We start from the raw sequence: 57,671 nt of genomic DNA, 5'->3' as shown, positions 1-57,671 counted from the left end.
CGCAAGTCAATGTTTCAGGAATGAACCAATTACGGCAATTGGCTGATCAATGGAAGGCCAAGGATCTTTCAGACGTTCTTGTTCTTGGAACGGCAACTGAAGACGGTAAAGTTAACTTGATCGCTGCCATGAGCGATGCTGCAATGAAAGATGGCTTAAAGGCCGGCGACTTGATCAAAGAGATCGCCCCATTAGTTGGTGGCGGTGGTGGTGGTCGGCCAAACCTTGCTCAAGCCGGCGGAAAGAAACCAGCTGGAATGCAAGACGCATTGAAGGCCGCTGCTGAATGGTTAGCAAAGAAATAAAAGCCGAATGATTAAGGTAAGGAAGTCAGGGATGGCTTCCTTATTTTTTACTTAGAAATGGGAATTTTAAATTGATTTTTTAGAGCTGAAAGGGGTAATATTTTTATATTAATGATTTTATTTTAGGTAATTTAAGGGTGAAGATTAATGAAAATTTGTCCAAAGTGTGGAACATCAAACGAAACGGATGCTAAGTTTTGCGTTAATTGCGGCGCATCATTAAAAGATGCTGTAAAACCGCAGAAGAAGGGTAAAAAACTTATTTTAATTTTAGTTATTGTAGTGATTGTCTTATTAGGGGCTCTTGCATTTGTGTTTGGAATGAATCAGAAACCAAAGCCAGCTAAGCCGGTCACAGCTCCTGCTAAAACCGAAAAGGCTGCTCCAAAGACTCAGACGGCAAATGATTCAAATCAGCCGCAACAAACCGCGAAGAATACCTCATCGACCAGTGATGGTCTGAATGTGGCAACGTTAACTCCGAAGCAGATTGCCGCGTTAGTAGCATACCATGGATCAACTTTGAATAATGATGATTGGCAAGCATGGTCAAATTATGAAAGTGCAATGGGGAACGGTCAAGGTTCAACAAACGAACTTTTTATTGTTAACCAATGTCCAGTTCAAATATCAAAGACTGGAACAGGCAAAATCTATTCATATACTGATCAGGGTGGAACGTTGAATTTCTATACTTTGAGTAACGATGGTAAGACGGTCTATATTTATGCTTGCGATTCAGATAGCAGTGACGATGTTCAACAGCCAATTGAGACGGTAACTTTGCAAGACATGGTAAATCAAGCTAATAGCGATTCAATGGCTAAAGAAATCATGAATGTTGCAAATTCGATTAATATTAAGGATTGTGAATAAAAAAATGAAGACTCACGCTAGCCTAACGCTAACATGAGTCTTTTTTTAATATCGAAAACAGCTAACTTCATGATCATCGACCATGCCAATCGCCTGAATTAACGATTGAATCGTCACTGGACCGGTGAACTGGAAGCCGTCCTTTTTCATTTGCTTGCTGATTTTGATTGAGAGTTCTGTTTTAGCGGGAATTTCACGATAGCTTTGATAATGATGCTTGATCGTTTTGAAATCAGTAAATTGCCATAAATACTCATTCAGTGATGTTGGGAGCTTTAGAACAATTTTGGCGTTGTTGATCGTCGCTTCGATTTTTTTGCGGTTGCGGATAATCGTTGCATCATGCAAGAGCGTTTCAACTTTTTCATCAGAATACTGACTGATTTTAGTAACATCAAAGTTATCGAATGCTGCTTTAAAAGCAAGACGCTTTTTCAAAATCGTATTCCAGCTTAATCCGGCTTGAAAGATTTCAAGGGTTAGAAGTTCAAATAATTTTTGATCATCATGACATGGAACTCCCCATTCATGATCGTGATATTCTTGTGCAAGCTGATTCTGAGTTGCCCACTGACAACGTGGTTTATCTGCCAAAGTTGAAGACCTCCTGGTTATTAATTTCTACTAATCGCGTACTGGTTAAACTAATTTGATTGGTTTCAATAAGATAGTTCATGATATTTTTCCAAGAACTCCAGCGATGTGCGGCTTTTGTTCTGAAAAGTCGACATCAATTTTAACCTTTTGAGAATTCGTTTTTGGAAGAACTGAACTAATAAATTTGATCCCGGAATCTGTTAACTTACAGTTGGTAAAATTAGTAAGACTGATTTTATTTGAATTATAAAAATTCGTGAAAATTTGAACTGCCAACTTTCCACCTAAATGATGGTAACACGTTCGTGCCAAATGGAGCTTTTGGGCAATTTTTCGATTAGAAAGATATTTTTGGACTTGGGTTCCAAGTGAAGAAGGATGCACACCTCGGGCACTGATCCAGTAATTTCGATTCGAAAAATTATATTTAGCGACTTTATCTTCGCTTTGTAATTGTAAAAGAATTTCTTGAATTTCCTTTTTTGAAGAAACTGATGGCAAAAATTTTTGAATTTCTTTTTCTGTTAAAAATTGATTACATGACAAAATACTGATGATATCGTCTTTCATTACTAAAAGCCTCCTTGGGATGTTATAAAAGATATTCAAAAAAGTCTGGTATCAAATTTGTAATTAAATTTGTTGGTTCATAGAGAACAAATTTTCCTTGGCGGTGGGATTTAATTAAGCCAGCTTCCTTTAAAATTTGTAAGTGTCGTGACACGGTAGACATTCCAATATTCATAATGCTCGTAAGTGTTGGGGTGGTCTGATGTTGGTTAAAAAGCTGGATTAAAATTTTTAATCGAATCGGGTCGCTTAAAGCACTGAAAACCTTTTGAAGCGTATCAAATTTGAACGAGGCATAATGTTGATTTTCAAAGCCATAGTTAATAACAACGTTATTTTTATATGGCGAAACAAAAAGGTGAGGCCATGTAAATGTACTTGGCAGAAGAAGGATTGCCCCAGTATTTTCCAAGTTAAATGTTTGATCAAAAGGTTTGGTAATTGTAATTTCATCATTATTCCAAAAGATTCGGTCGTTTTGAAGATCATTAATTAAAGTCTGAAACCCAGTTTGAAGTAATTGAGTTTCTCTTTCAATTTCGGCAGTCAATTTTGAAACAATTTTATTTTGATAAAAAAATTCATCAAAAATGGTTTGACGATAGTTTATTAAAAAACATTTGAAACGATCAAATACTTTTTGTGGATTAGCTTTTAAATCTTGAATCAAATTTGTTGCAGGTGTTGGTTTAAAATCTGCCCACTCAACTCCCTTTGCAAGAGTTGGAATAAAATCATTTTGGCGTTCATGGGATAGTTGCTCAACTTGTTGAATAACCCATTCTAAATCAAGGTGATCTAAATTAGCTAGTAATTGATTAAATTCACTATCAAGGTCGGTAGAAAATGACTGGAGATTGGGAATTAAAAATGAAGGTGTTCCCAATTCATATAAGATCTTAAAGTACTGGAGATCGACATACATTTCATCGGAAATTTTATGTTTGATTTGTAAAACCCAGTTTAAGTTTTGACCATGATGTTTAGGATTTAGCAGAACATGCAAGCTTCGAAAAAGTTCATTGACTGGTGACAATGTAAATTGAACTCGTTGAGTAAGGGTATCACTTGAAAGTTTGCTATAATTTCCAAATTTAATATGAACACTCATAAAAATCCCTCTTTACGTTTCAATTCGATATTCTTAGAATTGTTGGAATATATTTCGGTGGAATTTTAACATAATGATGTCTTCTTTAAAAGAAAATAATTGAAGGAGTTGTAAATATGTTAAATCGAAGCCAAGAAAGATTAGTCGTTATTGTCGCGGCGATTGGAATGTTTTTGTCGACTTTAGATACGGGAATTATCAACGTCGCATTGCCTTTTTTCAGAAGTTATTTTCACACCAGTCCAAATACGGTTGCATTAACGGTTATTGGATACACCACGAGCCTTGCAATTTTTATTATGTTATTTGGAATTTTAAGTGATCAAAAAGGAAAATTAAAAATTGCGCTTTGGGGAATGATAATTTTTATGGGAGCGTCGCTTCTGTGTGGAATCTCAACCCAAATTTCAGAAATTATCGTTTTTAGAATTGTTCAAGGAATTGGGGCAGCTGCATTGCAAGCAACGTCAGTTTCATTGATTACGACTCTTATTCGGCCACAAAATCAAAATAAAGCAATTGGAACGATTGGAATAATGATTGGTCTTGGTCCGGTTCTTGGACCTTCACTTGGTGGTTTATTGTTGTCGTTAGGGTCATGGAGGTTAATCTTTTTAATTAATATTCCGTTTACTTTAATTGGGATAATTTGCGAAGGATTGTTATTAAGAAACGTTTCAGAACAACTATATGAAAAGAAAATTGACTATCAAGGATTTGTTTTGAACGCATTGATGATTTCAGGACTATTAATTGGATTAAATCAACTTGAGAAGAACGATACGCGAAACTTAGGATTAATATTTATCGCGGCAGCGGTTGTGATTGCCTTTATTTTATATAACATTGAAAAGCGTAAAAACGATGCAATCATTGATATTAAGATTTTAAAAACTTCCAAGACATTAATTTTACTAATTCAAACAATGTTATTTGGTTTTGCTTCTGCTGTTATCTTCCTGTTACCGCCATTTTTCTTTGAAAATATTTTACATGTAGGTACTGGAATGACGGGGTTATTGGTTCTTGGAGCTCCAGTTGGAATTGCAATCTTTTCAAAGGTTGCTGGTAATTTAAACGATGGAACAAAAAACGTAAAGTTTAGCCTTATTGGGATACTTTTAATGCTGCTTTCGTTTGTTGGACTAGCAATGATTCCACCAAAACTGTCTCCTTTATGGATAACGGGATTGCTATTCTTATATGGAGTTGGTGGAGGATTCTTTCAGCCTTCAAATGTTGCAGCCTTAATGGGAGCTGTTGGTTTAGCTGAGCAAGGGGAAATGAGTGCCCTGCAACGAATGACTCAAAACGTTGCGATTGCTCTTGGAAGTTCGATTGGTTCAATTATCATGTATGAATTTGGAAAAAGTGAATATTTGGGAATCAAAACAGGATATTTAGTTACATTGATTTTAATTGGAGTAACTTTATTGATCAGTTTTCTTAAAAGAAAGGAGTTATAATTTCTATTTAAAGTGAATGTTACGAGTGGTAATCTCTGTTATCGTTTAAAAATATATTAATTTTAAAATTGAAATATGCTAAAATAATACGTGTTTCATCACTACTATTTTTTGAGGAGAATTATTATGAAAAACGTTTATTTTAATCATGATGGCAATATTGATGATTTAACTTCGCTTTTGCTTTTGTTGCAAGTCCCTGATATTCGATTGATTGGGATCGGCGTAACGGATGCCGACTGCTTCGTTGAACCGGCTGCTGAAGCATCGCGGAAAATGATCGACCGTTTCAATACGCATCATCAAGATGTTGAAGTGGCGCTTTCAAATTCGCGACCAAAGCACCCGTTCCCGAAAGAATGGCGGTTAAGTTCATACGCATTTAATTCTTTCCCGATTTTAAATGAAAAGGGAACAATTAAAACCCCGCAAGCTGCAAAGCCTGCTCATTTAGACATGATCGATAAAATTATGGCTCAAGACGAAAAGACAACGTTGATCATGACCGGTCCGTTATCTGATTTAGCCCGTGCATTGGAAATTGAACCCCGGATTCAGGATAAAATCGAAAAGTTATACTGGATGGGCGGATGCCTTGATGGTCACGGCAATGTTCTTGAACCGAGTTATGATGGAACGGCTGAATGGAATGCTTTTTGGGATCCGGAAGCCGTTAAAACAGTTTGGGATTCATCATTAGATATTCAAATGGTTGGTTTGGAAAGTACCGAGGAGTTGCCATTGAACGTTCAATTACGTGATCACTGGGCAAGTTTGCGGAAATATCCAGCAATGGATTTGATTGGCCAAGGATATGCGTTAGTGCTCAACTATGAAGCTAATTCAGTCTACTATCTTTGGGATGTTTTAACCACAATTTCGAGTTTGTATCCTGAAACGATTGAAACGAAGAAGGTCAAAAGCGATGTAATGGTTGGCGGACCAGCTGATGGGCGAACATACCCAACTGACGATGGCCGCGAAATCACATTGGTAACGAAAGCGTATGAAGATCGGTTCTATGAAATCATGGACCAATTGGCAGAATCAGCAAAATTTGAATAATTAAGTGAATAGACGAAAGTCCTGAACTGGCTCTTAAATGCCAATTCAGGGCTTTTTATTATAAAATTCTCATAAATTAAGCAAACCGATCAAACTTAATGCTTTGTTAAAATACCGATAATTTAGGAGCTAATTTAAAATCTATCCTTGACAGATTAAAATGTTATCATTAAAATTAATATATTTTAATTATTAGCTAATTAAAAATTAATCATAAGAGGGATGGTTTTATGAATTCTCAGTCGAGAAAGATTACATATGGCAGTTTGGTTTTGATGATTTTTTCAGCAATTTTTGGATTTAGTAATTCGATGACTGCCTTTTATCAAATGGGATACTCAAGTATTATTTGGTATATCGTTGCCGCCGTGGCATTCTTTTTGCCGTCAGCATTGATGTTTGCTGAATACGGAGCAACATTTAAGGAAGCCAAGGGGGGAATCTATTCATGGTTAAAGGGTTCAACCAATGAAAAGTTTGCTTTTATTGGAACTTTTATTTGGCTTGCTGCTTGGGTTGTTTGGTTGGTATCATCGACCCAGTTCTTCATCGTGGCAGTTTCAACTGCACTGTTTGGCTCAGATAAAACCCAAACGTGGGGCTTTGGTCCGTTTAATTCGAACCAGGTTGTCGGAATCTTAGGCGTGCTTTTTATTTTGCTAGTTACATTCTTGGCCAGCCGGGGAATTGATAAAATTGCGAAGGTCGCTACATTCGGTGGAATCTTTGCTTTTGGAATTACGCTGTTATTCAGTTTGTTCAGTATCGTGGTTTTAATTGCTCATCATGGAGTTTTAGCCCAAGGGATTACGGGAATCAAGAGCTTTACGAAGTCGCCGAACCGTAATTTTCAGTCACCAATTGCTATTATTTCGTTCTTAGTATATGCAATTTTTGCTTATGGCGGCCTGGAAACAACGTCTGGCGTGATTGATTCGGTTGATAAGCCGGAAAAGACGTATCCGAAAGCTTTGATCACGGTAATGATTTTAATGACGTTGTTCTATCTGATTTTGATTACAATGTGTGGAATTTCAACTAACTGGCATTCGGTTTTAGGAAAGAGTTCAGTTGACTTGGCAAACTGCGAATATGTTTTGATCAATAATCTGGGGATCGAAGTTGGAAAGGCCTTTGGATTATTCGGAACAGCAGCGCTTGGAATTGGAAAACTTTTCTCCCATATCACTGCATTGTCAGACGTTCTTACGGGATTAGGGGCCGCCTTTGTGATGATTTATTCACCAGTTAAGTCATTTGTACTGGGAAGCGATTCGCGCCTTTTGCCAAAGAAGATTACGAAACTGAACGATAAGGGAATGCCCGCCAACGCAATGTGGCTGCAAGCTCTTGTTGTCAGCCTGATCATGTTATTTGTAGCATTCGGTGGAAAAGCTGCAACTCAGTTCTATACGATTTTAACGGACATGATGAACGTTTCATCTTCAGCTCCGTATCTGTTTTTGATTGCTGCCTTCCCGTTCTTTAAGCAAAAGCAAAATCTCGACCGGCCGTTTGTCTTCTACAAGAATAAAAAGGTGGTTTGGACGGTTACAAGCATTGTGTGGCTTGTTGTTGCTGCCGGAATTGTCTTTACTTGCGTTGAACCAATTTTAAGTCATGATTATATGACTGCTTTCTGGACAGCATTCGGTCCGATCTTCTTTGGGGTTGTTGGCTGGATTTTGTATAAGCGGTCGGAGTCAAAATTGGATTAATGGATGAGAAGTAACAAAAAGAATACTGAATTGAGAAGCGATGTTGTGATCGCTTCTTTTTTCATTTTTAAAATTAATAAAGGATAATAAAAAAGGTGTGTCCCGCAAGATCACACCGCAATTAGATTATACTCATATCCTAATTGTTGATTTATAAGTTGTCAATACTAAACTTATTAATTTTAGTAATTTCGATGTCATTAAAAAGTTTATCAAAGATTTGTTTGTTAAATGAATTATCATTTTTGAGCTCAAAGATAATTTTTTTATATTCATTAAAGAAGCTTGATATTTCGCAATTAGCGAATTCTAATGACTTTAGAAAGTAGCATATTGTTAAGATATAATCTGTAATAGATTGAAACGTTATATCTACATCAACTAATAAATGTCGATTAAAGAACTGTCTGAGTTCTTTATTCAGCCTGTTAGTTTTAAACCGACAATCAAATATAACTTTATTATGTGCAACGGCATTTCTTAAATCTTTAAGCAAATAAACACTGTTAGTTATGAAGTGCCCTACAATTGTTAGACAGAAAACTAATGATTGTGAGGCACTTTTTGTATGGTTAAATATAAACCTGAATTAAAAGCGCAGATTGTTCATGAATATCTTTCAACTGCGCAGAGTACCTATGATTTAAGTAAGAAATACCATATTGGAAAAAGGCAAATCGCTAAGTGGATTCAAGGATACCGGTTGAATGGTCCTGACGTCCTCAAGCGGCGGCGACATAAACGGAATTTTACTGCTGATTTCAAAATAAATGTGATAAACTATTACCAAACTCACGAGGATTCGATGGCTGAAGTAGCGGCACGCTTTAACGTTTCACCGCCACAGATTTCTGTCTGGCGTTCAAGGTTTGAACGGGAAGGAATTACTGCCTTGAATCCTCAACCGAAAGGTAGGCCACCGAAAGTGAACCATCCTAAAAAACAACGTCGTCAGCTCGCACATCAAAGTGAGCTTGACCGCTTAAAAGAAGAACTAGCGAAGAAAAATCAGGAACTTTATGAAACCAAAATGGAGCGTGACATCTTAAAAAAATCGCTGACCCTGTTCGGACCCTCAAAGCCCGGAAGAAAACGCAAATAGTGGATCAGATCAGGGACGATCAAGAATCATTACCTAAAAAGCAACGTTATAAGATTGGTGATCTACTCAAGGCTATTATGCTTCCCAAGGCAACTTATCACGATGAGCGTAAACGGATTGCCAATCCTCATGATAAATACGCAAAAGCGAAGAAAATGATTCTTCAAATCGCACAACGCTTTAAGGTCCGAGGACGTTGGACTGCGGGCTATCGCCGGATTCAAGCCGAATTAGATAAAATGGAATTACATTTGTCTGGTGATACAATTCGTAAGCTAATGGGTGAACTAAACATTCAAGTAAGTCTCTATAACCGTCACCGTAACGGTAAATATTCGTCCTATCATGGCACGGTGGGTAAGATTGCAGATAATAAATTGAACCAAGAATTTAATGCGCACCAACCTTACCAAGTTATTCATACAGATGTTACGCAAGTCCGGTTGGCTAACCATCAATGGGCTTATATTTCAGTAATGATTGATGAAGCCAGTCAAGAGATTCTAGCCTTCCAGCTTAGTTCTAGTCCGAATAAAGAACTAATTATGCGCACCCTTGAAGAATTAATTGATAACTTACCTGATAGTGTCCAGCCAATCATTCATTCCGACCAAGGCTGGCATTATCAGTTAGCTTACTATACCCAAAAGCTAGCGGATTATCACTTTGTTCAAAGTATGTCCCGTAAGGGAAACTGCTTAGATAACGCTCCAGTAGAAAGTTTCTTTCACCTGTACAAAACGGAATTACTGGCCGGCTTTCCGCCATGTAAAGATATTACAGAATTAGGGAAACTTTCTCAAAATTATGTTCAATATTTTAATAACGTTAGAACGACTTTAAAAACAAAAGGCATGACTCCGGTTGAATACCGAAATCACGCCTTAGTAGCTTGATAATTTAATTTTGTCTAACTTTTGTCTTGCACTTCAGTTAATATATTGGGGCTAAATCTTGAATCATATATTTTTACGGCTTTACAAATGTTAATTCTCGTTTCTTCTGTTAAACAGGATAGAAATTTGCCTAAATCGCCAAAAGTAATCAATTCAAAATAGGCCCACAAAGGAATGGATTCGTTTTTGTGCATATAGTGTTGTGTTATGCCAGATTGACTATAATCTCTTGAAATAATGGAATCAATTCTGTTTTGTAGCTCTAAAATTGACTTATTTTGTTTTTTATAATTGGTATTTAAAATTTTTATGCTTTTTTCGATGTTTTGAATATTATGTTTTATAGAAGCGTCCTCTCCGTTATCAAATTCATGAGTATTTAATTTATTTTCAAAACCTTGTTTCTTTAATTTTAATTCCACGTTCTTTGAATTATACGATTTGTAAATATTATTTTTTTCATTATTTATAATCGAGTAAATTGACGATTCATTATTTGATACAATACATGTTATTACTCTTGCCTTAATAGCAGTTTCAAGCATCATAATTTTAGAATAAATTAGCGCTTTTAAGTTATTATCTAAACGGTAGATTTTCTCAATTTCATCGAAATTTTGAATGGGTAACTTATTCACTGGATTTTTTTGGAATAAGTATGCTTTATGTGAATGAAAATATCCCATATTTAGTAATTCTTTTTTCTGTCGCTCACTTTTAAGTTGAATTTGATGATTATTATTGATATGCTCAATTAACTTATCAATGTCTTTTCCAAGTTTTACTTTTTTCATTACAAGACCCCTTTAAAATAAAATGATTATTCCCAATTATATATAATTATTCAACTAGGATAAAGGTAAAAAAACATAATTTGAAAGTCAGAAAATAACTAATTAGTAATACTAAAGGATAAATAAAAAACTGCTAGCAATTAAGTTAACAGTTACGCCTTTGACTAAGATCTTTTGGCTAGGTTTATGGTGAAAAATTGTGATATTCTATGAAAACATATGAAATGATTAAAGTAATAAAAAAACCGCCATGCCAACCTGACATAACGGAACGAATAAATATTAATTGGGTATACTGGATTCGAACCAGTACATTAAGGATTCAGAGTCCTCTGCCTTACCAATTTGGCTAATACCCAATAAAACCTGACTTTCTTATCTTATTAAACTTTAAAATGAATGTCAAGAACCAACAAAGTAAATTTGAAATAAAATTTTTCTTTAAAAACCGCCACGATCCGGTATAATGAATTCAAAAGATGAAAAGGGGATTGAAAGATGCATAAGGTTTTGATCGTGATGCATGATCACGCCCATGATGATTACTATCGAATGAATAAGGTTGAGTTTGAAACTCTTCCAGCCGTTGGGCAGTATCTTTATAATACTGACGGGTTAGTTTATCAGGTCGAAGAAGTTACGAATTTTGCCGGTTACGTATCAAGCAAGGGTGCAGTGGCACTCGTTGTCGTTCATCAAGTTGAGAAAGAATTACCGGTCAACGATTTATACGGATTAAATATTGAAGAAAATTTAGATGATTAAAAAGCGCAGCTGCGAGATGGTCGCAGATGCGTTTCGTTTCTTACTATTCAAATGACAATTCAACCAAATAAGCCTTTTCCTTTAACAAATGAGCGGTCGTTGCCCAAACCTCATCAAAACTTGGACGTGGCTTACCGGTTGCTTCCCAATAATCAGCAAATAAATTAGGATGCGATTTAATAAATTCATTCGGGAGACGGTTAACCATCAATTTATTTGATGGGAAGTAAAAATCAGCGTGTTCAACCGGCGTTGTGTCAGGGATGAAAACCTGGACAACGTTTTTATACGGTGATTTGATTGCGATGATTAGTTCGGGATGCGTTTCAATTCGTTTTAACACATCATAAATTGGTTCAAATTCAAACTCGATCAACATGAAACCTTCTCTCAATGATATATTTTCATTTTAACAGGAAAGTCCAAAAAAAGATAATTAAGTTTATTCATAAAAACGCTTTTAATCGGTATAATTAAAAGTAGATGATATGAAAGGAGAGTTTAAATGGCAACGGTTCACTTTTACCTTGTTCGGCATGGACAAACAAAACTAAATCGCGCTGCAAGGTTGCAGGGGATTACCGACTCTCCTTTAACGGCAAAGGGAATTCGGATGGCCAAACGCTTAGGATATGAACTGCGCAACCTCGAGTTTCGGGCAGTTTACACCAGTGATTTGAAACGGACTCAAGCAACGGCCAAGTATATTTTAGAGGAAAATCAACGCAAGATCCCGCCAATTTATCGTGATCCGGATCTACGTGAAATGAGTTTCGGCCAGTTTGAAGAAGCCAAGAACATGAAATTGATCCCACAAGCATTACGGACCCTCGGATTGAAGAAAATTATCCGGGCCTTCTTGAATGAAGAGCACGTTGGCGAATTGATTCGGCTGTTTCGGACAATGGATGGAACGGAAGAGATTGAAAATGCAGCGCAGTTAAATACTCGCTTTCGCAGGGCATTGCGCATGATCGGCGATGAATATCAAGACCAGGAGTGCAATATTTTGATCGTTACTCATGGGTTGATCCTATCGAATTTTATCGAAAGTCTTTATGGGGAAGTGCCGTTATTTTTGGTTGATAATTCCCGGGCAAGTCTAGTTGATTATCAAAACGGCGAATTTAAAATCAGATATGTAAATCAGTTGAGACAGGAGGATCCAGATGAAGGCAGACAAAGTTAAGGCGCGAATGATGCAGATGGTTGATGAACAGATCGTTCCTGGGGTATCCTACGCTCATTTGCACGATGGACAAGTAGAAACGATGGTCTACGGCAATGCTGCCTTGGTTCCGCAAGTTCAGCCGCTTCGATGGGGAATGTTGTATGACATGGCCTCATTAACTAAAGTCGTTGGAACAACAACGGTGATTTTGAAAATGATCGAGCAGGGAATGATCACCCTTGATGACCGGATCGCAGATCATATTCCGCTTTTTAACGATCAGCGGGTAACGGTGCGCCATTTATTAACGCATACATCCGCAATTTCAGGATACATTCCGCACCGTAACCAGTTACCGCCGGACAAGTTACTTGCCGCTCTTGATTCACTTTCGGTGGGCGATTGGTTTGATCAAAAAGTTGTGTATACTGATGTCGGCCTGATCATGCTTGGACAAATAATTGAGAAATTTTACCAAGCACCGGTTCAGACGGCAATTCAAAATGAAGTTTTGATTCCGCTCGGATTAACTGAAAGTACCTTTGATCCGGTTAAAGAAAATTGTGTTCCCACGGAGATGACGGCTGATCGGGGGTTGATCCAAGGTGAAGTCCATGATCCCAAGGCATTTATCCTGAAGGAGCATTGTGGTTCCGCCGGTCTTTTTATGTCGCTTAATGATTTGATCAAGTTTGCGCAGTGGATCTTAGGGATTACTGAGAATGATCTTTTACAATGTTCAACGATTGATTCCCTTTTCAAAGATTGGACAACGCATTATTTAGGGAGATCGCTTGGATGGGACCTCCGCATTTCACCGGATCAAACGCCGTGGATCTATCATACGGGATATACCGGAACGTACATTTTACTAAGCAAAGCACGCCAAGAAGGATTGATCGTCTTGACGAACCGGGTTCATCCAACCGCGGATAACCAGGCATTTCTTGACTTCCGGGATCAATTAGTTGCGGATTTTATCAAATAGATAGCGTTTACATTTAGCGCTCTTCCTGATAGAATTAAGGTAAATCTGATCAGTGAAGAAGGAATTATGAATGGCAGAACCAATGTTTTTGAAACCATATTTTCAAGAAAAAATGTGGGGCGGTGACAAATTAGCAACAGAATTTAGCTATCAAATTCCAAGTGACCATACCGGGGAATGCTGGGCGATCTCTGCTCATCCGCATGGGCCCGCAACGGTTGAAAACGGGAAGTATAAGGGAATGACGCTTGACCAAGTTTGGAAAGACCACCGGGAAGTTTTCGGGAATGCTCAAGGAGATGTTTTCCCGTTATTGACAAAAATTTTAGATGCTAAAATTGATTTATCAGTGCAGGTTCATCCAGATGATGCGTATGCTGAAGAACACGAACATGAATTGGGCAAGGCGGAATGCTGGTACGTGATCGAGGCTGATGAAGGCGCAATGATGTACTATGGGCATAATGCTCAAAGTCGTGAAGAATTTGCGGAAATGATTCAAAAAGGCGAATGGGATAAGTTATTGCGGAAAATTCCAGTGCATGCCGGTGATTTTCTGTACGTTCCAAGCGGGACCGTTCACGCGGTTGGTAAGGGCATCATGGTGCTTGAAACCCAACAAAGTTCTGACACCACATACCGGATGTATGATTTTGACCGGGTGGATGCTTCAACCGGCAAAAAACGTGATTTGCACATTCAACAATCAATTGATTGCGCAATGATTCCGCACAAGGATCCAAAATTGAATCAAAAGCATTATCAAGTTGGTGACGTAGCAGTTACCCAATTCGTTTCAACTGAATTTTTTGCAGTTTATGAATGGAAGGTTGACGGCGGTCAAGGAACGTTTAGTCGCGGCAATGCGCCATACACATTAGTTTCAGTTCTTGACGGCGACGGCCAGATCGAAGTTGACGGCAAACTGTATGATTTGAAGAAGGGCATGCACTTTATCTTGCCGTATGACGTTAAGGAATGGACAATTCGCGGGAAGATGCAGATTATTGCATCAGAACCGGGTGAAAAAGCATAGTTAATATGACTAAGAGACTGTGACATAAGTTGCGGTCTCTTTGTTATTCCCGCATAATTGGGTTCCAAAACAAACGAGCTACGACGCGAAGCTAGTGAAGTTCGAAAACCTCCGAATCGATGCTGGCGCGATTCGTTCGCTTTTCTGCTTCCACCACGATCGTTTTGAACGTTTTGTCACACCTTCTTTTTTGTTAAAGTCTTTTTTGAAAATTCCCTTTTAAATGAAATAAGTTGTATACTTAACTATGTATTCTTTATATAAGGAGATTAATACATAAGCTATGAAAAAGAGAAATTGGCGGCTGGGAACCATTCTTGGGTTAGCAGTTGCGATGTTAACTGTTTTTGCACTTGGTTCTAACCGACCAAAACAGGGGACTTTCGCAGTCCATGCAGATGATGTTTCTACCAAAACGGGAAAGAAGACAACGATCACGTTTTGGAATGCAATGAGCGGAAGTGCTTCGACTGCATTGAAGCAGATGACGGCTGACTTTGAAAAAGCTCACCCGAATATCGAAGTCAAGCTTGAAAATCAAGGCGATTATTCTGATTTGCAAGGCAAATTAAATTCAACCATGCAAAATCCTTCAAACTTGCCAACGATTACGCAGGCTTATCCGCAATGGTTGTACACGGCTGCAACTAACGGCCAATTAGTTGACTTAAAGCCATATTTTGATAATTCGAAGATTGGTTTTGGTTCAATCCAACGGTCAAACATTGCCAAACCATTCCTTGAAGGGGCAACCATTAAAGGAAAACAATATGGGGTTCCATTTAACAAGTCGACGGAAGTCTTGTTTTACAACCCGGATCTTTTGAAGAAGTACGGGGTTAAGGTTCCCAAGACGATGGCTCAATTAAAGCAAGCCTCAAAGGAAATCTATGAAAAGTCAAATCATAAAGTTGTTGGGGCGGGCTTTGATGCGTTGAATAACTATTACGTCATTGGAATGAAAGGCTACGGCGATTCATTCACATCGAAATTGAACTTTGATTCAAAAGATTCAAAGAAAGTCATCAACTACTATGCTGATGGGGTCAAGGATGGCTACTTCCAAATTGCCGGCGCTCAAAAGTACATGTATCTTCCATTTACGAACGGGAAAGTTGCAATGTTTGTCGGCGCTTCATCATCTGAACAATACATTAAACCAACGCATGTTAATTATGCGGTGGCTGCCCGTCCAAGCAAGAGTAACTTGCAACAAGGGACAGACATTTACATGTTCAAGAATGCCAGCAAGGCTCAACGGACAGCGGCATTTGAATACATGAAGTTCTTAACCGAACCAAAACAACAGTTGTACTGGGCAAAAACAACGGGTTACATGCCGGTCAACAATCAAGTTTTAAAGAGTGACAGTTATAAGAACCTTGCAGGGACAAAGGTTCCACAAATCTTGTCAAATTCAACTGAAAACATGTTTACGATGCCAGTCGTTAAGAATTCAAATACGGCATTCGTTCAATTGAATCAAATTATGCAAGATATTTTGACTCATCCAAATAGTAATCGAAATCAGTTGATCAAACAAAATGCACAGAAATTAAAGAGTGCATGGAATCAATAACAAAAACTTCCTTCTGGAATAACCAGAAGGAAATTTTTTTATTTTATTCTTTTTTTGATTACTGGCAGGATGATTCCTAATCCGCCTAGGATAATTGGGGTAGCAAGATTTAAAGCAAATTGGAACCACCAGTTAGAAGAAAAAGTTTCAATATTTTTAGGAAGCATTCCAAGAATACTGACAATCAAGGTTATGGAAAAAATCCAAATTCCAAGGAATAATTGAGAAAATTTTTTCCAACGATGGATTGAAAGGTGTTTAATGAGAAAAATAAATGCTAGAAAAATAAATAAGAATTTAAACGGAATCACAACCGAGTTTAAATTCAGTAACCAGTTATAAAAATTACTGGCATTTTTAATTTTTAACGTTGGAATAATAACTAAAATTGCGCTTAGAATAACGGTTAGAAAATATCCGCCTATCGGTGCGCCGTGAGCGTTTCGTTTCATTAAGATACGTGGGATGAACCGTTGATTATTTTTGGCAAAAAGAATTCTTGCGGGCGCATCAATGGAAATAATCAATGCTGCAATTTGCGAAAGAACATTTGAAATTGCATATAAAATCATGAGTGAATTTCCTAAATGGAAAATGCGGCCTAATTTTTGAAAAGCCATGTATGCGCCGTTCATCATCAAATCTTGAGGAATCGCTTGGTCATTAAACAGAAAACTTAACGAAAACGTTCCAAGAATTGCTGATCCACCAACCAAAAGGGCGAGCAAAAGCATGCTTTTAGGAAATTCACGTTTTCCATTTTTAAGATTACCGATATACGGCGAAATTTTTTCTGTTCCGCCAACTGCAAAAATCAGCATTGAAAGTGTAGTGAAATATGCAGGCGTAAATCGCGGAAAGTAAGTTTGAACGTTATTGAGATGCGGAGATGCCGCTGGTAGATGCAGGATAAAAATGGCCGCAAATGAAAGCCCAATCAAGATGATTGAAATCAGCAGCAACGTAATTCCAGCAATATTTCCGATCAGACTTAAAACATGGATTCCTTTTAAAGCGAGCCAAACGAAGAAAAGTAAAATTCCAATGGAGAATCCAGCAATCATCGTTGATGGAAGTTGATTAACTGCATTTGCTTTGCCGGTAAACAGCCACATTAAGGAAACAAGAATTGTTTGGGGCTTTTGGGCAAGGTATGCAATGTTAACTGCCCAGTAAGTCCATGATGCAAGGTATGCAGTTTTGGCGTTGATCGTTTGATTGACCCAGGTGTTAACCCCACCATCGCTGTTAGGAAAAGCTGTTCCAAGCCGGTTAACGATGAATAAATACGGAAACAAGTAAAAAAGAATTGTAAGAATCCATGAAAAAATTGCATGAATTCCCTGTTGCGAATAGTTGTTAAAGATATTGTTGATACTCCACATTGAAGTAAATGCAATGAATGAAATGTTATACCATTTTAAATTTTGATTTTGTGTCTTCAATTATTAAACCTCCCATTATTTTAAATTGATAATGGGAATAAACATGACTGCATTAAAAACACCTCCTCGTTAACTTATTATTAGTAAGTTAACATAGGCCGTGAATGATTGTCAACTGCTTTTTTAGAAAATATTGGTTGGAAATTAATGGTAAAATTAAGAAAAAGGGGGGGAAAATGTATGAAATCCAAAGATTCAAAATTTACCCGCTATTTAAAATACGGGCGCATGAGTGTTCAGGGCGAGAAGAAGAAACATTCAATTTTGATTTACTATGATACGCAAGAACATCGCTTTGTAAAATTTCACGCGTCAGCAAAAACTTCCAGAAAAATGCTGATTTACAATATGATTATCCTGGGAATTGTTTTGATTTTGATTTGTTGGGATGAATTAATTTCGTGGGTTACCCCATACTATTATTCAATTAACACCAAAGAGACGGCGCTGATGCAATGGTTAAACTCATTTGAATGGAAGTTTCATTGGTGGCTGGGAATCCTTGCGGGAGTGCTTGCCGTTGGATGGTATTTGTTTAACCGCCATGTTGATTCGAATGAATTCGAGGATCCAGTCGGGCTAAAAGACGTTGCTGATTCTAATAAGGATTACGTTTTTATGTTTCTCGTTATGCTGTTGTTTGACTGTTTTTTCATTTGGATAATATACAGCGATTCGGATTATCCGTTTCCCAATTTAGGGCTAAGCGACGTGTTCACGGTTTTCTTGGTAATTCTTTTTACAATTTATTTCTTTTGTATCGTTGTTGAAAGCATGATTGCGTATTGTAAATATTTGTGGAATGTGAAAATTAGGAAAAAATAAAGGCATCTTTTCGGACAATTTCCGAAAAGATGCCTTTTTGTTAGGCAATCGACTATTTCATTTTCTTCTTGTTTTCCATAATTCCATCGATCAAACCATAATCAACGGCTTCTTGAGCAGTCATGAAGTTATCCCGATCGGTGTCGGCGTTGATCTTTTTGATTGATTGACCAGTGTGATCAGCAAGAATTTGGTTGATCAACTTGCGGGTCTTAAGAATGTGTTCAGCTGCAATTTGAATTTCAGTTGATTGACCTTGAGCACCGCCAAGTGGTTGGTGAATCATAATTTCTGAGTTTGGCAATGCAAACCGTTTGCCCTTTGCTCCAGCGGTTGCAAGAATTGATGCCATTGATGCAGCCATGCCCATTACGATTGTTTGAACGTCAGCGTTAACGAAGTTCATGGTGTCGTAAATTGCAAGCCCAGCTGAAACAGAACCACCGGGTGAGTTAATGTACATGTAAATATCTTTTTCTGAATCTTGGGCATCAAGGAAAAGTAATTGGGCGATAATGGCATTTGCCATGTCGTCGTTGATTTCACCTGATACCATAATGATCCGGTCCTTTAACAAACGGGAGTAAATGTCATAAGCACGTTCGCCTTGACCAGATTGTTCAATAACTGTTGGAACTAAATTCATGAGAATTTGCCTCCTTAAAATAAAGTAACTAGTTTGAGTTTAGCACACAAAACTGATTGATTACATTCTAACCCTTTGGTCAAAAAAGGTCAAATAATAAATTAAAAGGAAACAAAGCCCGTGATTAAAAGATTTTAATAAAATAATGAACTGAATATGATAAAAATATGTCAAAAAGATTATAAAACGATTAAAAAGAATGGTATACTTAATTTAACGTTAATTAAAGGAGATGGCGAAATGTCAGGAATGCCCGCGTTAAATGACCCGGCGCTTCATTGGGAAAGCCGGTATAAACGGAACTGTTTTGTGTACATTGTAATTTATGGTTTATTAGGTGCGGTTACAGGGATCACCAATAATACCTTGGTTTCATACCTTGACCTTGCTGCGCCGAAAGTTGTTACCGGACTGAATATTTATACTGCGATTGGATCAGTTTTAATGGCAATTATGCTGATTTACATTCACAAGACCGGATATAAAAAAGTTTTGGTCGTTGCTCCAATTTTAACGATTGCAACGATGTTAGCAATGATTTTTACTGAAAATACGCAAATTATTGCGATTTCCTACGCATTATTGACTGCCGGAGTTGGAATTTACGACTTCATGTACCCGTTAATGTATTCAGTTTATGTTCCGCGGAAAATTCGGACATTCATGATGTCAGCTGTCATGATCACGAACCTGGTTACCCAAGCAATCGTAACGTTCTTTGGTGGAAAAGTTGTTGTTTGGGTCTTCAGTAAGATCATGGGGATCGGTTACGACAGGGCTTCAGTTTTGTCAGGAAACCAAGCTCACATGAAAGGCAGTATGTTACATAACTACATCACATCATACAAGTCAGTGATTTACATTGCGATTGGTTTTACCGTTTTAGCATTTATTTGCTCATTGTTCTTGAAAGAACGGCCAAGCGATTACACAGAAACGGAAGCCGAACTTGCTGAACGGAAAGCTAAGAAGGCCGTTAACTTTAAGATGTTGGCGCAAAAGGACATTGTCTTATTCGTTACGTTCCTTGCTTTAATTCGGGTAGGGGCATACTTGGTAACACCATACTTCCCAATTTATCTGAATAACTTCTTGCATATTCAACGGGGAACCGTTTCAACAATTATTACTTTGCAAACCTTTGCGATGCTGATTGGTTACACATTTGCACCGTGGTTGGAAAAGAAATTCGGTTCAATTGTTTCAATTTCAGTTATGACGCTTTCGTGCACGCCATTGATGTTGCTGATGGCTAAGGGGAATATCTTCGGCAGCAACGTGGCAATTGCAATCGGAATTGTTTTGTTCCTCCGTTCGGGCTTGGCCAACGCTTCAATGCCGGTTCAACAGTCATTGCAAATGGCGCTTGTCCCGAAAAACTTACGGCCCGCATTTAGTTCATTAACAACGATCGTCAATGCGGTTGTCGGAATCGGGGTTGGATTATTTACGTCATTATTCTTACTGAAAGATCCATCAGGCTATGCGATTGCATATTACATCGCAGCTGGATTCTACGTCGTGGCATGTATTCTTCTCTTGATTTTAAAGAAGAAATACAACCGAATCATGGAAAAGGAATCTGAAGAAGAAAAAATCGAACGTAAGCAAGAAGAACAAGCGGAGAAAAAAGAAGAACAGGAAGCTTAGAAAAGGTGGGGTTGTGATTTATATCACGGCCTCTTTATTTTGTGCATAATCGGGTTCCAAAACAAACGAGCTGAGTGGAAGTTCGAAAACCTCCGAATCTATGCTGCGCGATTCGTTCGCCTTTCTGCTTCCACCACGCTCGTTTCTAACGTTTTGTCACACCTTGATTTTTTTAATAATTAGCGTAAAATATCTTCCTGATATGACTTAAGTCAAAATAAACAATGCCTGTGAGCATTAATTTTGGAGGAAGATATTTATGGATAATTCAAAACCAACCAGTCTCAGTAAGGATCAAAAGCGTGTAATTGCGTCTACTGCGACTGGTTTTTCTTTTGAAAACATGGACTTTAACTTCATGTCTTTCGCTTTGACTTCCGTAATTGCCAGTTTGGGAATTACGACGACTCAAGCCGGGATGATCAACACGATCACCAACCTTGGAATGTTGCTTGGGGGATTGATTTTTGGAATCCTGAGCGATAAGTATGGCCGGGTAAAGATTTTCTCATATACGATCTTTATTTTTGCCGGCGCAACAGCGTTAATGTACTTTGCAAATAGCTTTACGATGGTTTGCATTTTGCGCTTCCTCGTCGGCTTTGGTGAAGGTGGGGAATACGGTGCCGGAATGGCAATGATTGGTGAGTATTTCTCAGCTAAGCGGTATGGCCGGATAACGGCGATTGCAAGTATCGGCGGCCAACTTGGGGGCATCATTGCTGCGATTTTATCAGCATTGATCTTACCGCACTTTGGTTGGCACGTCTTGTTCTTAGTCGGGGTCTTCCCAGTGATCTTAGCGTTCTTTATTCGGCGGAATTTAAAGGAAAGTCCGACGTTCTTGAATAACCAAAAGAAAGCAGACAAGCCGAAAGTTTCATTCTCACGGTTGTTTGAAACTCCTCAACTTGCCGGGCAAACGATTGGTTTGATTTTCATGCTGATCGTGCAAACGGGTGGTTACTACGGCCTGATGAACTGGCTTCCAACCATCGTGCAAAAGCAACTCGGCATTACTGTTCGTGGATCATCATTATGGATGGTAGCGACGATTATCGGAATGTGCATTGGAATGCTTGTTTTCGGAAATATCTTAGATTACTTTGGTCCGCGGAAGTCATTTGGCTGCTTCTTGATTGGGGCTGCATTTGTGATTTATGCGTTGATTCAAGCCCGCAACATGATCGAGTTGGTTATTTTAGGAGCGATTGTTGGTTTCTTCGCAAACGGAATGTACGGTGGCTATGGCGCTATTATGACATACCTGTACCCAGCTGACATTTCAGCAACTGCGAATAACTTGATCATGAATGTCGGAAAAACGGTCGGAAGTTTTTCAACAATTGTAATCGGCTTTTTGATGAGCAAGTACTCAATGAATGTCGTAATGGGCTTCTTATCAGTAATGTATCTTTTAAGTTTTATTGTAATGCTGCTGATTCCTGGATTAAAAGAAATGGGAAAGAAGAAAGCGTAAAGCGAAGGTGTGACAAAACGTTAAAAACGAGCGTGGTGGAAGCAGAAAAGCGAACGAATCGCGGAGCATAGATTCGGAGGTTTTCGAACTTCCACATAGCTCGTTTGTTTTGGAACCCGATTATGTGAATATAATAAAAAGGCTGCGTCTTAGTTGCGACGCAGTCTTATTTTTAACCTCGAAAATAATTTAAAAAGTAATTAATAACCCGAAAAATCAGGTAAATAATCGCACAAATTACGAAGAGTTTTAAAATAATGTACAGGATCGGAATGTACCATAATTCAGTTTTAAAAAGCGCGAAAACGGGGTGGATTCGGTGGTAAGTTCCAGTGTGCGGATTTAACCCGATCAAAAGCTGAATTCCAAAAATGATGACCCCAAGAATAACGCTGAGTTTGAATTGTTTATGGTTAATCAATATGATCCCTCCCTCACGAGTTTCATTATAATATGAAAGGGTTTGAAAGAGAATATCAAATTCAAAAACGCAACCGAATTTTAAAATCAAAAATTTTTGATTATATTATTGACAACGCTTACATAGTGATATATATTATCAGTGTAAGGTATTTAATAATTTACCTTCTAATCAATTCTCTTTCTCTCTTATGCCGAGGTTGTGACAGTTGTCATAGCCTCTTTTTTATTGCTTCATTTTTTTGTACACTGGAACTAGGAATTTAAATGGAGGGATCGCCATGAAGAGTCATGAAACGTTAACGTTGATTGAAGAAATTACGCGCAATGATGGTTCGCGGTATTTTGAAATTTCAAACATTGTTCAAAATGGCCGGGCAGAATTAGCGGCGATTCGCGGTTTTATTAAAGAAGTGCGAATTGTTCAGTTAAACATTCCGCGTTCAAAAAACGTGATTGCATACGAAAATTACATTAATGAAAATTTTGAAATGCCAGAAGAAAATTTTGACCATTTTGAAGAGTGGAAACGAACACCGGAAATGGAAGAAGTTGTTGAAAATATCCTGCATGAAAATCATGTTGCTTAAAAAGCAAGGGTGTTTTTCCGAAAAACACAAAATGACGGTTTCGCAACCGCTTAAATGTGTGGTAAAATAATGGCGTACTCGTAAGAGTAATTACATGTATATTTTTAGGAGGCTGTTTTATGTCAGTATTCGTAAACGGTAACGCAATCTACAACGATGCTCGTAAGGGTCACTACGCTGTTGGTGCGTTCAACACAAATAACTTGGAATGGACACGTGCTATTCTTCAAGCTGCCCAAGAAACAAACACACCTGTTTTAATTCAATGCTCAATGGGTGCTGCTAAGTACATGGGTGACTACAAGTTAGTTAAGAACTTAGTAGAAAACGAAATGCGTGTTATGAACATCACAGTTCCAGTTATCATGCACTTAGACCACGGTAACTATGAAGCTGCTAAGGAATGCATTAAGGCTGGTTACTCATCAGTTATGTTTGATGGCCACGACTTACCATTTGAAGAAAACTTAGAAAAGACAAAGGAAATTGTTAAGTTAGCTCACGAACGCGGCATTTCTGTTGAAGCCGAAGTTGGTTCAATCGGTGGTACAGAAGACGGTATCACAGGTGCCGGTGAATTAGCTAGTGTTGAAGAAGCTAAGACAATGGCTGCAACAGGCGTTGACTACTTAGCATGTGGAATTGGTAACATCCACGGCAAGTACCCAGAAAACTGGCAAGGTCTTAACTTCGACCGTTTGAAGGAAATTGCTGACGCTGTTGATACACCATTAGTATTACACGGTGGTTCAGGTATCCCTCAAGAACAAATCGAAAAAGCAATCAGCATGGGTATTTCAAAGGTTAACATCAACACAGAAAACCAACTTGCCTTTGCTGCTGCAACTCGTAAATACATCGAAGCAGGTAAGGATGAAGAAGGTAAAGGTTACGACCCTCGTAAGTTACTTGCTCCTGGTACACAAGCAATCGTTGATACAGTTAAGGAAATCATCGGCTGGCTTGGTACACCATCAATTAAATAACCGATTATTAATTGACATAAATAAAAAAGCTGCGATTTTAAATCGCGGCTTTTTTTTGTTGTCTTTGATTTGGAAATAAATCAAACATAAAAATTTAGAGGTTGTGACATAAATCACAGCCTCTTTGCTATATCTGCATAATCGGGTTCCAAAACAAACGAGCTGAGTGAAAGTTCGAAAACCTCCGAATCTACGCTGACGCGATTCGTTCGCTTTTCTGCTTCCACCACGCCCGTTTTTAGCGTTTTGTCACACCTTCTTAATTCAATTAAAATTCTTCAACAGCTGGTTTTTCACCATCATTGATGAAGTATACCTTATACCATGTTAAGAACGTGTAAACATTCCAAATTTGCTTCCGGCTGTCGTTCTTACCATCATAGTAATCATCGAGCATCTTAAGCAATTTGTCTTGTTTGAAGAATTCCTTAACGTAATCTTGTGAGAATTCATCCCGCACGATCTTGTAGTACTTTTCTTCGTGTAACCAGTCCCGAATAGGGGTTGGGAAACCAAGTTTTTCACGGTTATACCATTCTTTTGGTAAGTGGCGTTTAGCAGCTTGCCGGAATGCATACTTCGTGTTCTTTGAGTTGATCATGTACTTGGTTGGAACCTTTTCTGAAACCTTAGCAACTTCGACATCAAGAATCGGAACTCGGGCTTCAAGGGAAGCGGCCATCGTCATCTTATCAGCCTTTAATAAGATATCGCCAGGCATGAAGTGGTGCAAGTCAAGGTATTGCATCTTCCGAATTTCAGCAGTTTGGTCTTCAACTTTTTCGTATGTTGGCCCAATGATTTGTTGAATCGTTGGTGCGTCTTGATAATCGTCTTGCAAGAATTCGGTTGCTTCTTCCGGTTCAAAGACCCGTGAATCACCGATGAAGAAATCTTCAGCAGGGGCGATTGATGTGTACAAGTGAGCCTTGCCGTGGAAGTCCTTGTCCCGAATTGAATCAGCAATTTTCTTCCGGGTCTTGCGTGGCAACTTCTTCAATGCTTCAGCAATCAACCGGATCATCCGTGACTTGGTCCAGAAACCGTATGCTTGGTAACCACCGAATAATTCGTCAGCACCTTCACCACTCATGACAACCTTAACATCCTTGGCAGCAAGTTTTGACAAGAAGAACAATGGAATGCATGAGAAGTTTGAATCTGGTTCATCAAGGAAGTATTGAATTTGAGCAAAGTGACTGAATGCGTCATTGGCATCAATTGTTTCGGACTTCATGTTTGTTCCTAATTCCTTTGCCAAGTCCTCAGCGTCATTGATTTCGTTAACTTTTCCGCGATCAAAGCCAACTGAGTACGTTGTATGCGGCTTAAGAACCGAAGCAACGTAACTTGAGTCGACCCCACTTGAAAGGAAAGCCCCAGTTTTAACTTCCTTATCAGTGATTGAGTGGGCCTTTACTGATTCAACAACGGCATTGTCGATTTCATCAGTAATTTCACCTAATGATTCGTTTGAAGGTTGAGCCTTGTAATCGAAGTATTGGTGAATGTCCATTGTCCCATCACGATAGATGAAGTAATGACCTTCCTTTAATTTATATACACCTTTGAAGAATGTTTCGTTCAATGCTGAGTATTGGAATGTCATGAACGGTTTCAAGGCTTGCTTATTAAGTTCCTTCTTAAAGCCTGGGTGACGTAAAAAACTCTTGATTTCAGAACCATACATGAAGGTATCACCCATTTGAGTGTAGTAAAATGGCTTGATTCCGAATGGATCACGCGCACCAAAAAGTTCCTTTGTCTTGAAATCGTAAATGACGAATGCAAACATTCCGCGTAATTTCTTTAAAATGTCTGTTCCGTATTCTTCGTATCCATGAAGAATAACTTCCGTATCAGTATGCGTTGTAAATTTATGCCCGGCAGCAACCAGGGCTTCACGGAGTTCTTGGAAGTTGTAAATTTCACCATTAAATGTGATGACCTTTGATTTGTCTTCGTTAAAGATTGGTTGCTTTCCTTCGTGGACATCGATGATGCTTAACCGCCGCATTCCGATGGCAACATTTTCGTCAACGACTTGACCGCCGCTATCGGGACCACGGTGTTTGATTGCATCCATCATTTTAGTTAAAATGGGGCGTTTTTCATCAGCACCCATTGAATCATTTATGAATCCTGTAATTCCACACATAATCAAATTCCTTTCTTATATATGAACGAATTATATCGCTATTACTGTAAATAATAAAGCATATTTCAATTGTTGCAACCATTAAATCGAAATCTTGGCGATTTATTAAGGAACTTCGCCCGTCTTTTAATGGCGAAATATGCTAAAATATCAATATTAAGTGATTGAAAGGACGGAATTGATATGGCAGAGGGAAAACGCCGGTTTAAGGTTCAAATTGACGGCGAAGAATTTACGATTATTGGGAAGAGTACCCCTGAACACATGAATGCGGTAATGGAAGTTGCAAACCAAGAATTGGCAACGATCAAAAAAATGATGCCATCCCTTTCGGAAAAGAAGGCCGCATTACTTTTAGCAATCAACGCAGTTTCAGATCAATTAGAAAAGCAGGAAGAATTAGATAAGTTGCAACGGAAGATTGAAGATCAGACAGACTAGGTGATTAAATGTTAACGTTAATTATCGTTTTATTGTTGATTTTAGCTTTTCGCTTTGGCCTTAAGCGTGGGCTTTTGATGACGCTGTTAAGTGTTGCAGGTTACGTTATTGTTTTTTTGCTCGCAATCTTTTTAGCCAAACCGATGGGCGCAGCTTTAGCAACGATGATGCCGGCACTCTGGAAAAATTCGATTTTTTCAGGAATGTTTTATAACGTGCTTGCATTTTGGATCATTGCAATTGTCGGCAGTATTATTTATCGCTTTTTAGCACGGACAGTCAACGGGATTACCAAGTTACCATTAATTTCGCAGGTTAATGCCTTGGCGGGGGCAGCCCTATCAACGATTTTAATGTACGTGGTAATTTTCTTTGCGCTGTTATTGATGGCAGCATGGCCAAGTCAAAACGTGCGGGCCACGGTTCAACAATCGCCGGTTGCTGAATGGATTTTAAAGAAAACACCGGTGATCTCACAGCAGATAATGAATGACTATAATGATCAAAATTAATTCTAGAAGGGAGGAGCAGAATGAATAGCAAAATTTTAAAGACATTAGAGTACGACAAAATTCGGCAACAAATCGCAGAATATACGGTAACTGAAAACGGGAAGAAACTTGTCGAACGAATGAAACCGCAAAGCGATTATGAGCGGATCGATGAATTACTGGATGAAACCCAGGATGGAGCCGATATTTTGCGGTTGAAGGGCGGAATCCCGATGCCGAAACTGCTTGATATTCGGATGCAGTTAAAACGGCTTGAAATTGGCGCAACCTTGAACGGAAAAGAACTTGCGATGATCGCGAAGGTTTTGCGGGCAACGAATGCCGTTAAGGCCTTTTTTCGGGAATTGCTTGATGACGAAGTGGTTTTACAGCGCCTCTATGATCTGAATGATCAGCTTGAAACTTTGCCGGAGGTTGCTAAACGCTTATTAAATTCAATTGAAGGCGACGGGCATGTGACGGACGATGCGTCGAGCTTATTAAAGAGTTTACGACGGCAAATTGAAAATACGGAAGCCGAGATTCGGGATAAACTTTCAAGCCTGACGCGCGGAAGCAAGTCAAAATATTTAAGCGATTCGCTGGTTACGATCCGGAACGACCGTTATGTAATTCCGGTCAAAGCTGAAAATCGCGGTCAATTTGGCGGGGTCGTTCACGATCAAAGTGCTTCAGGGCAAACCCTATTTATCGAACCGCAAGCAATTGTCGATTTGAATAACCGGTTGAAGCAGCAACAATTAGCTGAAAAAGAAGAAATTCAACGGATTTTGCGCAAATTGTCCGAACTGATCGCCCCGTATACGAATGAACTTTCTGAAAATGCGTGGATTTTAGGCCGGATGGACTTTATTAATGCCAAGGCCCAGTATGCTCACGAAATTAAGGCAACGTTGCCTGAAATTTCAGCTGAAAATGACATTTATTTGCGCCAAGCATGGCACCCGCTCCTTGATCCGAAGACGGTGGTTAAAAATGACATTTCGCTTGGCAAAGATTATCAGGCAATCGTCATCACCGGACCCAACACTGGTGGGAAAACCATCACGTTAAAGACATTGGGATTGATTCAATTGATGGGACAATCTGGCCTATTTATCCCAGCAGCTGAAGAAAGTCGGATCGGTGTTTTTGATGAAGTGTTTGCTGACATTGGTGATGAACAGTCGATTGAACAAAGTTTGAGTACCTTTTCATCACACATGACCAACATTGTTGATATTTTGAAGCATATTACTTCCCAATCACTGGTTTTATTTGATGAATTAGGTGCCGGAACTGATCCCCAGGAAGGGGCAGCCTTAGCAATTGCAATTTTGGATGCGGTCGGAGCACAAGGAAGTTACGTTGTGGCAACGACGCACTATCCAGAATTGAAGTCTTATGGCTATGAACGGCCGCAAACGATCAATGCGTCAATGGAATTTGACAGTGAGACCCTGCAACCGACATATCATTTGTTGATTGGAATTCCGGGACGCAGTAACGCATTCGATATTTCGCAACGGCTTGGGTTGCCGGAGATGATCGTTCAATCGGCCCGGCAGTTAGTTGCTCAGGACAGTCAGGATCTAAACGAAATGATTGCTGATTTGGTCAAAAAACGGCATGACGCCGAAGAAAAGCAGGCTTTTTTCAAGAAACATTTGAAAGAAGCCGAAAAATTGCATCATGATTTGGAAAAGGGCTTTGAAAAATTTGAAAGTCAAAAAGAAAATCAGTTGAATCATGCTCGACAACAGGCTAACCAAATCGTAAACGATGCGCAACGCAAGGCAGACCAAATTATTGCCGATTTACGGAAGATGCGGACGCAAAGTGCCAGCGCCGTTAAGGAAAATGAGTTAGTTGATGCGAAAACAAAGCTGAATAAGTTGGAACAGCCAGTTAACCTTAAAAAGAATAAGGTTTTGCGGCGGGCCAAGAACCAAAAAGAATTTCATGTTGACGATGACGTGCTGGTCAAATCATACGGTCAGCGGGGAGTCTTGCTCCGGAAAGTTGATGACCATCATTGGGAAGTTCAGCTTGGAATTTTGAAGATGAAAATTGATACGGATGATCTTGAAAAGGTCAAGGTTGATGATCAGCCCGCAACGCATTCGAATGTAAGTGTTAAGCGCAGTTCATCATCGGGATTATCAACGAGTCTCGATCTTCGGGGACAGACGAAGGAAGAAGCCTTGATGAGCGTTGACCGGTACATTGATTCAGCGTTGCTTGCCGGTTACCCATCAGTGACGATCATTCACGGAAAGGGAACCGGAGCTTTGCAACAGGCAATCAAGCAGTATCTTTCAACCAACCCATCCGTTAAGAGCTTTAATTATGCGTCGCCGAATGCTGGTGGCGATGGCGCGACGATTGTGAATTTTAAGTAGAAGGGGTGATTCGATCACCCCTTCTTTTTTCAATGCTTTATCTTGTACTTTTTCATTAAAAAAGCGTAACTTAATAATTGGAAATGAATAAAGGAAGAGGTAAGATGAATGATTGACGTTACTTTACTTGGAACGGGTGGCAGTATTCCACTTCCAGATCGTTACTTATCATCAGCAATTATTGAATATAAAGGCCGGAAAATTTTGATGGATGCCGGTGAAGGAACTGGCGTTTCAATGCGGGCTGTTCGGAGCGGATTCAAATCCCTCGATGTAATTTGCATTACCCACTTGCATGGGGATCACGTAATCGGATTACAAGGAATTTTAGGAACGACCAGCAACACTGGCCGGACAGAACCAATCACGATCATTGGACCAAGGGGAATCAAAGACGTTATGAAAGGTTTCCGGGTCATCATGCCATGGTTAAACTATGACATTAACATTATTGAAGATCCGACTCCAGGTGAACCAATTGTAATCAATAACAAATACATTCACGGTGAATTGTCAATTTCAGCTTTGCCAGTTAAGCACACACGGCCAAACTTTGCATACCGGGTCGACTTAAAGCGGGAACCAAAATTTGATCCGCAAAAGGCAAAGGCTAACGAAGTCCCGCAACGCATCTGGGGTGATTTGCAACGCGGTCAAAAACCAGTTGAATACGAAGGCAAGACTTACACTCCAGACATGGTTCTTGGTGAAGCGCGGAAAGGCATGCGGGTCAGCTGGGTAACTGATACGCGGCCAACCCCTGAAATCCCAGGATTCATTGAAGGTTCAGATTTACTTTTGAGCTGTGCAAACTTCGGTTCAAATGATGATACCGAAAAGGCCAAGAACAAGATGCACATGACATTTGCAGAAGCAGCAACGCAAGCCAAGAAGGGCCACGTTAAGGAAATGGTCTTGACCCACTTCTCACAAGCAATGCGTGATCCTGAAAAATATGTAAAGAACGCAACGGATATTTTCCCGAATACGGTTATCGGAAAGGATCACATGCACTTTACATTAAATTACGATCAAGACTTTGCTGAACCAACAATGATTGAAGAAAAAGCTGATACAAAAGAAAATGATTAGTTTCGATTAAAGCAAAACGCGGTAGTCAGAGATGACTATCGCGGTTTTTTTACGATTGCAACTGCTCCCAAGTTGACGAGATAGATTTTTGAAAATAAAAAACCTAACTGTGAATTAACAGTTAGGCTGAAAGTTATTAAGGGCTTAAATTATTAGTATTACGAAAATTTAATCACTAGTTTTTTACCGATTGCATTTGCAATTTTAGTTAAAGTATCAACGCTTGTATTAGAGCCACTTTCAATTCGAGCAATTGTTGATTGAGGAATATTAGAGATTGCAGATAATTCTCTTTGAGATAGACCTTCGCTTTTTCGAACTTCAGATAAAGCAATTGCACTTTCTAATTTTGTCGTTTCATTGTCAAATTCTTTTTTTAATTCTGGATCCTTGAGTTGTTCATTTAAATAATCTTCAAATTGAATATTACTCATAATTATTTCCTCCTATTTTCTAGATATTCTGAACGTAGGTCTTTGGCATGATTGATCTCGCGTTGGGGTGTTTTCTGGGTCTTCTTTGTAAAACCATGAGTGATAATATAGTGATTATCTTCCACATGAAAGTAAAGACCGCGTTGTTGGTTATTGCAAACGCGAGACCGAACTTCATATAAGTTTTTATCAATCCGTTTAACCCAATTATGTTGGATGCCAGTACTAATTCCCTGAATGGAAATCATCTTAATGATAGCCAGTAGTCTTGCTCGCTCCTTTTTGTTAAGACTTTCAAGGTACTCTAAAAATTCTGTGTGCCCATTTGGCCGAGTATAAAATTCAAAAATTACTTTTTCCATGATTTTATGATAGCGTATATAGGTTCAATAATCAATTTGAGATATTTTAAATTGTTAATAAAAATCCAACCGTTGCATGATACGGTTGGATTTGTTTGAAAGGATTAATCTTCTTTATCAGAATCAACCTTTTGGGCTTCTTTTTGAATTTTATCAAATTCAATCATTGAGAATGGTTCGACATCCGTGCTTTCTGGTTGAACAGGGGCGTGCGAATCAATGATGACGTTGATGGTAACGACGTCCTTTTTGTCGTCTGTTTTTTCGACCTTCGCTTCAGTTGTGAAGTTGCTATGTAACTGGAACGTTTCAGCGATAAAACCAGCTTCAAGTTGGAAGTCGGGCTTTTCCGTTGCACCAAATCGGAGTTTGACCGGATCACCGCTTAACTCAAAGGAGTGTTCTTCTTTTTTTGACTTGGTGTGGGTTAGTGTTCCCCAGCCGGCATATTCGAAGAACAAACGCAAATCGTTATCGGTTGCGAGCAGTAATTTACGCGCCAAAAGTTTTCCGGCCCAATACATGATATCGTCATTATTGCCGACTAATGACGGAATCAAAACGTCGCGCAAAAGTTCACTGCCAAGGGTGGTTCCGGTTTGATGACCTAATACTTGATTATAAAAGTCTTTTTTCATAATTAAGCTCCTCTAAACTTATCGTTATGTTTAATTATACCTTTTTAAAGGTAAAAATTCTTACTAATTTGGAAAATCAATGATAGAATAAGGATAAATTTAAGAGATGGGGAATCAAAATGCCGAAGATTTTAATTGCAACCAAAAATCCAGGAAAAGCACGTGAATATCGCAAAATCTTTGAACCAAAGGGCTTTGAAGTCACAACGTTGTTGGATCTTGATGCGGATCAAGTTCCAGCAATCGATGAAAATGGAAGTAGTTTTGCTGAAAATGCATTGATTAAGGCAAATGCCCTAATGAATGTTACACATGCAACGGTTTTAGCCGATGATTCAGGCCTCTGTGTTGATGCCTTGAATGGAGCGCCGGGAATTCATTCAGCTCGGTATGCGGGCGACCATGATGACGTTGCAAACCGCAAAAAATTGCTTGAAGCATTAAAAGGTGTTCCGGCAGATAAACGAACAGCGCATTTTCACACTTCAATCGTTGTTGTTCACCCTGATAAGTCCCCGCTTGAAGTTAGTGGTGAAGCATTTGGCCGAATTCTTGATCACGAAACCGGAAATGATGGGTTTGGCTATGATCCGCTGTTTTATTCAAACGATTTGCAAAAGTCATTTGCCGAAGTTTCCGTTGACGAAAAGAATCGGGTCAGTCATCGGGGCAAAGCAGTGAAGAAGTTAATGGCTGAGTTCGATAATTGGTGGCAAGATTAATTAAGGAATGAATTGAATGCGACACGAAATTGAAAATCTCAAACTGCGAATGATCAAGTGGAGTATTTTTACCATTATTATTTTAGTAATGAGTGAACTTTTTAAGATTAAGTTATTCTTGGTGATTGGGTGTTTGAGTTTAGGTTGGTGTCTGATATTATTTGCAATGTTTATTTATTTTTCGTTGCGGCATTTTTATGATAAGTGAGCTTGATTTTTATTAACGACAGGGTATAATAGAGAAAGTAACTTTGCCCGTTGGTCAAATTGGTTAAGACGTCGCCCTCTCAAGGCGGAGTTGCGGGTTCGATCCCCGTACGGGTGATATACTCTGAGAATGCTCGTGTTTATGAGCATTTTTCTTATATCAAGAACCAAATCTTAGTTTATTGAACGATAACTTGGTATAATAAAGGAGTAAAAGGCAGATAAGGAGGAATAACATGCTAAAGAAAACAAAACATTTCTTAAGAGCCCATGGCGTTGACTATGAAAAAGAGCACGTTAATCCATTAATTGTGCCTGAAAAAGTGTATGTTTTAAAGTTTGGCAAAAAAGGCGAAAAGCTTAATAACCGCTTTATTGTAGATCACACGTATACATGGACCGGACGCATTCGGATCAATAAGATTATTCTCCGCTTACATGGGCAACACCACCCGCGGGAATTTAATAGCGAAACAGATTTGTTATTATATTTGAAAAAGCATGCCAAGTCATTTGCAAAGGCAAATGCTTAATTAGCATGACTGATGAAAGTTATGAAAGACAGGTTTTCGATTTAAACGAGAGCTTGTCTTTTTGTTTCAATATTTAAATCTGAATTGCGAATTTAAATGATAGGGATGATTTTTCATTTCTGTTACATTTGGCAATTTTAGTCAAAATCATTTGAGGTAGTTTGGGGAGTTTAGTAAAATAAAGGCATTAGATAATAATTACGGAGGTGTTCTGGATGGCATCATCAGATAAGACGGTTTTCTTTGATTATAACGAAGGGGAACAAAAAGAAATTCATCAAACGTTACAAACGGTATACAATGCACTTGAAGAAAAGGGATATAATCCAATCAATCAAATTGTTGGGTATCTGATTTCAGGTGATCCGGCATACATTCCCCGGGCTGATAATGCGCGGAACTTAATTCGAAAATTTGAACGGGACGAAATTATTGAAGAGTTAGTTCGTTCATACCTTGATAGAGAGGATATGAAGATCAATTGGCACGAATAATGGGACTCGATGTCGGTTCAAAAACGGTCGGGGTCGCTGTAAGTGATCAATTGGGCTGGACAGCACAGGGAGTAGAGATCGTTCGAATCAATGAAGACGAAGAAGTTTTCGGCTTAGACCGGGTCGTTGAGCTTGCAAAGGAAAAACAAGTTGTCGGGTTTGTGATCGGTTTACCTAAAAACATGAATAATACTTGCGGCCCGCGGGTTGAAGCTGCTCAAAATTATGGTAAGATGTTACAGGCAAAGATCAATTTGCCAATTGATTTCCAAGATGAACGGTTAACGACGGTTGAGGCCCAACGAATGCTGATTGAAGAAGCAGATGCTTCACGAAAGAAACGTTATCAGGTAATCGATAAACTGGCAGCAACGTTGATCTTGCAAAACTATTTAGACCGCAAAGGCAAACTGGTAGACTTACTAAAGTGAGGTAAAGGAATGGCAAAAAATAATCAAAACCAATCAAATGATGATAATTTGATCACATTAGTTGATGATAAGGGAAATGAAAGTTTGTATGAAATTTTATTCACGTTTGAATCTGAAGATTACGGCAAATCATATATTCTTTTAATTCCAGCTGGTTCAGAACCAGAAGAACAGGTTGATGTGCTTGCCTTTGCATTTGATCCGGATGAAAACGGCGATGCAAAGGATGCAGAACTTTACGACATTGAAAGTGATGAAGAATGGGACATGGTCGAAGGCGTCCTTGATACATTCTTAAACGACGAAAATATGCAATAGTTATGTTCAAGTTAATCGTAAAAGGCGATGGTGAAAATCATCGTCTTTTTTAGTAACCTAAAAATTAATTTTTAAATGTGGTAAAATATTAGCGTTAATTTTTTAACTAATGTGAGGGAAGAGATATGATTAGTTTACTTAAGTTAGTATTATTTTTGATTCCGGCAGGCTTTCTTGCCGGAATTTCAAGTAGTGCAGCAGGGTTGGCATCGCTTGTTTCGTACCCGGCGTTATTAATGGTCGGCTTGCCGCCGGTAATGGCCAACGTTACGAATACATATTCGTTATTAGCATCTGGATTCAGTTCGATTATTGCTTCGAAGCAGGAATTGAATGGTAAGAAAAAACAAATTTGGCAAATCTTACCGTTATCAATTTTAGGAGTGATTTTAGGAGCGTTATTGTTGTTCTGGGTTCCATCGACAATTTTTAAAAAAATCGTTCCATTTTTTATTATGTTTGCGGGAATTATGGTTCTTGTACCGAACATGCGAAAAAAAACGGTTGTCGCTGATAAGCAAGTTAGCGTTGGCAAACGGCTTGCGGTTTATTTAGGAATTTTTCTTGAAGGCATCTATACTGGATATTTTGGTGCTGGTGGCGGGGTTGTCTTATTGGCACTTTTGATCGTCATTAACCGCCAAAATACCTTTGCAGTCAATAACGCATTAAAGAATTTTACGTTGGCGTTTGCAAATGTAATCGGCGCAGTTGTTTATCTTTTTAAGGCGCCAATTTTATGGAAGTATGTTATTCCGTTGGCGATTGGATTGTGGTTTGGCGGCCTGGTTGGACCGAAAATCGTCCGGGTCGTGTCTGATCGCAAAATGCGGATCGTATGCTGCATTTTATCATGGATTCTCGGAATCTCATTATTTTTACAAGCATATCATTTAATTTAGAAAAACGGATCGCAAGTTTGCGGTCCGTTTTGCGTATTTAAAGGTGAGGTGATGTAAAAATGAGATGTTCATGGGCAGAAAATGGAAAGCAAAGCATGATTGATTTTCATGATCATGAATGGGGTAAGCCGCAACATGATGAACAGCGTTTATTTGAGCTGCTTTCGCTGATGACTTTTCAAGCAGGATTGCAATGGCAATTGATTTTGGATCGGCGTTCCGTTTTAAAACGGGTATTTAATGACTTTGATGTTCCGTCAGTGGCGGCAATGACGGAACGCGAGATTGAAGAAATGGTCCAAGTTGAGCAAATGATTGCAAATCGCAGAAAAATTCGGGCAGTTATTCAAAATGCACGGGTTTTAGATCAGCTTCATGAAAAGGGAATCTTGCTTAATCAAATCATATGGGGTTTAACCGAGAATCAAGTAGTTGATCATCGGTGGCAGTGCGCGGAACAGATTCCATCTCAAAATTCACTTTCAGTTCAACTAGCGCATCAAATGAAAAATTATGGGTTTACATTTATCGGCCCGAAAAACATGTATGCTTATTTAGAAACGGTCGGGGTGATCAATGATCATTTGATTAGTTGTGAATGGCGGTAAAAAATAAAAGGTTGGAATCACATTTCATTGCGATTCCAACCTTCTTTTATCTTATTCAATTATAATCCTTCACGCCGATTAGCTTTAATTAAATCTTTGGTTAAAGCTGGTTTGTTTTCAAGATCAGTCCGAACAACCAGCACATCGCATTGAGCTGTCCGCGTTACGTATTCAGTAACGGAACCGATTAAGATCCGTTCAACAGCATTTAAACCAGTCGCACCGATCATGATTAAATCAATATTCTTTTCATCTGGGATATCTTTCGCGATGATTACCTTGGGAGCCCCATATTCAACTGAAAAGTCAACGTTTTTAACACCGGCCTTTTTCGCTTCATCAGCATATCCGCTTAATGTCTTTTTGGCAGTTTCGGTAACTTGTTCAACCATTGTGGTATCGAAACTCGAAATGTTTTGGAAAGCCCGGGTATCAACAACATGAACGAGGTGCAATGCTGTATCTTCACCGTTCCGTTTAGCAACGTTAATGGCTTTCTTGAATGCTAATTCTGATTCATATGAACCGTCGATTGGGACTAAAATACTTTTATAACTTTGTAACATTGATAATCACCTTCCTATCCTCAACTTCATTCTACAAAATTTATCTAGAAAAAGAAAGCGAAATCATTAATTTGCGAAAAGATAAATTAAAAGGGTGAAAGTCATGATGGTTGCAAGGATGACATCGATTACAATCATCCATAAAAATGGAACGAGATTTGCCATGAAACTTGTAAACAAAGTTGCAAGTCCCGCGACCATCAAACATCCGCCTAAAACAGCAAGGGTGGTTGAAAGGGATGGTTTATCAGCCGGTGAGAAAACCAGAAATTTTTTCTTCCGGTGAGTCCACAAATATCCCCCGAGGAACATAATGATCAAGCTTAAAATAATAACTAGAATACGGGTAATTAGTGACATCGAAACTCCTCCAACTAATCAATTTTCTTTAATTTATTATATCAAAAAAGGATGTGATTGCTCACATCCTCGTTGCTCCATTAGTGCCGTTAATCGTCTCGTGTAGTTGAACCCGCAATGTTAGCAGGAACGGACCACTTAAGATGGCTTTTGGTTCTCAAGTGAAATGAGCCTGCCAGCCACCAAATATCGTGATCCTAATGTCTAAAAGTGTTCGGTCAACCTTACATTGATGAGACAATGCGTACACCATAGAAATATTCTGACAGTATCTTAACACGCTTAAAATCTTTTTTCAAATTAGAAACTACTCATTCTTTGCCGGCGGGCGTCCCTTAAATTTTTCAAGGCGGTAATACTGTTCCGCAAGGGCTTTTTCATAACGCCCGTTCTCTTTCGGAAGGTAGTAATGCCGATTTTTGATCTTGTCAGGAAGATATTGCTGTTTGACCCAGTCGTGCGGGTAGTCATGCGGATATTTGTATCCGACACCATGTCCAAGTTTTTCAGCTCCCTGATAATGCGGATCCTTAAGCCAGTCTGGAATTTCGCCGTAATTTCCTTTATGCAAGTCATCAAGGGCTTTGTCGATCGCACTGATTGCAGAGTTTGATTTGGGGGACAAGCATAAGTCGATGACTGCTTCAGCAAGCGGAATTCGGGCTTCGGGGAATCCAACTTTTTCAGCGGCAGTCACGGCTGCAACGGTTCGGGCAGCTGCTTGCGGGTTGGCCAAACCAACATCTTCATATGCGATTACTAAAAGGCGGCGGGTCACGCTTGGAAGGTCGTCAGCATCGGCCATGCGTGCTAAGTAATGTAAAGCGGCGTCAACATCGGATCCGCGAATCGATTTTTGAAAGGCGGAAACGACATCGTAGTGGGCATCGCCATTTTTATCATGCACCAATGCTTTGCGTTGAACGCATTCCTCAGCAATTTTCAACGTGATATGAATTTCACCGTCATCGTTTGCAGGCGTCGATTTAACGGCAAGTTCAAGCGCATTCAATGAACTGCGCAGATCACCGTGCGTCGCGTTTGCAAGGTGGTCGAGGGCGGCGTCATCAAGGTCGACGTTAAATGATCCTAAGCCATTTTTTTCATCATGAAGCGCGCGTTCTAAGGCTTGGCGAATGTCGGCTGCAGTTAACGGTTTAAGTTCAAAAATTTGAGTCCGGCTCCGAATTGCGGGATTAATTGCGATGTATGGATTTTCAGTCGTTGCTCCGATCAGAATAATCTGCCCGCTTTCAAGGTGGGGCAAAAGAAAATCCTGCTTTGGTTTGGTTAAACGATGAATTTCATCTAACATCAAAATGACGGTTCCGCTCATTTTAGCTTCAGCAACGACCTGTTCAAGCGCTTTTTTTGAATCCGTCGCAGCATTCAATTTCCGGAAGGCATATTTAGTTGATCCGGCAATTGCACTTGCAATGCTGGTTTTTCCCGTTCCGGGCGGGCCATAAAGAATCATTGACGAAAGCAGCTTAGCGTCGACCATCCGGCGAATAATTTTTCCGGGGCCGACCAAGTGTTGCTGCCCGACAATTTCATCAAGGTTTTGTGGGCGCATCCGGTACGCTAATGGATGAAATGCCATGATGTCATTTCCTTTCAGTAATTTTCTAGTATTATAGCACTTTTAAAGGGTACCCGTTAAACATAAAATTGAGTATAATTATAGTAAAATCAAGCATAACAGGATGAATTAACATGAAATTAGATGAAATTGGAAAAACGATCAATGAAGAAGGATTAATTGACGTTTTAAATAATTTTAAGTATTCAATGAAGCAGACTTACCTTGTTGTTGATGAAAATGGCAATGCGGTCAATGACATCGCATCGATGATCGATGAAAATCAATATTTGCATATCAACGGGAACCACATTGAACTTGTTCAACCGCGAGCATATCGGCTTGAGCGGGTGAAACAGGAAGTTCAACTTCAATTACGGTTTTTGAAACATCAATTAGCAACTCATGGATTTAAATTGTGGCCACTGGCAGCCGACGAAAACAGCGGCATGACGATTTCAATCCAGCTTCCAGAACAGCTCTTTTTGGAACTTTATCAGCGCAAATTCAAGCAATACAAGATTGATTACTATGATTTTCGGAATCAAATTTACTTGAAACTTGCTCAAGGATTTGAATTGAGTCAGCCACTTTTAACCTACCTTACAGGATCATCGTTAGCGTTTTTTAATGATCTTGATGGGCGGACGCGGCGGTCGACCTTAACGTTCGATCTTTTAAACGGGATTCAAGATTTTCAACCGGATTTTCGGGCGGTTAAAAGTTATTTAGGAACGAAAAATGCGCTTGGGAAAGTTAAACTTGAAGGTCAATTTGATCATCAACAGGGCATCACGGCGTTAACGCTTCGAAAATTAGACTTTAATCCGGATAGTCAATTAGGAATTGGACCGAATATTCTGAACTTGATTGATGTAATGGTTGGATACTTTTTAATGAGTGAAGGCGTGGCAAACGACCAGTTGATGGCTCAAGTTAAGGCTTCACGGGAATTAGATTTTAAAGTCGCAGCCGCAAGTCCTTTCCGGAAGATTGATGAAATGGCGAAGTTTAAGTCATTAATTGATAATTTGAATCACTTCGCGGTTGATTTTAATTACGGTGAAAATTGGAACGGAACTGTTGAAGCAATCAAAGCTAAACTGGAAGACGGAATGCAGACCCTGGCAGCGTGCCTCTTGCGGGAACAAGGCAGTCAGTCGCTTTTAAAGTTCCTGCTTGCAAAGACCCATGCCGGGACAACCAAGGGGCAGTCATCGAAGTTATCTGCAAATTCAATACGGATTTTACAGGCTGCATTTGAAGCGGGAATGGACTACCAGGTGATCGATAATGAGCAGGATATTGTTGAAATTAACGGTCATTATGTTTGGAACGGCTTGCAAAGCGACCTCGACCAAGCAGTAACGGCAAAACTTTGGGATAACAAAGAATTGGCAAAGCAATTGGTCGGAAACCTTGCAATTCAAATTCAACCTTCATGGAAAATCACAACGGTTGACCAGGCAATTCAGCTTTATCCGATGATTAAAGAAAAGGCCGTTGTTCTGAAAAATGCGAATGGACACTCTGATGCCCACGGAATCTTGTATCGGATGGCTCCAAGTAAGAAAGAGTTTGTTGAAAGTGTCGGGGTGATGTTGAAGCAAACTTCACAGGTTTTGATTGAACAGGTTTCAACGGGTTCAACTTACCAGGCATTGATCTTGAATGGAAAAGTTGCCAGCTTAATTGAACGGGTTCCGGAAAATGTTGTCGGTGACGGTCGGAAAACATTAAAACAATTGATTGAAAATAAACAGTTTGAACTTGGCCGCAATGAACGGAAGACGTTAATGATGCAGGGATTGACATTGGATCAAGTTATTCCGCGTGGAATCCAAGTATTACTCCGTTATGATTCATTCACCGGTTCACACTTCCAAAGTGTAGATGCATTGAATGATGCGGACCAGACGTACATTCAATTACTCGAAAAGATTGCGACCCAGCTTCAAATGCGGGATGGGTTCATTGATATGATTTTTAGCAATATTTATCAACCATATTCAGAAGAGCACCCTGAATTAGCGGTCTTCTTAGGCGCCCATGCAAGCGGAGCATTTCAACCGCATGAAAAAATGGCGTTGAATCAGCAACGTGATATCGCGGCAGAAGTTATTGCCCAATTCAAATAAAGGTTTGGCGAAATGCCAAACCTTTATTTTTTATGGAATAAATCCTTTAACGAAAAGTGATGTTTTGAATCTTTTTCATTTGTTGGAGCAGGGGAGGCATTGCTCAGCGGATAGCGGAGGGCAACATCAACCACCTCAGTATGAATTGCTTGATGCGGAGCGGCAATCACGACCGCCAAGTCGGAAGCGGCGTGCGGGAGGGTTAAATCAGAACTGCAGGTAAATGCCGCATTGGCTGAATTGGCAATTTGAATTAGCCGGCTTAATTGATCCTGATCAACACTGCCGTTGATCGTCATTCGGTATTCAGGATGATCTTCAAGTTCTTGTTGGATCGCCGGATAATATTTTTCAGAATTAAGCTGCGCAAACGTTACGGTTAGATCGACCCGTTCGCGAAAAGTGCCAAGATATTTGCGCTGTTCATCAGGTTTTAATTTCGGGGTCCCATACATTCCCTTGTTGAGATGTTCTTGTAATTCATCAGTCATGGTTCAACCTCCTTTAAGTATCGTTATTATATCAGATAAAAAAAGAAGGCTGCAATTGTTGCAGCCTTCCATTTAATAATTGATAAATTATTAAAGTTTGTTGTAGTATTCAACGATAAGTGATTCGTCGATGTTAGCATCTAATTCGTCACGTTCTGGTAAACGAACTAATGTACCTTCCATCTTGTCTTCGTCAAATGATACGAATGGAGCACGACCAACAACGGCTTCCAAAGCATCCTTAACGATTTGCAAGTTCTTTGAACGTTCACGTAATGAAATTACTTGACCTGGTTGAACTTCGTATGATGGAATATCAACGCGCTTGCCATCAACGGTAATGTGACCGTGGTTAACAAGTTGACGTGCTTGACGACGAGTTGTTGCTAAACCTAAACGGTAAACAACATTGTCTAAGCGTTGTTCCAAAAGGATCATGAAGTTATCACCGTGTTTACCTTCACGGATCTTGCCGGCACGTTTGAATGTGTTAGCAAATTGACGTTCTGTCATGCCGTACATCATACGTAACTTTTGCTTTTCACGCAATTGCATGCCGTATTCTGATAACTTCCGACGGCTTTGACCGTGTTGACCTGGGGCGTATGGACGCCGTGCTAATTCTTTACCTGAGCCTGTAAGGGAGATTCCTAAACGACGTGAAACCTTCCATGATGGACCTGTATAACGAGACATAATATCGTTCCTCCAAAAATGTATTTTTTATGGAGTAAAATAACGGTGCAGACTTAGTATTCGTGCAGTTGATTTTAGACGTTCGCTTTTGCAGCCGAAAAGTTACTTGCAGAACCAAAATGGCAACCAACTGTTGACGTTCTTACCGTCTACTGCTGCATTATTTTACACAATTGCCATTGTACCGGTCTACAGCATGAAAGTCAATGGCTGACTTTGAATTTATTTATAATTAAACATTTTAATAGGAATGCCCGTTTATATGGTATAATTATGGAGAATGAAATTAGTGGTTACTTTAAATAAGAATTGATTCAAATAATTGTACGGATGAAGGATGGGATTTTATGGTTATCTTTTTGATTTCACTAATTATTATTGCGTTAGTGATCTACTTAGGGGTGTACTTGTTTAAACGCCATAAAGCAAAGCAGATTGAGGTTTACCAAGCCAAGGTAAATGAAATCACGGAAAATTCACTTGAAAAAGAACTGGCTGAAATTAGTAAATTGAATTTATCAGGTGACAGCTTAACAGAATTTGAAAAGGTTGATAAGGATTACCGCGAGATCATCAACCGCAAACTTCCTGAAATTTCAGAATTGCTGAATGATTTGCGTGAGTTGAATCAGCACTATCAATTTGGACGAATCAACCATGAATTGAAAGATGTTGACGAAAAGTTAAGCGGAACGGCTGCTCAGTTCGAAAAGATCAAAGAAGAATTGAAGAATATCCGCAAAGTTACGGAAGAACATCAAAAAGCGGTTGAAGAGTTAAGCGAAAAGTATAAGGATCTGCGGAAGACACTTCTTGCTAAGAGTTTTTCATTTGGCCCAAGCAGTGACAAACTTGAAGAACAACTTGGTGAATTAGAACAGCAATTCAATGATTATACGAAGTTGATGGAAAGCGGCGATTACGTTAAATCAGCGAAACCACTTTCAGATTTACAAGATGCAACCGCTGAAATGGAAGAAAAGGTGGAAAAGATTCCGCCAATCTTTAAAAACTTAAAGAGTGTATTCCCTGATCAACTCAAGGAATTAAACAGCGCTGTTGATCAGTTATTAAAAGAAAAATATGTTTTCCATGAAGATTTAAAAAAGAAGCTTGCTGACATTCAAAAGATGGTTGATAAGAACTTCGAAAACTTAAAGAAGGTCGACTTAAAGAATGCAACCAAACTTGATGAAAAGCTCACAACGGATATCGATAAGGTTTATGATGAGATCGATCAAGAATACCGGGCACGCAAGGTTGTTGAAAAGAATTACAACTACTACCAAGATTTCGTTGAACATGCCGAACGGCAAGAGCATGAACTTCTGATTGACTTAGATCGGTTATCGCAAAATTATGAATTGACCCATAATGAATTTGAAGATGCCCACGACCTTCAAGTTCAAATTCAAGCAATTCGGAAAGACTTTGATAACTTTATGAAACAACGTTCAGAAGGCGTGATCTACTCCGATGAATTGAAACGGCAAAAAGATAACATTGATAAGCTGACCAAGATTGAAAAGAAACAAAAGGAAATCAATGACGGGGTTTCAAATCTTTGGAAGGAAGAAAAGGAAGCTCAAAAGGCAGTTCAAGGATTCGATCTTGAAATTCATCGGATGCGCCGGGATGTTGAAAAGTTGAATTTACCTGGGCTTTCACGAGAATATACGGATTACTTCTTTAAGGTGAGCGATGAAATCGAAAACCTTGATGATGCACTTGGTCAAATTCAAATCAACATGGATGAAATCACGAAGGCATTGATCAATACGCAATCTGATTTAGATGTTTTAGGTGATAAGACTAAAGAAATCATTGATTGTGCAACGTTGTCTGAAGAATTCTTACAATATGCCAACCGTTACCGGACCCGGTATCCAGAAGTTGAAGAAGCATACAAGAAGGCAAGTCAACTATTCAATAAAGAATACAATTACGTTGATGCACTTGATACGATTTCAAATGCAGTTGAAGAGGTTGAACCGGGAGCATATAAACGAATTACCGACGATTATGAATCACGGGAACAGGCTCAACGGCAATATCCAATGAATTAAAAAATTGCGGCAGATGCCGCAATTTTTTTGTTGGAAGATGAGGGGACAATCGGTTGAGTCAAGCTCGTTTTTCTCTTTACAAAAAATTAGTAAGATGATTAAATTAGTTACGAGTCGTACCAGAATAAATGTAAATAAAATTTTAACAGAAAGGATAATTCGATGATATATTTTGATAACAGTGCAACCACCAAAATGGATCCGTCAGTTTTGCAAACGTATGACGCGGTTTGTCAAAATATCTGGGGAAATTCATCATCGCTTCATTCATGGGGCGAAAAGGCTTTTAACCTCCTTGAACAGTCACGGAAGCAAATTGCTGATTTGATGAATTGTTATCCGGATGAGATCTATTTTACAAGTGGTGGAACAGAGAGTGATAATTGGGCAATTAAAGGAACCGCAATGGAAAAACGTCCATACGGAAAGCACATTATTACGTCAAGCGTTGAACATGCCGCTGTCATGAATAGTATGAAACACCTTGAAAAGATGGGCTTTGATGTAACTTATCTGCCGGTCGATGATGAAGGCCGGGTTTCACCTGAAGACGTGCGCAAGGCAATTCGGAAAGATACGATTTTAGTTTCAATTATGGCAATTAATAACGAAATTGGAACGATTCAGCCAATTGAAGAAATTGCTGAAATTTTAAATGATTATCCGAAGATTCATTTTCACGTTGATTCTGTTCAGGCAATTGGCAAGGGTGTCGAAAAGCTGATTCGGAATCCGCGGGTCGATTTTCTTGCATTTTCAGGTCACAAATTCCATGCGCCGCGCGGAACAGGCTTTATGTACAAAAAGCGCGGCCGGATGGTTCAACCGCTGATCGATGGCGGTGGCCAGGAAAAGAATTTACGGGGTGGAACGGAAAACTTGCCAGCAATTGCCGGAATGGCTAAGGCTCTTCGGCTTTTGATGGAAGATGAAGATCAAAAGGTTGCTCATCAACGAGCAATTAAAGATCGGATCTATCAGCATATCAGTCAATTTGATAAAGTGCATATTTTCTCAAAGAATGATGAAACGTTTGCGCCGCATATTTTATGTTTCACAATTGACGGTGTTCGCGGTGAATCGATCGTGCATGCCTTTGAAAAATATGATATCTATATTTCAACGACGAGTGCTTGTTCATCAAAGAAGGGTGACATTGCGGGAACATTAGCTGCGATGAAAGTTCCTGAAAAGATTGCAACTTCAGCAGTCCGGGTCAGTCTTGATGAACATAATACACTTGAAGAAGCGGATGAATTCAATCACGTTTTCGATAAATTATATGAAGAATTTAAAATGATCAACTCATAATGGAGGACTTTGATGCAATATTCAGAAATTATGGTTCGCTACGGTGAACTTTCAACGAAAGGAAAGAACCGCAAAAATTTTATTGACCGGTTAGGATACAATGTTCGCCAGGCATTGCATGAATTTCCAAATTTAAAAATTGCGGCCCATCGTGATCGGATGCATATCCAATTAAACGGTGAAGATTCAGAAAAGGTAATGGCCCGGTTAGGCCAAGTTTTTGGAATTCAAAACTTTTCGCCATCCGTAAAGGTTGAACGGGATGTTAAAAAGGTTCAAGCAATGGCGATTGAAATGATGAAGGAAAAATATCATCCCGGATTAACGTTTAAGATCAATACCCGGCGTTCAGATCATAAGTTTAAGTATGACACAAATGCGATGAATGATCTTTTAGGCGGCACGATTTTACAGGCCTTTGATGATATTCACGTTAAAATGAAAGATCCAGATGTAACGTTGAGATGTGAAGTCCGGCCGGATGGAATTTTCTTGTCATACGGAAAAATCAATGGGGCTGGCGGATTGCCGGTTGGAACGGCAGGTAAGGCAATGTTGATGTTATCTGGCGGAATCGACTCACCAGTTGCAGGTTACCTTGCAATGAAGCGGGGAGTTGCCATTGAAATGGTTCACTTTTTCAGCCCGCCATATACCAGTGAGCAAGCATTGAATAAGGCAAAGCAATTAACTGCCAAATTGGCACCGTATGTTGGAACGATCAAGTTTATTCAGGTTCCATTTACGGAAATCCAAGAAACAATCAAACATGAAGTTCCAGAAGGATATTTGATGACGATTCAACGGCGTTTCATGTTGCGGCTAGCTGAAAAAATTGCCAAGATGCGGAAAGGACTTGCCATTTTTAATGGTGAAGCCTTAGGTCAAGTTGCGTCGCAAACGCTTGAAAGTATGGCAGCAATCAACGATGTCACCACAATGCCGGTTTTGCGGCCGGTTCTTTCAATGGATAAAAATGAAATCATTGAAATTGCTCAAAAAATCGACACGTTTGATTTATCGATCCAGCCATTTGAAGACTGTTGTACCGTCTTTGCACCCCCGGCTCCAAAGACTAAGCCGCGGATCGATCGGGCACGTCAATATGAAGAACGCTTAGATGTCGATGGCTTGATCCAACGGGCACTGGATGGCATTCAGATTACTGAAATCAACAGTTCAGATGAGTTTATGAACGCAAATGAAGAAAGCTTTGCTGAACTCCTGTAATCTGCTTGACGATTATTGAATTGCAGATTAGAATACAACTATAAGCAGAGAACAAGAGGAACGCTGATCATTCATTTTTCAGAGAAGACGGTGGGTGTGAAAGTCAAAGTGAAGCAGCGTTTGTAGCTTGGGAGCTGTTATTCTGAACGTATATTAGGAATAACCGGACTGGCTGACAGTTCGTTATCATTAATCAGCTAAGCGGAAAGTGAATTAGTTCACTTTCAATTTAGGTGGTACCACGGCATTGTCGTCCTATGTGACGGCAATGCTTTTTTATATCCGCCAGTAAAAATTTAAAAGTGAAAGGAATCGACCGATGAGAGAAATCGATATGTCAACCAAGTACGACCCAAAAGAAGTTGAACCGGGTCGTTACGAAAAATGGGTTAAAGACGGCGTTTTTAAACCAAGTGGCGATAAAAAGGCTAAGCCGTATTCAATTGTTATTCCCCCGCCAAATGTTACCGGAAAGTTGCATTTAGGCCATGCATGGGATAACACGTTACAAGATATGCTGATTCGGCAAAAGCGGATGCAAGGTTACGACACATTATGGGTTCCAGGAACTGACCACGCGGGAATTGCAACCCAAGCAAAGGTTGAAGCTCAATTGCGTGAAGAAGGCGTTACCCGTTACGACCTTGGCCGTGAAAAATTTGTGGAAAAGGTTTGGGATTGGGTTCACGAATACAGTGACATTATCCACAAACAATGGGCTAAGATGGGGATCTCTGTTGATTATGACCGCGAACGGTTTACTTTAGACGATGGCTTATCAAAGGCTGTTCGGAAAGTCTTTGTTGATTTATACAATAAAGGTTTGATCTACCGGGGCGAATACATCATTAACTGGGATCCGCAAGCCCGGACTGCCTTATCAGATATTGAAGTTATCCACCAAGATGACGAAGGGGCATTTTACCACGTTAAATATCCATTTGTTGATGAAGACTACACCTTCAACGGCAAACACTACATTGAAATTGCAACGACCCGTCCGGAAACAATGTTTGGGGACGTTGCGGTTGCGGTCAACCCAAGTGATGAACGGTACAAGGAATTAGTTGGCAAAGAAGTTGTATTGCCGCTTCAAGGACGGCACATTCCAATCATTGCTGATCAATACGTTGATCCAGAATTTGGAACCGGAATGGTTAAGATCACTCCTGCCCACGACCCGAACGACTTTAAAGTTGGTAACCGGCATAACTTGAAGCGCATCAACACAATGAATGAAGATGCAACGATGAATGAAAATGCTGGCAAGTATGAAGGCATGGATCGGTTTGAAGCCCGGAAGGCAATCGTTAAGGATCTTCAAGATGAAGGCTACATGTTGAAGATCGAACCGATCGTTCACAGTGTTGGTCACTCAGAACGGACAGGGGTTCAAGTTGAAGCCCGGTTGTCAACGCAATGGTTCGTTAAGATGAAGCCGTTAGCTGAAATGGCATTGAAGAACCAAAAAGATGGCGACAAGGTCAACTTTGTTCCAAAGCGGTTTGAACACACTTGGAACCAATGGATGGAAAACATTCACGACTGGGTTATTTCACGTCAATTATGGTGGGGTCACCGGATTCCAGCATGGTATAACAAGCAAACCGGCGAAACCTATGTTGGGATGGAAGCTCCTGAAGATGCTGAAAACTGGGAACAAGATCCAGATGTGTTAGATACGTGGTTCAGTAGTGCATTGTGGCCATTTTCAACAATGGGCTGGCCAGACACGGACGCTGAAGACTTTAAGCGTTACTTCCCAACAAGTACTTTAGTTACAGGATACGATATCATCTTCTTCTGGGTATCACGGATGATTTTCCAAAGTCTTGAATTTACCGGCAAGACACCATTTAAGAACGTTGTTTTGCACGGCTTGATTCGGGATGAACAAGGCCGGAAGATGAGTAAGTCACTTGGAAACGGAATCGATCCAATGGACGTCATCGATAAGTACGGAACGGACGCATTACGGTGGTTCTTAACAACCGGTTCAACTCCAGGTCAAGATATTCGGTTCTCATACCAAAAGATGGATGGCGCATGGAACTTCATCAATAAGATCTGGAATGCTAGCCGGTTCGTAATCATGAACCTTGATGAAGATACCAAGGCCGAATTACCACCGAAGGAAGAATGGCAATTAGCTGATAAGTGGATCATCAGCCGGTTGAACGACACCGTCAAAGATGTTATTCACTTCTTTGATACCTTTGAATTCGGTGAAGCTGGCCGGGCAATGTACAACTTTATCTGGAATGACTTCTGTGATTGGTACATTGAAATGGCGAAGGAAAACTTGAATGGTTCTGATGAAAAATTAAAGAAGAACACCCAAGCAATTCTTTGCTACGTGCTTGACCAAACATTACGGCTCCTTCACCCGGTAATTCCATTTGTAACCGAAAAGATCTGGTTAACGATGCCGCATGAAGGCAAATCGATCGTGGTTGCAAAGTATCCTGAAGTTCACGCTGAATTTGATGATCAAGATGCTGAACGGCAAATGGAAAACTTGATCGAATTGATCAAGTCTGTTCGGAACAGCCGGGCAGAAGTCAATGCGCCAATGTCATCGGCAATTGATATTTTGATTAAGACTAAGGACGACGAAACCAAGAAGATCTTCGAAGACAATGTTGATTACATTCAACGTTTCTGTCATCCAAAACACTTGGAAATCAATGCAGATGTTGAAGCTCCGGCCTTAGCAATGACATCGGTGATCACCGGCGCAGAAGTTTACTTACCGCTTGCTGATTTGATTGACTTGAACGAAGAAATCAAACGGCTTCAAGGCGAAGCAGCTAAACTTGAAAAAGAAGTTGCGCGCGGTGAAAAGAAGCTGGGCAATGAAAAATTTGTTGCAAATGCACCAGAAGCAGTGGTTGGCAAGGAACGCGAAAAACTTGCGAACTACAAGGAAAAACTTGCATCAACTAATGATCGGATCAGCCAATTACAAGCTGAATTGGATAAATAATTTGAAAGAGAAGATTGAAGTCCAATCTTCTCTTTTTATATAATGAAGGAAATGATACAAGAAGGGGATTCAGCGTGAAACAGTTAACTTATCAGGATGCCTTGGCGTTTATTCACGGCCGGACGAAATTCAAGAAGATTCCGACGCTTGATCGAATGCGCGATTTTTGCAAGCGGTTAGGTGATCCGCAACAAAAACTTAAAATGATTCATGTAACGGGGACCAATGGAAAGGGGTCAACGACGGCTTACATTCGGCAGCTTTTGATTGAGAACGGATTTAAGGTTGGTTCGTTTACCTCACCATTCATTATCAAGTTCAATGACCGCATTTGCATTAACGGTGAAATGATTCCAGATGATGATTTAGTTCGAATGGTAAGTGAAATCCAGCCAATTGTTGCCCAAATGGATGATGATTGGGCTGACCGTGGCGGCGGGCCGACCGAATTTGAAATCGATACGGCAATTATGTTCAAGTATTTTGCAGAACAACAAGTTGATTATGCAGTGATTGAAGTTGGACTAGGTGGAACATATGATTCAACAAACGTTATCCAGCCATTGGTATCGGTTATTACTGGAGTAGCGAAGGATCATTTAAAGTATCTTGGCCCGACATTGCAGGACGTTGCCCGCAATAAAGCGGGAATAATTAAGCAAGATACGCCGGTAGTGGTTGCTGATCTGCCAGATGACCTTTTGGCAGTCATTACGGAAAAAGCCCAGCGGATGAATGCTCCCGTATATAAGGTTAATGACCAAATCAAAGCAACGCTGTTACCTAATAACGGTTGGGGTGAAAACTTCAATTATGATTTTGGCGAAAATCATCTCAAAAATTTGCATCTCGAAATGATGGGGGATTACCAAGTTTCGAACGCGGCTTTGGCAATTACGGCAGTTGAGCTGCTGGCTGAAAGCGAACACTGGAATTTGCAAGATGCAGATGTTAAGCGGGCTCTTGCCCAAACGAAGTGGCCCGGGAGATTTGAACGTGTAAATGAATCGCCACTGATTGTTTTAGACGGAGCGCACAATATTCAGGCGGTCAAAAAGATTGCAAAGCTATTAAAGGACCGGTTCCATGATCGGCAAATTCACATCATTACGTCGATTTTGGCTGATAAGCAACCGAAAGAGATGCTGACGGAACTGTTGAAACTGGCAAACGTTGAAATCACGGTAACCCGTTTTAATAGTCCCCGCCCGGTCATCGATCCGCAAAAGGTCAAGGACGAATTTCCACAAGTGAATGTTGCTGCCCAGTGGCAACAGGCGTTGGTTAAGACGGTCCAAACGATGGATGAAGATGATGATGTTTTACTGTTTACCGGATCGCTTTACTTTATTTCAGAAGTGCGCCATTACTTTGTAAATGATGAGGAGAATGAAAATGAAAATTGATGCAATGATCTTTGATATGGATGGGGTCGTATACGATTCTGAAAAGATGTATTTTGCTGCTGACCAAAAAGCAGCCCAAAAATTGGGATTTGAGTTCACATTTGATTACTATAAACAGTTTATCGGCGGCGGTTATGATCTAATGTATAACCAGATGGTCGCAGATTACGGTGATCCTGAATTGATCAAACGTTTTTTGGAATTAAGCCGGGATGAAATTCTTCCGGTCGTAAAAGAGGGAATGTTGAAATTTAAACCCGGTTTCTTAGATTTAGCTCGCTATTTAGAAGATCATCATATTCCATATGGATTGGCTTCGAGCAACTATCGGGAAGATATTGATTTTTACCTCAAGGAAACGAATTTTGAAAACCGGTTTGATTTTATCGTTTCAGCGAATGATGTTCAAAAGGCCAAACCTTCACCGGCAATTTTCTTAAAAGCATGGGAAAAGGCTGGGCGGCCAGACAAAGAAAAGACGATTATCATTGAAGATTCAACCAATGGAATCAAGGCGGCAAATCGGGCTGAAATTCCGGTGATTATGGTGCCGGACTACATTCAACCGGAAACATTTGAACGGAAACACACGTTAACGATCCAACCAGATTTAAATGCAGTGATTGATTTTATTAAAGATTAGAAATGACCTCCATTTGCGAATTTGTAAATGGAGGTGTTTTTGAATGACGTTAACGAATCAATTTCGAGCTGATTATTTAGAAAAACAGGTCAAACGTTATGGAGCAACCCAGTTAAGTGACCGGGAACTATTTGGACTTTTACTTTCGCAGTTTTGTTCGCCGCGAAAGGTTTCGCAACTGACGGACCAATTTTTTACGGAAAATTTTGATTTGACCCATATTAGTTACCTGACCGCAACCGATTGGGAAAGATACTTTAGTAATCAAACCCAAGCGGTAAAGATGCAGGTGGTCTGTGAGTTTGTAAAGCGATGTCGGCAGCGGCCGCCGCTTGTTTTAGGACAAGTTGGTTCCAGTCAAATGATTGGAAACCATTTAATTGAAAAGTTGAAATTTAATCGGCAAGAGGTCCTTTACGGCGTCCTATTGGATACGAAAAATCAGATCATTCATGAGAAAGAAATTTTTAAGGGAACGCTTGACAGCGCCACGGTTCATCCCCGCGAAATTTTTCAGTTGGCAATTCAGTTTACGGCGGCGCGAGTCATTATCGCGCATAATCATCCCAGTGGCAAACCGGAGCCATCAAAAAACGACCAGTTACTAACTGATCGTTTGGTGAAGTGCGGTGAGCTTTTAGGAATTGAATTGCTCGACCACATTATTATTGGTAAAAATAATTATTTTAGTTTTCGGGAAGCCCAATTAATTTAAAAGATTCCCTTTGCTAAGTTGTATGTCCCGGCAAGCAGCATTACAATGTAAGCAATTTTGCGAACGGTTTTCATTGAAATGCGTTGTAAAATTTTCGTTCCAACGAAGGTTCCAACCAAGCAACCAATGATTCCGAAAAGGGCGAGCATTCCAATCTTTGAAGAAAAGTGAATGCAAAGGATGTCCTCGGTCACCATCGCAATCGAAGTTAAAAAGAAAAATGTTTGGATCGTTGCTTGATATGTAACCGGATCATCAATGACTGAATCATAATAAGCAACCATTGGCGGTCCTCCAACCGCAAACATTCCGCCAGTAAATCCACTGATTGCACCAACCCCTAGTTCGGCCCAAATATTTTTCTTTAACTTCACTTTCGGGGCGATCAAAATTAGGTAAACCGCAAGGATCCAAAGAAAAATTCCTAAAAGAATTGCCATTGTCCTTGACGAAAAACCGACCATTAGGTGGATTCCGAGATATGACGTAAAAAAGGAAATAATGGCAGGTGCAATAATCAGCCGCCACTGGATCTTTTTAAAATATTTAATAATAATTGAGATTTGTAAAAACATGCAGGTGATAATTGAAATAAAAGTTGCATACCGGTAGGCAATGATCATTGAGACGAGCGGTACAAAAAGCGATCCAAAACCGAAGCCGCCAGTCGTTTGAATGATTGCCGCACAAAATCCGATAAGCGTAATGAAGATCATGCTGGTCATTTGTTTTCTCCTTCAAAATAATACTTTTATTATATCATTAACCATTTCTTGTTTATCAAAATTTGATATGATAGAATTTTGTTGCATAAAGAAAGAAGGTCAATCATGTTAACGGGAACAGTTCATCAGTTTAATAAACAAAAAGGATACGGTTTTATTACCCCGGATGATCGTGGAAAAGACTTATTTGTTCATTTTTCAGCAATCATCACTCCGGGGTTCAAGACGCTTGATGAAGGACAGCGGGTTCGATTTGTTGAAATTGAAGGCAAACGTGGAATGCAAGCCGTCGAAGTTGAACCGTTGAATGGGGAACTGAACGATTGATTTTAGTGCTATTTAATTGATTTTAACTGTGGTATAATTTTACTAAATATTAAATTAAGCGGACGAAGGGATGAGAAAGAGTGTTCGGATTTGGTGCAAGAAATATCGGAATTGACCTTGGAACGGCGAACACAATTGTCTTTTCAGAAGGAAAAGGCATTGTATTGCGGGAACCATCAGTAGTAGCGAAGAACACAAAGACAGACGAAATCGTTTCAGTTGGCTCAGAAGCGCGGGCAATGATTGGAAGAACCCCTGCAAGTATTGTTGCGATTCGCCCAATGAAAGATGGGGTAATTGCCGACTATGATACAACGGTTTCGATGATGAAATACTACATTGATAAATCACTTGAGCCTCATTCAGGACGGCCTGATGTAATGGTTTGTGTACCGAGTGGAGTAACGGAAGTTGAAAAACGGGCCGTGATCGATGCAACGAAGGTCGCAGGGGCAAAGGATGCATATGTAATTGAAGAACCATTTGCAGCTGCGATCGGTGCTGGACTTCCTGTAATGGATCCAACCGGAAGTATGGTTGTTGATATCGGTGGGGGAACAACGGACGTTGCAACGATCTCATTAGGCGGAATCGTATCAAGTCGCTCGATTCGCATGGCTGGAGACAAGCTTGATGAGGCAATCACAGCATATGTGCGGCAACATTATAATTTGTTGATTGGTGAACGAACAGCTGAACAATTGAAGATCGACGTTGCTTCAGCTTCAGTTGAGGCTGCTAAAGAGTTAGATAGTCAAAGCGTTCGGGGCCGTGACTTAATTAGCGGGTTGCCGCAAACAGTTGAAATTAAGCCTGAAGATGTTGCGAAGGCAATTCAAGAAGTTGTTCAAGCAATTATTACAGCAATCAAGGAAACATTGGAAGAAACTTCTCCTGAAATTGCTGCCGATGTTATTGATCACGGAATTGTGTTAACTGGTGGCGGAGCACAATTAAGACATTTACCAGAAGTTATTTCAGAAGCAACGAAGGTTCCAGTATTTGTTGCCTCAGAACCACTAGATTGTGTTGCCATTGGTACAGGTGAATCATTAAAGAATATTGATGTAATGAAGAAATAACATGGCAATTAAAAATCGTATCATCGCGGGTTAAAATGATACGGTTTTTATTTTGAGGAGGATTTTAAATGCAAAAACCATTTTTCAATAAGAAACTTGTTATTACAATGGTATCGTTAATTATCGCGTTCTTATTGATTGCATTTTCAATTTTTGTTCGGAATGATCGTTCGACCCCTTCCTTTATTCAAAATATTGGGAATAGTGCTGCCGGAGTCGTTGATAAAGTTGTAAATGCTCCAGTTGAGGGAATTTCAAGGATGACGGGTTCCGTTTCAAATTTGACGGATACATACCAAGAAAATGTGCAGTTGAAAAAGAAGTTAGATTCAATGAATGCCCTTCAAGTTGAAAATGAAACTTTAAAGCAAGAAAATAAGCAATTAAAGCAACAGTTATCATTGAATAAAAGCTTGACATCATATACCGATATTTCGGCCTATGTTATTTCGCGCTCACCTTCGACCTGGCAAAACCAAATTGTGATCAGCAAAGGATCAAATGCAGGAATTACCAAGGGCTCAGCCGTTGTTTCTGATAAAGGGCTGATTGGCCGCGTTATGGAAGTTAATAAGAATAATAGTAAGGTCGAATTGGTAACAACCCAGGATGATGCGGCTGACCGGTTTGCAGTTCAATTGATTGATAATAATGGACAAACTGTAAACGGTTTGATCACGGGTTATGATACGGATACAAACTTATTGGTCATGGGGCAAATTACTTCAAAGGAAAATGTAAAGAAGGGGACCCAAGTCATTACCTCTGGTTTAGGCGGGACGACGCCTAAAGGGTTATTTGTCGGGACGGTCGAAAAGGTTGTTAACCAACAAGCAGGACTTCCAACTAAGATTTACATTAAGCCGGCAGCTGACATGACGAACTTAAACGTTGTAACGGTTGCGAAACGGCAAGATTAGAGGTGCACTATGCGAATTCCTAAAATGAGATACATCTTTCCGCTTGGATTGATTCTTGCAATTTTTTTGGATGGAACGTTAACGCACGTTTGGTCAGGGTGGATGATCACTCCAACCACGTTTGTTGAATGCCGGACGGTCTTCCTATGGATCTTTATGGCGGTTTGTTTTGGCGAAGTGGATCACATCATTCCATGGGCGATTTTTGCCGGATTGATGTATGACATGTTTTATACCGGCATAATTGGAGTTTTCTTAGTTCTTTTTCCGTTAATGATTTATATTACACGGTGGATCATGCAATACTTTGAACCTTCATTTATTGTATTACTGTTAATTTATTTAATTGATATTACCGTTTTAACAGCCCTTTCATATGGGATGAATTTGATCGTTGGTCAGACTGCAGTGTCGATCGTCGATTTTATCGGAAGAACTTTAGGACCGACCTTGGCTTTCAACTTAGCATTGTACGTGGTTTTATATTATCCACTTAAAAAACTTTTTCTCAAATATTCATAGTAATTAAAAGAGGTGAGCGACTTGGCAAACGAAGCAATTTCACTTAAAGGACATAAAGATGGATATGAGATCGTTCTTCGAAGTGCCGCTAAATTCAGCGATATTGAACATGAACTCAAACAACTGTTGGACCAGCTTTATAAAGATAATTCAAAGTTTGATGCTGATCAGGTTGATTTTAAGATTCAAACGGGTAACCGGTTATTGTCAGCGGATGAAAAGAAGAAAATTGAAGATATTTTTGCAAACTATCCGTTATTTTCAATTCATCGAATTAAGTCCGATGTTATCTTGAAAGATGATGCAGCGGCAATTATTGAAAAAAATATGATCCATGCGAATGCGGATATTATCCGGAATGGGCAGGTTAAAACGATTGACGGGGATGTTCTCTTTATGGGAACGATCCATGAAGGTGGAATCCTTCAGGCAACCGGGAATGTTTATCTTTTAGGAAAGACTGAAGGAATCGTTTCGGCTGGTTTTCCAGATAATAACTCGGCAGTAATTGTTGGGGATGTTACCCATGCCCAACAGGTTCGAATTGCTGATTTAGTCACAATTTTTGATGATGAGGTCCAACCAGATGAATCAAAGCCAGTCGTTTTTGTAAATGATTTACATAAGCTTGCATATTTGAGAATGGATGAATTGAAGAAATTAAGGCCTAAAATTTATGCCAAGTTTGGAGGATTTTAATTATGGGAAAATCAATTGTAATTACTTCAGGAAAAGGCGGAGTAGGAAAGACAACTACCTCTGCTAACCTGGGAACCGCTTTGGCATTAATGGATAAAAAGGTTTGTTTGATCGACCTTGATATTGGATTACGGAACCTTGACGTTGTTCTGGGACTTGATAACCGGATCATCTATGACATTGTCGATGTTGCTCAGGGACGTGCAAAGTTGCATCAAGCGTTGATTAAAGATAAACGATTTGACGACAAGCTTTTCCTTCTCCCAGCCGCTCAGAACACAGATAAAAGTGCGTTGGAGCCTGAAGAAGTAAAGAAAATCGTTGAAGAATTACGGCCGGACTTTGATTATATTTTGCTTGATTGTCCGGCTGGAATTGAACAAGGATTTATGAATGCCGTTGCTGGTGCCGACCAAGCAATTGTCGTTTCAACCCCCGAAATTTCGTCTGTTCGTGATGCAGACCGGGTTGTCGGCTTATTGGAACAAAAGGACTTAAAAGAAGCCCCAATGTTGATTATTAACCGGATCAAAAAACACATGGTTAATGATGGCGATATGATGGATGTTGACGAAATTACCCGGCATTTATCAATCAAGTTGTTAGGAATCGTCTTTGATGACGAAGACGTAATTAGTTCATCAAATAAAGGGGAACCGGTAGTCTTAAACGAAAAAAGTGCTGCGGGACAGGGATACCGCAATATTGCACGGCGACTTGAAGGCGAAACGGTTCCGTTGATGTCCCTTAAGGAACAGAAGAAAAAAGGGTTTTTTGAGAAAGTTACTGAATGGTTTAAGAGAAAATAAATTTGATTTAAAGGGCATTTGGAGTGGATCAAATCTAAATGTCCTTTTTCGTTTTAACTTTTAAGAAAGCGTAATGGTATTAA

The 57,671-nt window shown here is 39.6% G+C and carries 60 protein-coding genes, 2 tRNA genes and 1 other annotated feature (1 of these 63 running past the window's edge); of the genes, 43 read left to right on the top strand and 19 right to left on the bottom strand.

From position 1 onward, the window contains the following. Window positions 1–305: the final stretch of an alanine--tRNA ligase gene (alaS, locus tag A3O17_RS01175; RefSeq protein WP_064212644.1), read on the top strand. The gene continues 2,338 nt to the left of window position 1, outside the view; only the last 305 of its 2,643 coding nucleotides appear in the window; its start codon lies off the left edge, out of view; its stop codon occupies window positions 303–305. A 147-nt stretch (window positions 306–452) separates the two neighbouring features. Then, a complete protein-coding gene (locus A3O17_RS01170) occupies window positions 453–1,181 on the top strand; it encodes a zinc-ribbon domain-containing protein (RefSeq protein WP_064212645.1) in 729 nt (242 codons plus the stop codon). Window positions 1,182–1,226: 45 nt separating this feature from the next. Here A3O17_RS01170 and A3O17_RS01165 read toward each other — a convergent pair whose 3' ends face one another. The 3 genes from A3O17_RS01165 to A3O17_RS01155 form a co-directional block, all read right to left on the bottom strand. Beyond that, window positions 1,227–1,775: a DNA-3-methyladenine glycosylase I gene (locus tag A3O17_RS01165; RefSeq protein ID WP_064212646.1), complete on the bottom strand. Its 549-nt coding sequence runs from the start codon at window positions 1,773–1,775 to the stop codon at window positions 1,227–1,229. 78 nt (window positions 1,776–1,853) lie between these two features. Next, entirely contained in the window at window positions 1,854–2,348 is a 495-nt protein-coding gene (locus A3O17_RS01160; RefSeq protein ID WP_064212647.1) for a hypothetical protein, read from the bottom strand. A gap of 22 nt (window positions 2,349–2,370) precedes the next feature. Further along, complete coding sequence (locus A3O17_RS01155) at window positions 2,371–3,459, bottom strand: ArsR/SmtB family transcription factor (RefSeq protein ID WP_064212648.1); 1,089 nt, start codon at window positions 3,457–3,459, stop codon at window positions 2,371–2,373. A gap of 116 nt (window positions 3,460–3,575) precedes the next feature. Between A3O17_RS01155 and A3O17_RS01150 the strand changes: the two genes are divergently transcribed. The 5 genes from A3O17_RS01150 to A3O17_RS01125 all read left to right on the top strand — a co-directional run bounded on the left by A3O17_RS01150 (window position 3,576) and on the right by A3O17_RS01125 (window position 9,706). Continuing rightward, window positions 3,576–4,925, top strand: a complete 1,350-nt coding sequence (locus A3O17_RS01150) for an MFS transporter (protein ID WP_064212649.1) — start codon at window positions 3,576–3,578, stop codon at window positions 4,923–4,925. 126 nt (window positions 4,926–5,051) lie between these two features. Further along, a complete protein-coding gene (locus A3O17_RS01145; RefSeq protein WP_064212650.1) occupies window positions 5,052–5,990 on the top strand; it encodes a nucleoside hydrolase in 939 nt (312 codons plus the stop codon). A gap of 230 nt (window positions 5,991–6,220) precedes the next feature. Next, window positions 6,221–7,708 carry a glutamate/gamma-aminobutyrate family transporter YjeM gene (gene yjeM, locus A3O17_RS01140; protein WP_064212651.1) on the top strand — a complete coding sequence of 496 codons (1,488 nt, stop codon included), beginning with the start codon at window positions 6,221–6,223 and terminating at the stop codon, window positions 7,706–7,708. A gap of 568 nt (window positions 7,709–8,276) precedes the next feature. After that, window positions 8,277–8,810 (top strand): helix-turn-helix domain-containing protein, encoded by a 534-nt coding sequence (locus tag A3O17_RS01130; RefSeq protein WP_064208764.1) that lies wholly within the window; start codon window positions 8,277–8,279, stop codon window positions 8,808–8,810. Next, a complete protein-coding gene (locus tag A3O17_RS01125; protein WP_081255497.1) occupies window positions 8,810–9,706 on the top strand; it encodes an IS3 family transposase in 897 nt (298 codons plus the stop codon). Before A3O17_RS01130 ends, A3O17_RS01125 begins: the two co-directional genes overlap by 1 nt. Window positions 9,707–9,720: 14 nt before the next feature. On the opposite strand, the gene A3O17_RS01120 is transcribed toward A3O17_RS01125, so the two are convergent. Both A3O17_RS01120 and A3O17_RS01115 read right to left on the bottom strand, forming a co-directional pair. Continuing rightward, the gene (locus tag A3O17_RS01120; RefSeq protein ID WP_064212653.1) at window positions 9,721–10,500 is read right to left on the bottom strand and encodes an Abi family protein; all 780 of its coding nucleotides are present in this window, start codon (window positions 10,498–10,500) and stop codon (window positions 9,721–9,723) included. A gap of 286 nt (window positions 10,501–10,786) precedes the next feature. Continuing rightward, a tRNA-Gln gene (locus A3O17_RS01115) sits at window positions 10,787–10,859 on the bottom strand. A 139-nt stretch (window positions 10,860–10,998) separates the two neighbouring features. Here A3O17_RS01115 and A3O17_RS01110 point away from each other — a divergent pair. Further along, on the top strand, window positions 10,999–11,265 hold the full coding sequence (locus A3O17_RS01110; RefSeq protein ID WP_064212654.1) for a hypothetical protein: 267 nt from the start codon (window positions 10,999–11,001) through the stop codon (window positions 11,263–11,265). 43 nt (window positions 11,266–11,308) lie between these two features. Here the strand turns inward: A3O17_RS01110 and A3O17_RS01105 are convergent, their stop codons facing one another. Further along, window positions 11,309–11,644 (bottom strand): hypothetical protein, encoded by a 336-nt coding sequence (locus tag A3O17_RS01105; protein ID WP_064208116.1) that lies wholly within the window; start codon window positions 11,642–11,644, stop codon window positions 11,309–11,311. A 126-nt stretch (window positions 11,645–11,770) separates the two neighbouring features. On the opposite strand from A3O17_RS01105, the gene A3O17_RS01100 reads away from it, so the two are divergent. From A3O17_RS01100 to A3O17_RS01085, 4 genes are all read left to right on the top strand, one after another. After that, a complete protein-coding gene (locus A3O17_RS01100; protein WP_064212655.1) occupies window positions 11,771–12,454 on the top strand; it encodes a histidine phosphatase family protein in 684 nt (227 codons plus the stop codon). Next, window positions 12,435–13,424 carry a serine hydrolase domain-containing protein gene (locus tag A3O17_RS01095; protein WP_064212656.1) on the top strand — a complete coding sequence of 330 codons (990 nt, stop codon included), beginning with the start codon at window positions 12,435–12,437 and terminating at the stop codon, window positions 13,422–13,424. The genes A3O17_RS01100 and A3O17_RS01095 overlap by 20 nt, the downstream gene beginning before the upstream one ends. Before the next feature lie 70 nt (window positions 13,425–13,494). Then, window positions 13,495–14,460, top strand: a complete 966-nt coding sequence (gene manA / locus A3O17_RS01090) for a mannose-6-phosphate isomerase, class I (RefSeq protein WP_064212657.1) — start codon at window positions 13,495–13,497, stop codon at window positions 14,458–14,460. A 283-nt stretch (window positions 14,461–14,743) separates the two neighbouring features. Beyond that, the gene (locus tag A3O17_RS01085; RefSeq protein WP_064212658.1) at window positions 14,744–16,039 is read left to right on the top strand and encodes an extracellular solute-binding protein; all 1,296 of its coding nucleotides are present in this window, start codon (window positions 14,744–14,746) and stop codon (window positions 16,037–16,039) included. A 38-nt stretch (window positions 16,040–16,077) separates the two neighbouring features. Here A3O17_RS01085 and A3O17_RS01080 read toward each other — a convergent pair whose 3' ends face one another. After that, the gene (locus A3O17_RS01080; protein WP_064208121.1) at window positions 16,078–17,484 is read right to left on the bottom strand and encodes an APC family permease; all 1,407 of its coding nucleotides are present in this window, start codon (window positions 17,482–17,484) and stop codon (window positions 16,078–16,080) included. Between the two features lie 180 nt (window positions 17,485–17,664). Between A3O17_RS01080 and A3O17_RS01075 the strand changes: the two genes are divergently transcribed. Further along, window positions 17,665–18,309, top strand: a complete 645-nt coding sequence (locus A3O17_RS01075) for a hypothetical protein (protein WP_064208122.1) — start codon at window positions 17,665–17,667, stop codon at window positions 18,307–18,309. Between the two features lie 52 nt (window positions 18,310–18,361). Here the strand turns inward: A3O17_RS01075 and clpP are convergent, their stop codons facing one another. Then, the gene (gene clpP, locus A3O17_RS01070) at window positions 18,362–18,955 is read right to left on the bottom strand and encodes an ATP-dependent Clp endopeptidase proteolytic subunit ClpP (RefSeq protein ID WP_057827673.1); all 594 of its coding nucleotides are present in this window, start codon (window positions 18,953–18,955) and stop codon (window positions 18,362–18,364) included. Window positions 18,956–19,195: 240 nt separating this feature from the next. Here clpP and A3O17_RS01065 point away from each other — a divergent pair, with 240 nt between their 5' ends. Together A3O17_RS01065 and A3O17_RS01060 are read left to right on the top strand one after the other, a co-directional pair. Continuing rightward, window positions 19,196–20,605, top strand: a complete 1,410-nt coding sequence (locus tag A3O17_RS01065; RefSeq protein WP_064208123.1) for an MFS transporter — start codon at window positions 19,196–19,198, stop codon at window positions 20,603–20,605. A gap of 259 nt (window positions 20,606–20,864) precedes the next feature. Then, window positions 20,865–22,085: an MFS transporter gene (locus A3O17_RS01060; protein WP_064212659.1), complete on the top strand. Its 1,221-nt coding sequence runs from the start codon at window positions 20,865–20,867 to the stop codon at window positions 22,083–22,085. A gap of 172 nt (window positions 22,086–22,257) precedes the next feature. Here the strand turns inward: A3O17_RS01060 and A3O17_RS01055 are convergent, their stop codons facing one another. Then, on the bottom strand, window positions 22,258–22,506 hold the full coding sequence (locus A3O17_RS01055; RefSeq protein WP_064208125.1) for a hypothetical protein: 249 nt from the start codon (window positions 22,504–22,506) through the stop codon (window positions 22,258–22,260). 280 nt (window positions 22,507–22,786) lie between these two features. Here A3O17_RS01055 and A3O17_RS01050 point away from each other — a divergent pair, with 280 nt between their 5' ends. Together A3O17_RS01050 and fba are read left to right on the top strand one after the other, a co-directional pair. Then, on the top strand, window positions 22,787–23,095 hold the full coding sequence (locus A3O17_RS01050) for a hypothetical protein (RefSeq protein WP_057827676.1): 309 nt from the start codon (window positions 22,787–22,789) through the stop codon (window positions 23,093–23,095). A gap of 119 nt (window positions 23,096–23,214) precedes the next feature. Continuing rightward, the gene (gene fba / locus A3O17_RS01045) at window positions 23,215–24,081 is read left to right on the top strand and encodes a class II fructose-1,6-bisphosphate aldolase (RefSeq protein WP_064208127.1); all 867 of its coding nucleotides are present in this window, start codon (window positions 23,215–23,217) and stop codon (window positions 24,079–24,081) included. A gap of 268 nt (window positions 24,082–24,349) precedes the next feature. Here fba and asnB read toward each other — a convergent pair whose 3' ends face one another. After that, on the bottom strand, window positions 24,350–26,239 hold the full coding sequence (gene asnB, locus A3O17_RS01040) for an asparagine synthase (glutamine-hydrolyzing) (protein ID WP_064212660.1): 1,890 nt from the start codon (window positions 26,237–26,239) through the stop codon (window positions 24,350–24,352). Window positions 26,240–26,422: 183 nt separating this feature from the next. Here asnB and zapA point away from each other — a divergent pair, with 183 nt between their 5' ends. The 4 genes from zapA to A3O17_RS01020 all read left to right on the top strand — a co-directional run bounded on the left by zapA (window position 26,423) and on the right by A3O17_RS01020 (window position 30,665). Then, window positions 26,423–26,680: a cell division protein ZapA gene (gene zapA, locus A3O17_RS01035; protein ID WP_064212661.1), complete on the top strand. Its 258-nt coding sequence runs from the start codon at window positions 26,423–26,425 to the stop codon at window positions 26,678–26,680. Between the two features lie 8 nt (window positions 26,681–26,688). Beyond that, a complete protein-coding gene (locus A3O17_RS01030) occupies window positions 26,689–27,192 on the top strand; it encodes a CvpA family protein (protein ID WP_064212662.1) in 504 nt (167 codons plus the stop codon). 20 nt (window positions 27,193–27,212) lie between these two features. Further along, window positions 27,213–29,573, top strand: coding sequence for an endonuclease MutS2 (locus tag A3O17_RS01025; protein ID WP_064212663.1), 2,361 nt, complete (start codon window positions 27,213–27,215; stop codon window positions 29,571–29,573). Window positions 29,574–29,681: 108 nt separating this feature from the next. Continuing rightward, on the top strand, window positions 29,682–30,665 hold the full coding sequence (locus A3O17_RS01020; protein WP_064212664.1) for a ribonuclease Z: 984 nt from the start codon (window positions 29,682–29,684) through the stop codon (window positions 30,663–30,665). 158 nt (window positions 30,666–30,823) lie between these two features. Here the strand turns inward: A3O17_RS01020 and A3O17_RS01015 are convergent, their stop codons facing one another. The 3 genes from A3O17_RS01015 to A3O17_RS01005 form a co-directional block, all read right to left on the bottom strand. Then, a complete protein-coding gene (locus A3O17_RS01015) occupies window positions 30,824–31,099 on the bottom strand; it encodes a helix-turn-helix domain-containing protein (RefSeq protein WP_064208201.1) in 276 nt (91 codons plus the stop codon). Window positions 31,100–31,101: 2 nt separating this feature from the next. Then, window positions 31,102–31,461, bottom strand: coding sequence for a type II toxin-antitoxin system RelE/ParE family toxin (locus tag A3O17_RS01010; RefSeq protein ID WP_064208200.1), 360 nt, complete (start codon window positions 31,459–31,461; stop codon window positions 31,102–31,104). A gap of 104 nt (window positions 31,462–31,565) precedes the next feature. Next, complete coding sequence (locus A3O17_RS01005) at window positions 31,566–32,099, bottom strand: DUF2507 domain-containing protein (protein ID WP_064208199.1); 534 nt, start codon at window positions 32,097–32,099, stop codon at window positions 31,566–31,568. 119 nt (window positions 32,100–32,218) lie between these two features. Between A3O17_RS01005 and A3O17_RS01000 the strand changes: the two genes are divergently transcribed. The 8 genes from A3O17_RS01000 to A3O17_RS00965 all read left to right on the top strand — a co-directional run bounded on the left by A3O17_RS01000 (window position 32,219) and on the right by A3O17_RS00965 (window position 36,314). Further along, window positions 32,219–32,821 carry an XTP/dITP diphosphatase gene (locus A3O17_RS01000; protein ID WP_064208198.1) on the top strand — a complete coding sequence of 201 codons (603 nt, stop codon included), beginning with the start codon at window positions 32,219–32,221 and terminating at the stop codon, window positions 32,819–32,821. A 252-nt stretch (window positions 32,822–33,073) separates the two neighbouring features. Next, window positions 33,074–33,146 (top strand) — tRNA-Glu (locus A3O17_RS00995). 118 nt (window positions 33,147–33,264) lie between these two features. Next, on the top strand, window positions 33,265–33,561 hold the full coding sequence (locus A3O17_RS00990; RefSeq protein WP_057827687.1) for a hypothetical protein: 297 nt from the start codon (window positions 33,265–33,267) through the stop codon (window positions 33,559–33,561). A 215-nt stretch (window positions 33,562–33,776) separates the two neighbouring features. Beyond that, a complete protein-coding gene (locus A3O17_RS00985; RefSeq protein ID WP_057827688.1) occupies window positions 33,777–34,055 on the top strand; it encodes an IreB family regulatory phosphoprotein in 279 nt (92 codons plus the stop codon). Continuing rightward, the gene (gene ruvX / locus A3O17_RS00980) at window positions 34,043–34,486 is read left to right on the top strand and encodes a Holliday junction resolvase RuvX (RefSeq protein ID WP_225354675.1); all 444 of its coding nucleotides are present in this window, start codon (window positions 34,043–34,045) and stop codon (window positions 34,484–34,486) included. The genes A3O17_RS00985 and ruvX overlap by 13 nt, the downstream gene beginning before the upstream one ends. A gap of 9 nt (window positions 34,487–34,495) precedes the next feature. Beyond that, window positions 34,496–34,804 (top strand): DUF1292 domain-containing protein, encoded by a 309-nt coding sequence (locus A3O17_RS00975; RefSeq protein WP_057827690.1) that lies wholly within the window; start codon window positions 34,496–34,498, stop codon window positions 34,802–34,804. 125 nt (window positions 34,805–34,929) lie between these two features. Further along, window positions 34,930–35,706 (top strand): sulfite exporter TauE/SafE family protein, encoded by a 777-nt coding sequence (locus A3O17_RS00970; RefSeq protein WP_064212665.1) that lies wholly within the window; start codon window positions 34,930–34,932, stop codon window positions 35,704–35,706. Between the two features lie 59 nt (window positions 35,707–35,765). Next, window positions 35,766–36,314 carry a DNA-3-methyladenine glycosylase I gene (locus A3O17_RS00965; RefSeq protein ID WP_064212666.1) on the top strand — a complete coding sequence of 183 codons (549 nt, stop codon included), beginning with the start codon at window positions 35,766–35,768 and terminating at the stop codon, window positions 36,312–36,314. Window positions 36,315–36,373: 59 nt separating this feature from the next. Here the strand turns inward: A3O17_RS00965 and A3O17_RS00960 are convergent, their stop codons facing one another. From A3O17_RS00960 to A3O17_RS00950, 3 genes are all read right to left on the bottom strand, one after another. After that, window positions 36,374–36,880: a universal stress protein gene (locus tag A3O17_RS00960; RefSeq protein WP_064212667.1), complete on the bottom strand. Its 507-nt coding sequence runs from the start codon at window positions 36,878–36,880 to the stop codon at window positions 36,374–36,376. Window positions 36,881–36,946: 66 nt separating this feature from the next. Then, the gene (locus tag A3O17_RS00955) at window positions 36,947–37,240 is read right to left on the bottom strand and encodes a hypothetical protein (RefSeq protein ID WP_064208194.1); all 294 of its coding nucleotides are present in this window, start codon (window positions 37,238–37,240) and stop codon (window positions 36,947–36,949) included. Between the two features lie 307 nt (window positions 37,241–37,547). Further along, entirely contained in the window at window positions 37,548–38,843 is a 1,296-nt protein-coding gene (locus A3O17_RS00950) for a replication-associated recombination protein A (protein ID WP_081255610.1), read from the bottom strand. 113 nt (window positions 38,844–38,956) lie between these two features. Between A3O17_RS00950 and A3O17_RS00945 the strand changes: the two genes are divergently transcribed. Further along, the gene (locus A3O17_RS00945) at window positions 38,957–40,960 is read left to right on the top strand and encodes a hypothetical protein (RefSeq protein WP_064212668.1); all 2,004 of its coding nucleotides are present in this window, start codon (window positions 38,957–38,959) and stop codon (window positions 40,958–40,960) included. A gap of 23 nt (window positions 40,961–40,983) precedes the next feature. Here the strand turns inward: A3O17_RS00945 and A3O17_RS00940 are convergent, their stop codons facing one another. Both A3O17_RS00940 and rpsD read right to left on the bottom strand, forming a co-directional pair. Beyond that, window positions 40,984–41,451, bottom strand: a complete 468-nt coding sequence (locus A3O17_RS00940) for a YueI family protein (protein WP_064212669.1) — start codon at window positions 41,449–41,451, stop codon at window positions 40,984–40,986. A 90-nt stretch (window positions 41,452–41,541) separates the two neighbouring features. After that, window positions 41,542–42,147 carry a 30S ribosomal protein S4 gene (gene rpsD, locus A3O17_RS00935; RefSeq protein WP_057827697.1) on the bottom strand — a complete coding sequence of 202 codons (606 nt, stop codon included), beginning with the start codon at window positions 42,145–42,147 and terminating at the stop codon, window positions 41,542–41,544. Between the two features lie 347 nt (window positions 42,148–42,494). Between rpsD and ezrA the strand changes: the two genes are divergently transcribed. The 7 genes from ezrA (at window position 42,495) to radC (ending at window position 52,504) form a co-directional block, all read left to right on the top strand. Next, entirely contained in the window at window positions 42,495–44,213 is a 1,719-nt protein-coding gene (gene ezrA, locus A3O17_RS00930) for a septation ring formation regulator EzrA (RefSeq protein WP_064212670.1), read from the top strand. A gap of 162 nt (window positions 44,214–44,375) precedes the next feature. Then, window positions 44,376–45,524, top strand: coding sequence for a cysteine desulfurase family protein (locus A3O17_RS00925; RefSeq protein WP_064212671.1), 1,149 nt, complete (start codon window positions 44,376–44,378; stop codon window positions 45,522–45,524). A gap of 12 nt (window positions 45,525–45,536) precedes the next feature. Then, complete coding sequence (gene thiI / locus A3O17_RS00920; protein WP_064208479.1) at window positions 45,537–46,754, top strand: tRNA uracil 4-sulfurtransferase ThiI; 1,218 nt, start codon at window positions 45,537–45,539, stop codon at window positions 46,752–46,754. Between the two features lie 38 nt (window positions 46,755–46,792). Continuing rightward, window positions 46,793–47,015: a binding site (T-box leader), on the top strand. A gap of 58 nt (window positions 47,016–47,073) precedes the next feature. Further along, window positions 47,074–49,740: a valine--tRNA ligase gene (locus tag A3O17_RS00915; protein WP_064212672.1), complete on the top strand. Its 2,667-nt coding sequence runs from the start codon at window positions 47,074–47,076 to the stop codon at window positions 49,738–49,740. Window positions 49,741–49,814: 74 nt separating this feature from the next. Further along, complete coding sequence (locus A3O17_RS00910) at window positions 49,815–51,146, top strand: bifunctional folylpolyglutamate synthase/dihydrofolate synthase (protein ID WP_064212673.1); 1,332 nt, start codon at window positions 49,815–49,817, stop codon at window positions 51,144–51,146. Beyond that, window positions 51,136–51,789 (top strand): HAD family hydrolase, encoded by a 654-nt coding sequence (locus tag A3O17_RS00905; protein ID WP_064212674.1) that lies wholly within the window; start codon window positions 51,136–51,138, stop codon window positions 51,787–51,789. The genes A3O17_RS00910 and A3O17_RS00905 overlap by 11 nt, the downstream gene beginning before the upstream one ends. Window positions 51,790–51,832: 43 nt before the next feature. Next, window positions 51,833–52,504 (top strand): RadC family protein, encoded by a 672-nt coding sequence (gene radC, locus A3O17_RS00900; RefSeq protein ID WP_064212675.1) that lies wholly within the window; start codon window positions 51,833–51,835, stop codon window positions 52,502–52,504. Here radC and A3O17_RS00895 read toward each other — a convergent pair. Continuing rightward, window positions 52,501–53,229: a sulfite exporter TauE/SafE family protein gene (locus tag A3O17_RS00895; protein ID WP_064208484.1), complete on the bottom strand. Its 729-nt coding sequence runs from the start codon at window positions 53,227–53,229 to the stop codon at window positions 52,501–52,503. The two genes, radC and A3O17_RS00895, sit on opposite strands and share 4 nt — an antisense overlap. A 105-nt stretch (window positions 53,230–53,334) precedes the next feature. Between A3O17_RS00895 and A3O17_RS00890 the strand changes: the two genes are divergently transcribed. From A3O17_RS00890 to minD, 6 genes are all read left to right on the top strand, one after another. Beyond that, complete coding sequence (locus tag A3O17_RS00890; protein WP_057827706.1) at window positions 53,335–53,556, top strand: cold-shock protein; 222 nt, start codon at window positions 53,335–53,337, stop codon at window positions 53,554–53,556. A gap of 80 nt (window positions 53,557–53,636) precedes the next feature. Then, window positions 53,637–54,638, top strand: a complete 1,002-nt coding sequence (locus A3O17_RS00885) for a rod shape-determining protein (protein WP_057906842.1) — start codon at window positions 53,637–53,639, stop codon at window positions 54,636–54,638. 68 nt (window positions 54,639–54,706) lie between these two features. After that, window positions 54,707–55,558, top strand: coding sequence for a rod shape-determining protein MreC (gene mreC / locus A3O17_RS00880; RefSeq protein ID WP_064212676.1), 852 nt, complete (start codon window positions 54,707–54,709; stop codon window positions 55,556–55,558). Window positions 55,559–55,567: 9 nt separating this feature from the next. Then, window positions 55,568–56,080, top strand: coding sequence for a rod shape-determining protein MreD (gene mreD / locus A3O17_RS00875; protein WP_064208485.1), 513 nt, complete (start codon window positions 55,568–55,570; stop codon window positions 56,078–56,080). A gap of 21 nt (window positions 56,081–56,101) precedes the next feature. Continuing rightward, entirely contained in the window at window positions 56,102–56,779 is a 678-nt protein-coding gene (locus A3O17_RS00870) for a septum site-determining protein MinC (protein WP_064208486.1), read from the top strand. Between the two features lie 2 nt (window positions 56,780–56,781). Further along, a complete protein-coding gene (gene minD, locus A3O17_RS00865; RefSeq protein ID WP_057827711.1) occupies window positions 56,782–57,588 on the top strand; it encodes a septum site-determining protein MinD in 807 nt (268 codons plus the stop codon). The last annotated feature ends 83 nt before the right edge of the window (window positions 57,589–57,671 follow it).

Origin of the sequence: Ligilactobacillus aviarius (genome assembly GCF_001654615.1) — a bacterium.
In the GTDB taxonomy this organism is placed as follows: domain Bacteria; phylum Bacillota; class Bacilli; order Lactobacillales; family Lactobacillaceae; genus Ligilactobacillus; species Ligilactobacillus aviarius_B.
The sequence above is the reverse complement of the archived record's forward strand: the minus strand, read 5'-3'. Positions and strand labels throughout refer to the sequence as shown.

Bases quoted from the DNA above. Each gene is read 5' to 3' on its own strand.
- A3O17_RS01155 (WP_064212648.1), bottom strand. From the start codon at position 3,459: ATGAGTGTTCATATTAAATTTGGAAATTATAGCAAACTTTCAAGTGAT.
- A3O17_RS00990 (WP_057827687.1), top strand. From the start codon at position 33,265: ATGCTAAAGAAAACAAAACATTTCTTAAGAGCCCATGGCGTTGACTAT.
- rpsD (WP_057827697.1), bottom strand. From the start codon at position 42,147: ATGTCTCGTTATACAGGTCCATCATGGAAGGTTTCACGTCGTTTAGGA.
- A3O17_RS01085 (WP_064212658.1), top strand. From the start codon at position 14,744: ATGAAAAAGAGAAATTGGCGGCTGGGAACCATTCTTGGGTTAGCAGTT.
- A3O17_RS00950 (WP_081255610.1), bottom strand. From the start codon at position 38,843: ATGGCATTTCATCCATTAGCGTACCGGATGCGCCCACAAAACCTTGAT.
- A3O17_RS01065 (WP_064208123.1), top strand. From the start codon at position 19,196: ATGTCAGGAATGCCCGCGTTAAATGACCCGGCGCTTCATTGGGAAAGC.
- A3O17_RS01060 (WP_064212659.1), top strand. From the start codon at position 20,865: ATGGATAATTCAAAACCAACCAGTCTCAGTAAGGATCAAAAGCGTGTA.
- ezrA (WP_064212670.1), top strand. From the start codon at position 42,495: ATGGTTATCTTTTTGATTTCACTAATTATTATTGCGTTAGTGATCTAC.
- A3O17_RS00955 (WP_064208194.1), bottom strand. From the start codon at position 37,240: ATGTCACTAATTACCCGTATTCTAGTTATTATTTTAAGCTTGATCATT.
- A3O17_RS01010 (WP_064208200.1), bottom strand. From the start codon at position 31,461: ATGGAAAAAGTAATTTTTGAATTTTATACTCGGCCAAATGGGCACACA.
- A3O17_RS00940 (WP_064212669.1), bottom strand. From the start codon at position 41,451: ATGACTGATGAATTACAAGAACATCTCAACAAGGGAATGTATGGGACC.
- A3O17_RS01030 (WP_064212662.1), top strand. From the start codon at position 26,689: ATGTTAACGTTAATTATCGTTTTATTGTTGATTTTAGCTTTTCGCTTT.
- yjeM (WP_064212651.1), top strand. From the start codon at position 6,221: ATGAATTCTCAGTCGAGAAAGATTACATATGGCAGTTTGGTTTTGATG.
- asnB (WP_064212660.1), bottom strand. From the start codon at position 26,239: ATGTGTGGAATTACAGGATTCATAAATGATTCAATGGGTGCTGATGAA.
- clpP (WP_057827673.1), bottom strand. From the start codon at position 18,955: ATGAATTTAGTTCCAACAGTTATTGAACAATCTGGTCAAGGCGAACGT.
- radC (WP_064212675.1), top strand. From the start codon at position 51,833: ATGACGTTAACGAATCAATTTCGAGCTGATTATTTAGAAAAACAGGTC.
- A3O17_RS01160 (WP_064212647.1), bottom strand. From the start codon at position 2,348: ATGAAAGACGATATCATCAGTATTTTGTCATGTAATCAATTTTTAACA.
- A3O17_RS01145 (WP_064212650.1), top strand. From the start codon at position 5,052: ATGAAAAACGTTTATTTTAATCATGATGGCAATATTGATGATTTAACT.
- A3O17_RS01150 (WP_064212649.1), top strand. From the start codon at position 3,576: ATGTTAAATCGAAGCCAAGAAAGATTAGTCGTTATTGTCGCGGCGATT.
- A3O17_RS01075 (WP_064208122.1), top strand. From the start codon at position 17,665: ATGAAATCCAAAGATTCAAAATTTACCCGCTATTTAAAATACGGGCGC.
- A3O17_RS01020 (WP_064212664.1), top strand. From the start codon at position 29,682: ATGATTGACGTTACTTTACTTGGAACGGGTGGCAGTATTCCACTTCCA.
- A3O17_RS00915 (WP_064212672.1), top strand. From the start codon at position 47,074: ATGAGAGAAATCGATATGTCAACCAAGTACGACCCAAAAGAAGTTGAA.
- minD (WP_057827711.1), top strand. From the start codon at position 56,782: ATGGGAAAATCAATTGTAATTACTTCAGGAAAAGGCGGAGTAGGAAAG.
- A3O17_RS01025 (WP_064212663.1), top strand. From the start codon at position 27,213: ATGAATAGCAAAATTTTAAAGACATTAGAGTACGACAAAATTCGGCAA.
- mreC (WP_064212676.1), top strand. From the start codon at position 54,707: ATGCAAAAACCATTTTTCAATAAGAAACTTGTTATTACAATGGTATCG.
- thiI (WP_064208479.1), top strand. From the start codon at position 45,537: ATGCAATATTCAGAAATTATGGTTCGCTACGGTGAACTTTCAACGAAA.
- A3O17_RS01110 (WP_064212654.1), top strand. From the start codon at position 10,999: ATGCATAAGGTTTTGATCGTGATGCATGATCACGCCCATGATGATTAC.
- A3O17_RS00895 (WP_064208484.1), bottom strand. From the start codon at position 53,229: ATGACCAGCATGATCTTCATTACGCTTATCGGATTTTGTGCGGCAATC.
- manA (WP_064212657.1), top strand. From the start codon at position 13,495: ATGGCAGAACCAATGTTTTTGAAACCATATTTTCAAGAAAAAATGTGG.
- zapA (WP_064212661.1), top strand. From the start codon at position 26,423: ATGGCAGAGGGAAAACGCCGGTTTAAGGTTCAAATTGACGGCGAAGAA.
- A3O17_RS01000 (WP_064208198.1), top strand. From the start codon at position 32,219: ATGCCGAAGATTTTAATTGCAACCAAAAATCCAGGAAAAGCACGTGAA.
- A3O17_RS01130 (WP_064208764.1), top strand. From the start codon at position 8,277: ATGGTTAAATATAAACCTGAATTAAAAGCGCAGATTGTTCATGAATAT.
- A3O17_RS00975 (WP_057827690.1), top strand. From the start codon at position 34,496: ATGGCAAAAAATAATCAAAACCAATCAAATGATGATAATTTGATCACA.
- A3O17_RS00890 (WP_057827706.1), top strand. From the start codon at position 53,335: ATGTTAACGGGAACAGTTCATCAGTTTAATAAACAAAAAGGATACGGT.
- fba (WP_064208127.1), top strand. From the start codon at position 23,215: ATGTCAGTATTCGTAAACGGTAACGCAATCTACAACGATGCTCGTAAG.
- A3O17_RS01170 (WP_064212645.1), top strand. From the start codon at position 453: ATGAAAATTTGTCCAAAGTGTGGAACATCAAACGAAACGGATGCTAAG.
- A3O17_RS01120 (WP_064212653.1), bottom strand. From the start codon at position 10,500: ATGAAAAAAGTAAAACTTGGAAAAGACATTGATAAGTTAATTGAGCAT.
- A3O17_RS00965 (WP_064212666.1), top strand. From the start codon at position 35,766: ATGAGATGTTCATGGGCAGAAAATGGAAAGCAAAGCATGATTGATTTT.
- A3O17_RS01005 (WP_064208199.1), bottom strand. From the start codon at position 32,099: ATGAAAAAAGACTTTTATAATCAAGTATTAGGTCATCAAACCGGAACC.
- A3O17_RS00985 (WP_057827688.1), top strand. From the start codon at position 33,777: ATGGCATCATCAGATAAGACGGTTTTCTTTGATTATAACGAAGGGGAA.
- A3O17_RS01105 (WP_064208116.1), bottom strand. From the start codon at position 11,644: ATGTTGATCGAGTTTGAATTTGAACCAATTTATGATGTGTTAAAACGA.
- A3O17_RS00960 (WP_064212667.1), bottom strand. From the start codon at position 36,880: ATGTTACAAAGTTATAAAAGTATTTTAGTCCCAATCGACGGTTCATAT.
- A3O17_RS01015 (WP_064208201.1), bottom strand. From the start codon at position 31,099: ATGAGTAATATTCAATTTGAAGATTATTTAAATGAACAACTCAAGGAT.
- A3O17_RS00905 (WP_064212674.1), top strand. From the start codon at position 51,136: ATGAAAATTGATGCAATGATCTTTGATATGGATGGGGTCGTATACGAT.
- A3O17_RS00970 (WP_064212665.1), top strand. From the start codon at position 34,930: ATGATTAGTTTACTTAAGTTAGTATTATTTTTGATTCCGGCAGGCTTT.
- A3O17_RS00925 (WP_064212671.1), top strand. From the start codon at position 44,376: ATGATATATTTTGATAACAGTGCAACCACCAAAATGGATCCGTCAGTT.
- A3O17_RS01100 (WP_064212655.1), top strand. From the start codon at position 11,771: ATGGCAACGGTTCACTTTTACCTTGTTCGGCATGGACAAACAAAACTA.
- A3O17_RS01050 (WP_057827676.1), top strand. From the start codon at position 22,787: ATGAAGAGTCATGAAACGTTAACGTTGATTGAAGAAATTACGCGCAAT.
- A3O17_RS00945 (WP_064212668.1), top strand. From the start codon at position 38,957: ATGAAATTAGATGAAATTGGAAAAACGATCAATGAAGAAGGATTAATT.
- mreD (WP_064208485.1), top strand. From the start codon at position 55,568: ATGCGAATTCCTAAAATGAGATACATCTTTCCGCTTGGATTGATTCTT.
- A3O17_RS01095 (WP_064212656.1), top strand. From the start codon at position 12,435: ATGAAGGCAGACAAAGTTAAGGCGCGAATGATGCAGATGGTTGATGAA.